We start from the raw sequence: 57,671 nt of genomic DNA, 5'->3' as shown, positions 1-57,671 counted from the left end.
GTGACCTTACTCAACAACCTGTCCGGGAATCGGGCTCGGAAGTATGCACAGGTTAATCGTGAAGCGACTGGGCGTATTACCAGTTTTATTGCGGAAACGTTTGGAGCAGTGCAAGCCCTGAAACTGGGTCAGGCCGAAGAGAATGTCTCTTTACGTTTCAACCAGTTGAATGAAGATCGTCGCCAGGCTGCACTTCGAGACAATCTGTTCAAGCAGTGGATGAGATCGATGAATCAGCATGTTCTAAGTATCTGTACCGGATTGATTCTACTGATGTGTGCAGCTGAGATGAAAGCAGGGAACTTTACCGTAGGTGATTTTGCCTTATTCACCAGTTATCTGGCCAATATCGGATTTAGCATTTCACTGTTTGGCTATATGGTGTTTCAGCACAAAAGGCTCAAGGTATCCTATGACCGTATGCGTAAGCTATTCCGCCCGGGGGAAGAAGACCAGATCATGGATTCGAGGGAAATCTATCTGTATGAAGATCCGCCGGAGCTTGTAAGTGAACAGAGGGACCCTAAGGAGAAGTTGCAATCTCTTGAGGTGAATAAGCTGACATATCAATATCCGAATTCTGCAAATGGCATAGAAGAGATCAGTTTCCGTCTGAAACGCGGACAATTTCTTGTTATTACGGGACGGATCGGATCAGGTAAATCAACGCTTGTACGAACACTTCTTGGACTGTTACCCAAACAAAAAGGGGACATTCACTGGAATGGAGCGGCTGTTGATCCAGCCACATTCCTGATGCCACCTAGAGCCGCGTATACCCCGCAAGTGCCAAGACTGTTTAGTGATACGTTGAAAGAAAATATCGTCCAGGGCAAACAGGGTAACACCGAGCAAGCCCTTGAAAAAGCCATTCGTCTGGCTGTGATGAAGAAGGATATCAAACATCTGGATCAGGGGCTTGAGACCCCGGTTGGTCCCAGAGGGGTGATGCTGTCGGGCGGGCAGATTCAACGCGTGGCTACAGGACGCATGCTAATGACGGAGGCAGACCTGTTTATCTTTGACGACCTGTCCAGTGCACTGGATGTGGAGACAGAACAACAAGTATGGGAAGGGCTGTTCCAAGAGCCGGATGTCACCTGCATCGCAGTTTCTCACCGCAGGGCAGCACTTTCCAAAGCAGATCACATTATCGTGATGAAAGATGGACGCATTGAAGCCGAGGGAAGCTTGGCCGAATTGCTTGCCACCAATGAAGAGATGCAGTTGCTGTGGCAAGGGGAGCAAACCCCCGCCAAAGTCGGATAGCTTTGAAAATTTAGAAAAGACAACAAAAAAGCAAAAAAGCCTTACAGACGACTCCTTGAAGAGTGCAGTCTGTAAGGCTTTTATCGTTATAACGAGTGGAAAGATGGAATATTTTTATCTCATCATTTGAGCAATCAAGGAATACGCAATGATGACCAGGAAGATAATAGTGATATGGTTAATGGAGAAGATAAACATCCGTTTAGACCACTTCTGTGTTTCTTTCTTATCAAAGGTAGCCACACTAAGAATGAGCCACGCCAAGCTAACCAAAAATGCCACAATAGCGACAAACGGGCTCATCGGCCAGAATAAGAAGCTGGAGATCAGTAACAGTACCAGATACACATTTGTCTGAATGTAGGTCCGTCTGATGCCTTTAACAACGGGTAGCATGGGAACACCAGCAGCTTTGTATTCGTCAAAACGACGAATCGCAATCCCGTAGAAGTGAGGCATTTGCCATAAGAGCATCGTAACGACCAATGCCCAGATCTCGAAATGACCCAGTTCCGGTGAAATGGCGGCCCAACCGATGAGTGGAGGCACAGCACCCGAAAGACTTCCCACTTCCGTGTTGTAAATCGTTGTACGTTTGGTCCACATCGTGTAAGGGAACACGTACAGCAACAGACCCAAAATACCAAATACAGCAGCGGATGGGGAAGCGATGTACAGCATGATGCCCCCGATGATGGTGATTGCAATACCGAGAATTAGACCCGACTTGGTATCTACGCGACCTGTAACTGTAGGACGTTTCTTCGTGCGTTCCATGATCGCATCGATATCACGATCGTAAAGATTGTTAAACACCCCTGCAGCTCCAATAATGAGAGAAGACCCAATAAAGGAAAGGATGATTGGTACAATATTAGCTAAGATTGAAGCATCAAATACATATAAAGCCAAACTTAAACCCGCAAACATGGCGATCAGGTTGGACTTGATGATTCCAATTTTGATCGTATCGAAGAAAACTTTCGGAATCGAGCTATACTCCAGACTGATATTAGTCTGTGAACCATTATTCAATGTTTTCAAGAACTCACTTCCTATATCTATACTTGTATATTATGTTGCTATTATACCATTCAATACACTATGTGATTTAATTAACGTTTTAGTATTTAAAATAATGTCATCTGATTGTGAACAATTTAAAAACAAGGTTCTTTTTAATTGTTAAATAATTATTTATGTGTTACAGGAGAGAATCGAAAAATCAGGGTAGAACAGTGATTTAAAGTTGTTCTGTCATTGTAGTGTAAGTGTAAATAATCTTTTGTTCAACTCACACAGGCTGGATTGAAGAAGGTAGTTAAAGATATATGTTGCAAAATGCTTAGGTTTTGTTTATTGTAGATATAAGATATCTTTAATAGTCTTGTTTAAATGTGTTCTTGTAAATCTCCGATATTACTTTCTTAAGAGAAAGCGGAGGTTATTTTTAAAACTTAATTAGAGATATTAAATGTCTGGAAAGGGTGTATAATATGAGTAATATGAATCAACGCTTAGATGTACTTATTATTGGTGGAGGACCAGCGGGGCTTAATGCAGCCCTAGTACTTGGCAGGGCCTGCAAGAACGTTGTGGTCATTGATGATGAGACACCGCGTAACTGGGTTACAAGGGAGACTCACGGGTTTGTGACAAGAGATGGGGCAAGTCCACGTGAATTCCGGAAAGCTGCCAAAGAACAGATTGCAGCGTATCCCTCCGTTCAATTTGCATCCGATACGGCAACAGCGATAACAGGTAGTGATGGTGATTTTGTAGTCAAGACTACTCACGGGTCAAGCTATCGCACGAAAAAGATTTTGTTTGCGGTAGGTAAGAAAGATCTGCCTCTAGATATTAACGGATTAACAGAAGTTTACGGTAAAAGTGCGTTTGTGTGTCCGTATTGTGATGGATGGGAGTTAAGAGACCAGTCGCTGGTCATCATCGTTAGTGGAGATAAGGCATTACATATGGCAAAAGTCATATCCGGCTGGACAGAACGTTATACGATCTGTACGAATGGATCAGATTCCTTAACCGATGAGCAGCGTGAAGAGCTGAAGCAGCATCATGTTACTGTATTCGATGCACCGATTCAATCCATTGACTCTGAAGAAGGAATGGTAAAGCAAGTTGTACTGGATGACGGTACAGCGATTCCATGCACAGGGGTTTTCTTCCAACCGAAACTGTTTACCGGATCAGAACTGCCAAAGGCCATCGGTTGTGAAATTACAGAGTCCGGAACGGTTATCGTTGATGGCTCTGGCAAAACATCCGTAGCGGGTGTGTATAGTGCTGGTGATGCAGCATCCGAATTGTATCAAGCAATCACAGCGGCTTCTCTGGGGGCGTTGTCTGCGGTAAGCATTAATACTGAATTGAATTTCGAGAAGTGGGATGAGCCAAGTCATCATTAGAATAAATTAAAAAGCGTCATAGAATCATAGCGTCATTGGTTCATATAGTAGGGGATTGCATATGCAATCCTCTATTTGTTGTTATTCAACCTAAACGTTGAACGGTTCAAATGAAAGTAATTCAGCCGGAAGAAATTTGATATTAAATCAATTATGGTTTATTGTATTATCAAATGATACATATTACTATCATTTATATAATCATCAAAGGAGAGATCACTTATGAATGAAAGCAGAACAGCCATCATATGGCTAACGAATACCTTGCTCCACGGCGTACAGATAAGAGGTGATCATCATGAGTGATGCAACTTACATTCCACAGCCCAAAATGTATGGACCACTTGGCAATTTGCCTTTGATTGATAAAGATAAACCAACGTTGTCGCTAGGCGTTCTGGCTGAACAGCATGGACCAATATATCGACTTACCGTTCCCGGTTATTCCGGTTTAATTGTATCTGGACCAGATCTTGTCGCTGAGTTATGTGATGTGTCCCGTTTTGACAAATATGTATACAATGAACTCGAAAACGTACGTGCCTTTGGAGGCGATGGTTTATTTACAAGCAGAACATCAGAGCCCAACTGGAAAAAGGCTCATAACATTCTGCTGCCCACCTTCAGCAAACAGGCCATGAAAGGTTATCATCCCATGATGGTGGATATTGCCGAACAGTTGATCAACAAGTGGGCACGCCTCAATTCCAACGATACGATTGATGTTGCAGATGATATGACACGCCTTACGCTGGATACCATTGGACTATGTGGATTCAATTATCGGTTTAACAGTTTTTACAGACAGGACCACAGTCCTTTTATTGAAAGCATGGTGCGGGCATTAAATGAAGCTATGCAGAAGAGCTCACGTTTGAAAATTCAGAATCTGCTTATGGTAAAAACCAAACGACAGTTCCAGGAGGATATTCAAACGATGTTCTCTCTGGTGGATCAGATTATAGAGGAACGTAAAGCGAGTTCAGCACCCGAAGAGGTCGACTTGCTTGCACGTATGCTGAATGGCAAAGATCCGGAGACTGGAGAAATGCTGGATGATGAGAACATCCGGTATCAGATTATTACGTTTCTCATTGCCGGACATGAAACGACGAGTGGTTTGTTATCTTTTGCTCTTTACTTTCTACTGAAAAATCCGGATTCTCTTCAAAAGGCGTATGACGAGGTAGATCAGATATTGGTCAGTGACTCACCACAATACGAGGAAATACTTCAGCTTTCATACATTCGCATGATTCTTAGTGAATCGCTACGTCTCTGGCCAACCGCTCCGGGATTTGACGTATATGCCAAAGAAGACACCGTCATAGGTGGCAAATATCCCTTAAAGAAAGGGGAAAGCTGCAGTATTCTCCTGCCTCAGCTTCACCGTGACAGAGAGGCCTGGGGAGAGGATGCGGAGCTTTTCCGTCCAGAGCGATTTGAAGATACGACGAAAGTGCCTCATCATGCGTATAAACCTTTTGGTAATGGGGAGAGAGCATGTATCGGCATGCAGTTTGCTTTATATGAAGCAACACTTGTGCTTGGCATGGTCCTCAAACATTTTGAGCTGATCGATTATAGTAACTATGAGTTAGATGTTAAACAGACGCTAACGTTGAAGCCGGGAGACTTCCGGATCCAGGTGAAAGCGCGCGCGGCTTCGCAAACGATGAATAAAGCTACAGGATATGCAGAAGAGAAACCTGCTCCTGTTGTTCATAAAAATGTAGCAAGTGACAGCCAGACGGTTGAAGCAAATGGTAACCCATCGTTGCTGGTATTATATGGTTCCAATCTGGGAACGGCAGAAGGCATTGCCAGAGAGCTTGCGGAGAAAGGACGTTCGTATGGAATCCCAAGTGAAGCAACTTCTCTGAATGAGTGGGTTGGCCGTTTACCCCGCCAGGGTGTCGTTCTCATCGTTACTGCTTCGTATAACGGTAAACCACCGCAAAATGCTACGACATTTTTAGACTGGTTGAAGGGAGCGGAGTCAGAGGAAGCACGGGATGTGAACTATGCCGTTCTGGGTTGTGGAGATCGGAGCTGGTCCGGGACGTACCAGAGCATTCCGCGATTGATGGATGAGAAGCTTGAAAAATTAGGAGGTAAAAGACTGTTATCCCGCGGTGAAGCCGATGCCGGAGGTGATATGGAGAAGCAAGTGGAAGCGTGGCAACATATATTGTGGCCGCAGGTGTTGAATGCGCTGGGGATTAGCGAGGAAGCAATCAAACCCTCCAAGCCAAGCACAAGCAGACTTCAAATGGAGTTTGTCCGCGAGAAAACGGATATGCCACTTGCACGAACTTATGATGCCAGCTATGCCACAGTTGTAGTGAATAAAGAGCTTCAGGCGCTGGGAAGTGGGAGAAGCACACGTCACATCGAAGTGTTACTGCCTGAAGTTATGAGTTATAGAGAAGGCGACCATCTCGGTGTGTTGCCTAGCAATCCGAAGCAGAACGTGGATCGGATACTCAGTCGATTCAGACTAAGTGGGGATGTTCAAATCCGATTAACTTCAGAGATGACACACCTTACACACCTTCCACTGAACAGACCCGTCAAGATTCATGAGTTGCTCACTCACTGTGTGGAATTGCAGACACCTGTTACCAGAACACAGTTGCAGGAGTTAGCTAATCATACGGTATGTCCACCTCATAAGCGTGAACTGGAAGGCATGTTGGACGAAAACAGCTACAGGGATTATATTCTTGCCAATCGAATCACCATGTTGGACCTGCTAGAAAAGTATGAGGCGTGTGAACTGCCATTCGAAAGGTTCCTTGAACTATTGCCGCCACTCAAGCCCAGATATTATTCAATATCCAGTTCGCCAAGCCTGAAGTCCGAGCAAGCGAGCATAACTGTGTCGGTAGTAAGAGAGCCTGCATGGAGTGGCAAAGGCGAATACCAAGGAGTTGCTTCATCGTACCTCGCCGGTTGTCAATCCGGAGAAGATATTCTGATGTTTGTACGTACACCTGAATCCGAATTTCATCTGTCCGAAGAGGCTGACGTACCCATGATCATGGTGGGACCAGGGACGGGTATTGCACCGTTCAGAGGTTTCCTCCAGACAAGAGCGGTCATGAAACAGAGAGGTTTGCCACTGTGTGAGGCGCATTTGTTCTTTGGGTGCAGGAATGATTCAGATTTCATATATCGTCAGGAGCTTGAGCAATACGAAAGGGAAGGGATCGTTAAGCTACACACTGCTTTTTCTCGTGCGGATGGCAAGCCCAAAACGTATGTACAGCATCTGATGAAGGAGGATTCCGAACAATTGATTCACATGCTGATGAACAAAGGAAAACTCTACGTATGCGGAGATGGTAGCCAGATGGCTCCTGCGGTGGAAGAGACTCTGCGGCAAGCGTATCAGGATGTGCAGGGTGCAACGATGCAGCAAGCGAAAGACTGGCTTATTCAGCTTCAGGGCGAAGGACGATATGTGCAAGACGTGTGGGCAGGTAAACGTATGGTTGAACCCTCTCAACTTATCTATTAAAACTTAAAAATGAAAGTGTACCTTCAACTTCAATCAGTAGTTTACCAGAAAGTACACAAATAGTACCTTACGCACAAAAGTAATAATGGAATAATACTACTCATCCAAAAACAGCCGCTCGATCTGGAGTTTCACATCCAAATCGGCGGCTATTTTGATTAGGCGCTTTGTAAGAACAAGTAATGATTCTTATCTGGAATCCTGAATCGTTGCAGTACTGTTGTTGGCACTCAGGTCGGAAAGCGGATCAAAAGGAGGCCCTGTTATTGTACCTACGAGCAGTGCAATATCCACCGCATTGACCGGGCTGCCCCATGAATTTCCAGAGAAGACCATAACGGCCTGGTCATTAACAAATCCTCTCGTATTATAAACAACATTGCTAATAACTTCTCCAGTCGTATTAGGGTTAAAGTAGGCTGGTTGACGTAAGGAATAAAAAATATTATTTTGTACAAGCAAGCCGGTCATATTACCGATCTGGCTCACGAGACCACGATTGACAACCCAACCTGAAGAAGGGCCAGCTTGAGGAGGACCGAATAGCGTATTATTTATTACGGTATGATCGGTTCCGCCTAATTGAATAAATTCAACAGCATAAGGGTTATCACTCGTGATCGTTAAACCGTCTACAGTTACTCCGCTTCCAATGATGGTGAAAGGAATAACAGCAGCTTGTAACAGGATGATTGTACTAGGATAGCCTTTTAGAGTTATTCCTGCTTTATTAATGGTAATGTTCGCAGTGATTGGGTATGTGCCACCAAGAATATGAACGGTTCCTGTTGGAGATACCGCGGTTACACCTTGTTGAATCGTTCCAAAAGGACTGGCCTGTGTTCCGTCCCCACCAACTGCACCTTGCAAAACATATACATCAAAGGGATTGGGCTGGACTGTGCCCGTGGCCCCGGTTGCACCCGTGGTGCCAGTAACACCTGTCGCTCCAGCGAGGCCAGTCGCTCCAGTGGCACCTGTATTGCCTGTAGCTCCCGTCGCACCTGTAGCTCCGGTAGGGCCCTCCGGACCGCCAGATGGTCCTGTGTCACCCGTGGGACCTGTGGTTCCTGTCGCGCCCGTAACTCCAGTAAGTCCTGTGGAGCCGGTAATACCTGTAGCCCCTGTAGGACCTGTCGCGCCAGTGACACCCGTGGGACCTGTGGTTCCTGTCGCGCCCGTAACTCCAGTAAGTCCTGTGGAGCCAGTAATACCTGTAGCCCCGGTAGGACCTGTCGCACCCGTGGGACCAGTGGTTCCTGTCGCGCCCGTGACTCCGGTAAGTCCTGTGGAGCCGGTAATGCCTGTAGCCCCGGTAGGACCTGTCAAGCCAGTGGTACCCGTGGGACCTGTGGTTCCAGTTACTCCACTGATGCCTGTAGCACCTGTAACTCCTGTAATGCCCGTGACTCCTGTAACGCCTGTAGAGCCTGTAATACCTGTAGCTCCGGTAGGACCTGTACTCCCGGTGGGACCTGTCACGCCAGTGGCACCCGTCGTGCCCGTACTTCCACTGGCGCCTATCGCGCCTGTAAGACCCGTAGAACCCGTTGCACCTGTATTTCCTGTAGCGCCTGTTACACCGGTAGTACCGGTAAATCCTGTGGAGCCAGTGACTCCTGTAACGCCTGTAACGCCTGTAGCTCCTGTAGAACCGGTAGCTCCATTAAAATTCTCGCTGCCAAATAATTCGGAATAAACGAGTCGGTGAGCAGCAACCAAAGAGCCGGCACTGTTTTTCCCCCAAAAAGAAACTAAAATGTCCTCAGGGGTTGCTCCTGTAACTGTAATAACATATTCGAAGCTGCTGATATCGGCAAAGTAATTTCGTGTAGCTACTGCACCGGGTAAGATTGTGAATTGCTCACTTACATATAAAACTCTGGTTGCACTTAATGAATATCCCTGTATGAGTATAGTTGCGGCGTTCACGGCACTCTGATTTTCAATTTTGATTGAAACAGTCTGGGTTGGTCTTACCCCATTTACGGGACTATTATCAATAGGGCCAGTTAGCAGGATTGCCAAGTTTTTCACTCCTTTTCTCAAAAATCGAAATTAAGTGTGATTCACACTGATGTATGTTTATTCGAAGACAGGGAAAAGTTCCCTACTTTCTCAGAAAGAAATGTAAAAAGGTAATAATGAAAAAAAGAAGATGTTATGATGACTCTCTTATGAAAATGCTTTCAAATAAAAAGTGAAATATTATGATTGACAGTACCGATCTGAGCGGGTTTAATTATATAGACCGATTGTTATAATTATTTGAAGGAAGTGGCTTTCGTTGAGTGAAAAGTCTAATGCTAGAGAGTCCATTGTCAGCACAGCAGCGAGACTGTTTTTTTCACAAGGATATCATGCGACCGGTCTGAATCAGATCATCAAGGAGAGTAATACACCGAAAGGGTCGTTGTATCATTATTTTCCGCAAGGCAAGGAAGAGCTCGCGCACGAGTGTATTCAAAAAACCAATGAACAAATCTTGCAGAAGTTTAAGGAAACATTTGCAGCCCACGATAACACGGGTGATGCTATTCAACAATTCATTCATGATCTAGCGGATGAAACGGAAGCATCCGGGTTTACCGGATTTCTGCCATTCAGCTTCTGGGCAGCTGTGGAGACATCGTGTATTAGTCAGCAGTTGCGTATAGCATGTCAGGGTGTATTTGCAGCTTGGCAGGATGTGATTAAGAGACATCTGATTCTGGATGGCGTTGGTGAAGAGAAGGCGCGGGAGACGGCACTTCTGATCATTTCTTTGATTGAGGGAGCACTGATTATCAGCCTGACGAATCAGGATAAACAGCCTCTGCTGACGGCTGCTGATTATCTGTCGGTTGTGACGAAGGTCGCCAAACAGATTCAATAAGTTATACCAAGAGACAGAGAAAAAGAAAGTTCGATACGTTTGAGGAGGATGGGGTCGTGGAGGTTTCCATGAAGGCTGATTCTGCACAGAATCAACAAGAAACAAAGCAATACAAGGTATTTCCGATTTTGTTCGCGATGCTGCTGAGCGGCTTTATTGGTCTGTTTGGTGAAACGGCATTAAACGTGGCTTTGACACCACTAATGGGTCTGCTTGAAGTTGGACCTACAACGATTCAATGGTTAACCACAGGTTACTTGCTTGTGTTGGGAATACTGGTACCGGTATCCGGTATGCTGTTGCAGTGGTTTACAACCAGACAGCTGTTCACAACGTCCCTGATTTTCTCCATCGCAGGCACATTTGTTGCTGCGCTTGCACCTAGCTTCGAAATTCTGTTGGTGGCACGGGTACTTCAGGCTGTAGGTACAGCACTGTTGCTGCCACTGATGTTTAACACCATATTGGTTATTTTCCCGATTGAAAAACGTGGTGCTGCCATGGGATTAATCGGTTTGGTTATCATGTTTGCGCCAGCAAGCGGTCCGAGTATCTCCGGTCTGATCCTGGCTAATCTGAGCTGGCACTGGATCTTCTGGATCTCCTTGCCGTTCTTCCTGATCTCACTGGTATGTGGCTTGCTGTTCTTGCCGAATATTTCGAAATTGACCAAGCCCAAAATTGACGTACTATCCATTCTCCTTTCTACAGTGGGCTTTGGCGGTATCGTATATGGCTTCAGTAGCGCAGGGGGACACGGGGAAACTGGCGGAGGCTGGACGAGTCCGGTCGTTGTTGCCACACTCGTTATTGGTGTGTTGTCCTTGCTGTTATTCAGTATCCGTCAGCTAAGAATGAAGCAGCCGATGATGGATCTGCGTGTATTCAGATATCCGATGTTTACTGTCGGTTTGATCCTGGTCTTCATCTGTATGATGATTATTTTGTCATCCATGTTGATTCTGCCGATGTATCTGCAACAGGGGATGGTTGTCACGGCACTGACTGCAGGACTGGTTCTATTGCCGGGCAGTTTGCTGAATGGTTTACTGTCTCCGGTTATGGGTCGTCTGTTTGACAAATTCGGTCCGAAGTGGCTTGTTATTATCGGAATGTCAATCGTGGCGATTTCCCTGTTCTTGTACACGGGTATTGAAGCGACGACCTCCCTTGGAACAATTATTACGCTGCATATATTCATGATGGTCGGTATCTCGATGATTATGATGCCTGCACAGACGAATGGTCTGAACCAGTTGCCACGTGAGTACTATCCGCACGGTACTGCCATCATGAATACGTTGCAACAGGTATCCGGAGCGATCGGTACGGCTGTTGCGGTAAGTATACTGAGCGCAGGACAGTCCAGCTTCTTGAGCGGTGTGGCGAATCCGGAGAGTCCGGAGAATAAACTGGCAGGTTTCACGTCAGGTGTACAGAATGCGTTTGTATTCGCATTAGTTCTGTCCATTATCGGTCTGATTACTTCACTCTTCGTGAAACGGGTCAAAGTTGGGGCTCAAGCTGGAAAACAAGGTCCAATGCATTAATTATTATATATTATGTAATATCAAGAGCGATGCGTTCCTTAATCCTAAGGACGCATCGCTTTTTTTGTATTTATTCATCCTGCGGTTCTACTGTTCTGTAACACATGCTATGCTGATATACTCGCATCTCGCCAGTCTGCGACATCATCTAGGCATGAGTTTCATATTAATAATCAAGGAACAGCTCCCAGCACAAATGTTTAACAACTGTCGATACGTCACGGATTGTTCAAGCAGAGGAAGAAAACGAAGAATAAGCTCTCATGGGGAAAGGAGTTGTATAGATGGGTATAGCTTATAAAACAACTGTTTTTAACAGCAAAACGGCCATATTCCTGGCCGCAATGAGCTATCAGACGTACCCGTTATTTTTTGAGGGAAAGCTGGTCTTACCGAAAGGATTTAAGCTTCGATCTACGATTCGCGCTTCTGCCGACGTCGAGAATCCTACGGAGCTTGTATTCGGATTTATTGCCGAGTCACGGGATCAAATCGTTGTTGCGTTTAGAGGGTACGCTTCGTATCCGGCGGACCTTCTTGCCTCGTATGATATCTTTCAGATCGCGTATCCTTTCGTCCGAAACGGAGGGAAAACCTCGCGTGGCTTTACATGCTTGTATCGCTCAACCCGAAACGACTTGATCCGTGAATTAAAAAAGTTCTCGACAGCTAAAAGGCTGTATATTACCGGCCACAACTACGGCGGAGCTTTGGCCACGCTTGCCGCTTTGGATATTGCGGTAAACACCGGGTTTAAACATCCGTTCGTTTATACGTACGGCAGTCCGCGCATCGGAGACCCCAACTTCGTTTCCCGCTTTAACAGTACAGTTAAACAAAGTGCGCGAATCGTCAACATTCATGACACTTTCCCGACGTTCCCGGCCCGCAGGTATCCGCCTCCCTTTACAAAGAGAGGGATTACTTATCAGCATGTTAAAACGAAGGTACCCATCTCTTTTCAATTTAACAATGTGTCGCGCAACGACTCGATTGCTTGCTATTTTAACAAGCTCAGCCAAAAGAATCTCGAATTTGCCAAAGCGCTATGCCACAAAAACCCGGGCTTCTGTCCCGATACCGGCATGTGCTTTCCGTTTCAGGGATGCTAGAGTTCGAAGCCTTGAAATATAAGGAGGAGCTACATTTATGGAACTTCCAAGCAAGTACAGTAGCGAGGACGCGATTTTGCTTGCGGCAATGCTCAATCAGGCGTACCGACTTTTTGAGAAGGAAAAGGTTATTCTGCCGCAAGGCTATACTCTTCGATTCAACATTCTCGCACTGGCCGGTGTCGAGGAGCCGGAACTAGAAGTATTCGGTTTCATCGCGGAGTCGAAAGACAAGGTTGTAATCATTTATAGAGGAACCCGAACCTTTAAGGACAATGAGTCAGATCAAGACCTTTTTCAGATTCCGTATCCTTTTGTCAGAAACGTTGGAAAGACTCATCGCGGATTTACATGTATTTACCAATCAGCAAGAGAAAAAATAATCGAGGAATTGAACAAGCTTTCTACGAACAAACGACTGTTTGTTGCAGGCCACAGCTTGGGAGGAGCTTTAGCCGTATTGACTGCTTTGGATATTGCGGTGAATACCATGTTTAAACATCCGGTCGTGTATACATATGGCAGCCCACGTGTCGCAGACCCGGAATTTGCATCCTCTTTCAACCAAACGGTAAAAAACAGTTTTCGTATAGTTAATGTGCACGACATCATTCCAACTTTGCCAGCTAAGACCTATCCGCCTCCACTTACAAAGAACGGACTATTTTATCGGCATGTGAATACAAAGGTTCCGCTCTCGTTCCAGCTGAACAGTTTGCCCGTTCGCAATCATGAGATTGTCTGCTATTTCAAATTCCTCAGCCGGCAGAATCCTGGTTATACAGAAGCGTTATGCACGGATAACCCGGGTTTTTGTCCTGATACGGGATTATGTGTTCCATTTATAGCGATATGCAGTGCGCAGGAAGAAGACGAAGAATAGGTCCAAAACCCCAAAGATATTGGAGACTCTTTGGGGTTTCTTTCTTGATATAGAGTAGTTGTACTTTAGCAGAGTGTAAGTTACTTCTTCACCAGGGCCAATATTTCATCAGCAACGAGGTCAGGGCGATATTGATGGATGTAATGATCGGTATCTTTAATGGTTACCTGTTTAGAATCATCTGACCAAGATTTGAATTCAACTTGGGATTTATCCCATTCGGGTTCACTTGCACCGAGGTAATCAGCCGTCAGTATGGTGAGTGGGAACGGGAAGGTTTGCTTGTGATCTACGACTACTTTGGCATTGGCAGCTATTTCACGCAATTCATCCACCGTGTTAGCATTACCATAGTTGTGAAGCAGCGCAGTTGTATCCAATTTTTTCAGATCGTCGGGTACAAATTTCAGTTCATTGCGAGTGGCATTGGAAGTTTCGACAACCAAGTCAGATTGCATGGAGAGGCGGAATAGTCCGGTTTGGATACGGAATTTATTCGCAAAACCACCAATTGTATCTGCCAAAGAGTCATCGTCATTCGAATAATATTCGGGGCTTCCGCCATCAATCATGACGATACCCTTGACGAGATCCGGGTATTTTTGTGCGAAACGGATGGTTTCCAGCGAGCCGAGTGAATGTCCAACTAATACATAAGGCGGCTTCTGTCCAGATACCTGTAACAACTCGTGTAATTCCTCTGCCACGGTATCGACATCACGTTTCTTATCGGTCCGATCGCTATATCCATAGCCAAATCGATCATATACAGCGAATTTTGTGTTAGGAGCAAGCTTTTCATATAGCGGATAATAATCTACATAGGGATTAGCGGTACCCCAGCCAGACGCGAGTACTACCGTTACATCGCCTTCACCACCGGTATATAGATGCATATTGTCTCCATGTACTTTGTAGAGTTTTCCAGGAGGTACGAGCATTTTTTCATCCTGCCTTACACCTACTTGTTGGTAAATCACGCCTGTACCCAGAAGTAAAATAACTACCGCGAGGTCAAATATCAAAAACTTAACTAATCTTTTACGCCATTTCTTCATGTTCTATCACATACTCTCCATGTATTTTCTATATCATATATGCCCAATCTTATAGGAGAGAAAACAGAGTCTTAATTCTATCTTAATTAACCGAAAATTGAATATCAAAGGCCAATGAATTAATATATAGCTACGATATAAATATATTTCATCCAGATGTTGAGTTACAGATTGATTATATAGAACAGAAGGTATGTATAATGACAAAATACGAAAATCAGATCCCGACATCAGCAGGCATGAACTTTAAGTCCCTGATCAGTATATTGAGAGATTCCCTGCGTGGCAATGTAGAGCGGAGGCCATCTGGCACGATGCCCATGGAGATATGTGAACCTGCTGAAACCTTCAGTGCATCCGATAATCCACAGGTTACATGGTTCGGACATTCGGCTTTTTTACTCGAAATTGAAGGGCACAGGTTGCTCTTTGATCCGATGCTGGGCAATCGTCCATCACCCGTATCCTGGGTAGGTACCAAACGTTACAGCACCAATCTACCGATTCAACCGGAGGATTTCCCAACGCTGGATGCAATCATTATATCGCATGACCATTATGATCATCTGGATTATGACTCCATTCGCAGATTAAAGGATAAAACAAAGCGATTTATCGTACCGCTTGGGGTACGTCGTCGACTGATTCAACTGGGTGTGCCTTCGGAACAGATTACCGAGCATAACTGGTGGGATGAGTTATCGTTCAAAGGTTTAACATTGGCTTGCACGCCAGCAAGACATTTCTCGGGCAGAGGATTATTCGACCGTAATTCTACCTTATGGTGTTCGTGGGTTATCGCTGGACAACATACAAAGGTGTTCTTTAGTGGTGACAGCGGATACGGTCCTCATTTCAAGGAAATTGGCAGTAAATACGGTCCATTTGACCTCACCTTGATGGAATGTGGGCAATATGACGAGCGGTGGTCCAACATTCACATGATGCCGGAAGAGACGGTGCAAGCGCATTTGGATGTAGGGGGTAAGTTGCTTATCCCGATTCATTGGGCCGCATTTACGCTGGCCTATCATGCCTGGAATGAACCGGTTGAACGAATCACGAAGGCTGCACATGCTTTGAAAGTTAAGATTGCAACTCCCAAAATCGGCGAGAAGGTTGTGCTTCATACGGAGGATTACCCTACACATCCATGGTGGAGACCGGAATTGGGATAAAAAATAAAAGCGTTCAGCTCATCGAATGAGTGGACGCTTTTTCTATTAGATTTTATATCAGGATCGATAGTGCACTGTAAATTAACAACATACCCATGACGATATTAACAGGACGCTCGTATCTTAATAAAAAGCTCTGGAATAACATGCCACCAAACGCCCAGGTCATATTGGCACTAATGCCGATGAATGTGAGCAGTAAGGAAAAAACGATTAACTGAACATGGGACTGCCCAAGAGGCAGAACAAAAACAGATATGGCAGTAAGCCCATACAGAATGACTTTGGGATTGATGAATTGCAGGGTGAATCCAAATAGAAATGAATAATGATTGACCTTGTTTTCTTGCGAATCTGCAGGTTTACTTCGCATTATTTTGAGCGCCAGATAGAGCATGTACATACATCCTAACACGTTTAAGACGGGTGTTATCCTTGGAATATATTGATGAAGAATAAGGTTGAAATAACTGGACAGAAACATAATTAGCAGGCAGCCGGCTGCAACTCCACTAATAAACGGAAGGGTCTTGCGGAACCCCTGATTCCTTGCATGCGTCATGGAAATGATGTTGTTGGGTCCGGGTGTAAATGAAGCGATGATTGCATATGTCACTAAAGGTATAATGTTCATGGTTCCTCCACGTCTTCTTAGTTGTGTGATATAATGACCTGAAATGTGCTTTATAGCGTACGGTCTTTATTATTGTACAATATGTACGTTATATAGCACAACATAATTCTAAAATGAGGAGGATGGATTTTTGAAAAACATTAATAGTATTCTTGCTCAGAACCTGAAACAGCTTAGGGAACAAAGAAAGCTTAGTCTGGACAAGGTCGCCGAAATGTCTGGTATTAGCAAGACCATGCTTGGTCAGATTGAACGTGGTGAATCCAATCCATCCATTGCAACCGTATGGAAGATTGCTAATGGCCTGAAAACCTCCTTTACTGCTTTGATCCACGAGCCGAAGTCAGATACGACCGTTGTAACGGGGGATGATATTCAAGTATTGATGGAAGACGAGGGCAGGATTCGAATATATCCGCATTTTCCTTTTGAAGAAGGACGCCGCTTTGAAATGTACATGATGGAGATGGAGGTGGATTCTTCTTTAAGTGCTGAACCACACATCGAAGGTACGGAAGAATTTATTACAGTCTTTGAAGGGGAAGTTACGATTCGGGTAGGGACGGAAGAATATACAGTGAACCAAGGGGAGTCGATCCGTTTCCGAGCAGACAAGCCCCATGCCTATATTAATCCCGGAGCATCGGCTATCAAGTTAAGCATGGTTATTCATTATTCGAAGTGACAATAAAGCAGCCTGATGTAACGAACTGCAACTCCCTTGTTAGTCGTGTCGAACAAAGGGTTCAGTTCAAAACATTGGCTGCTTTATTGATATGTGACTATGGAGTCCAACGCCTATGATAGGACACTAACTTATGGCTTTTCTTTGGCCTGACGCTGGATTTCCTTGGCTGTTAAAGCTTTATCATATACTTTTACATTATCCAGGCTGCCTTTGTAGAACGGATCAGACGTATAACGACTCTTGCCCACATAAGCTTCGGTTACCTGCAGATCGTTCGGGTTAAAGGTGATCACAGAGCTACTCGCAACCGATGTACCATTCACATATAGAGTACCCACATCACCCTGAAGGGTTACAGCGACATGAACCCACTCTTTGGAAGGCAGTGGATCTGCGGCAATGAGGCTCTGATCCCGTCCCTCATTATGAATGGTGAATTGCAATGCCCCATTATGCTGGGAGGGCGTGAGGAACATATGCCTTGTCAAACCATTTCCAAAGTCGAAAATACGCTGCCAGGACCCGCCACCGTCCCAATTGACCCAGGCGCTAAACGTGAAATCCGTTGTATCTGTAACGAGTCCAGGTAACTGAATGTAACTGTCGGTTCCGTTAAATGTGGCAGCCTGATTTTTGCCACTTGCAGCAGAACTGACCACGTTAAAGGCTTGTCCGTGATATTCGTTTTTGCTGTAATCCTGTGCGACTTTGCCAAGTTTCTTGTGTTCAAAAGTATACTCCCCGAGCAATGGGCTTACCGCTTGCTGTGGAATGATAACGTTAAATGTTTTGGGGCTTACCGCAGTTCCTTTACGAATCATGGCGGTTAATTTCACTTTGGCATCGCCCTTACCAGCGCGTGGTCGCTGCACTACACCTGTAGCGGATAGAGCCGAAGCATTGGAGCTTTTCCACGTAATGTCTGCATCACTTGTTCCTTTGGTAGGCAGAGACAGGTTGAAGAACACATGATCCGTATTGCTAATGTTCAGATCCTTCTTCACTGCATCTACAATGTCTTGATCACTCCGTTCAACACCTTGACTTCCCCAGATGGCAATCCCGGAGGAGGAGAGGGCGCTAAAGGTCAGAACGGTACTTTGAGATTCCGAATTCCATTCATGTGTGAAAACGCCTTTGTACACAACGTTATTCGAAGTGATCTGAACCTTGTTGTCTGCACCAAGACTCCATGTTCCTGTCACGGCACCATGAATCTGCCCATCTGCCGTGAACTGAACGGTCTGGGATGGCTTGATGTCCGCCGTGATGTCCTTACCATGATTCACCCAGTGGTACTGACCGGCGATCTCCTGAGTTGTCAGTTCCGTTGTATCTTCTCCCAAAGCCGCATAGCGATATGGAGAAACAACGGGCCAACCATCTGCATTCATATGCATCTCATGTACGCGAACTTCATGTTCTTCGCCACGCCCTGGAAAGCGAGTATGGAAGATGAGAAATTGTTTGCCAGTCTCCGGATCAACATAAGCAGAGTTATGTCCTGGCGATACATAGCCGCTACCTAGGCCTGTGCCCGGATCACCGATCTGTCTCTCGAACAGGAAGTTCCCCATTAATTTGACTCCAAAAGGCTCAATAGAACGATCATCAAACAATGGTTTATCCTTATCCGCTTTAACGTTGATCATATCGTTTCCTTCCGCATCGAGAAAAGGCCCATCCGGTGTTTGGGAGCGAGCAACACGAATGTTATATCCTCCATCAGCACCTAGTCCACCGTAAGACAGGTACAGATAATAATAATCGGTTTCGGGACTGTAGAGTATGTATGGGGCTTCAATACGACTATGGTTGCCTCCGGTCAGTTTCTTACCATAACCTTGATTCGGCAGAGGTTTACCTGTCGTCGCATCCATCTCCAGAATGAAAATCCCTCCAGAATACGAGCCATACACCATCCATAACTTGCCGTTTTTATCATAAAAGACATCCGGATCGACCACATTGGGATGAATCGTTGCATCGTAAATGGTACCATCCTCACTGATCTGATCCCACATGCCGGATTTCAACAGAATGCCTTGATCCTTATAAGGCCCTTCGATATTGTCTGCGACAGCAATGCCGAGCGCTGATCGGGGAGAGTCCCCTTTACAAGCATTGTAGTACATATAAAATTTGCCGTCCGCCAATTGAATGACATCTGCTGCCCATAACGTATCCGTCTGCGCCCACTCCAACGCTTCAGCGAATTCCTTGGTTACATTGGGGACAACAGGATTGTTATCTGTAACGCCGGAGGCTACCAGATCCCAGTTCAAAAAGTCTTTAGACTTGGCTACTTGCAGGTGTGAACCAAAAATATAAAACGTATCATCCACCTTAATGACAGAAGGATCATGAACGGAAACATTTTTAAATGTTGGAGCAGGATTTGCGAGAGGTGTGGTGGAAGTCTGCGAGTTACCCACGGTTGCCCCTGAACCATTTGCGAACACCGAGACCGGTGCCAAAGTTGTTGCAGTAAGTAAAGTGGTGCTTAGCACAGAAATGTTAAGTACGCGAACCCAATAACGTTTCATACGTTTCCCCTTTCCTATTCCCCGGAATGAAAAATTAACCGATACTTGGCAGCACACGATAAAAGGTTCGGCAGACCTCCTTTGAGTATTTCATTATATCAAGCGCTTTCATTTGTTATACTATCAATTGATTTATATGTTTGTAAACCATAAATGTAATGTTTATAAGACTAAAATGAATAAATAAAGAGAGACGGGAAGAACTGATAAGGCTCATTACATTCAAATAAAACAGTTGTCTTTCTCAAATTTAGGATTGAAATGGGGATCGATGATGCGATATTATTACGTTTAAGAAATTTGTTTAACTATTTATCAATCATTTTATATTAATACGAATCAAAAGCGTGAACCGACAATTCCCAACTACATAGGAGGTAAGAACATGAGCACATATCAAGATCAATTAATCGCACAATACACGTTCGAAGATACCGTTCAGATCGGGAAAGACAGCTCCGGTAAGGGACATGATGGAATAGCCAAAGGTGAGATTCTACCTGTGATATCCGAGTTGAAAGGAAGATCGGCGGTGACTTTCAACGGGGGAGCGAATGGAATTTCTTATCTGCAATTACCCTCGAATCTGCTTCGGGATGTAAGCGATAACACGGGAGTTACGATTGCCACTTGGGTGTTTCTGGGCAAGGGATCTAATGTGTGGGAACGCATTTTTGACTTTGGCAAAGGGGAGAAGGGACCGTATTTATTTCTGACACGTCAGCTTCTGGGTACGTTATATGCCGGCGATAATCTGGTTGTCCACCCAAGTCGAGGAGTTGCAAGTGGAGAATGGCTGCATATTGCACTCTCCGTGGCAGGCAGCCAAGGGGGAACGTTGAGCAGTGCGGGTCCGATTGTATATGTGAACGGGGAGAGGGCCGCAGACGGTTCGATCAGTCAGACGTCGAGCGGCAATTATGCCAAATTGCGCGAATGGTTTGATACGTTCACCGATTCTGAGAATTATAGCCAGAATTATATTGCACGTTCCCAGTATGCAGCGGATGTAGATTTTGCAGGTTCGTTATCCGACTTTCGGATCTATGGGGCAGCGCTCACCATGGATGAAGTCATTGAAGTGATGTGTGAGTCACTGACAGATGAAGCGATTGTGAAGCTTGCGGCGGACAAGTACCTGTCCTTCCCCAACCGAATCATCACCAAGGATGTATCATTACCTGCAGACTTGCTGGGTGGTAAAGTGTCTGTTGAATGGAGTTCCAGTGCTCCAGAAGTTCTGTCTGAGAACGGAGAGGTTCAGGCAATCACATTGGCACAGGAGGTTACGCTCCGTGCGCTTTTGAACAGAGGTGATCGTAAGCTGAGCCAAAGCTTTGACGTGTCTGTTGTGCCAGCACATGTCGCTCCTTATACCGTCACCATCCATGGTGATCAGAAGGTGGCTGACATCAGTGAAGTCATGTATGGGCTTTTTTACGAGGATATTAACAACGCGGCAGATGGCGGAATCTATGCAGAGCTTGTTCAGAATCGATCATTTGAATCTTTTACATTTGATACGTACTCGCATGACTCTGGAGAATGTGGTTGTTCGACAGGTAGAGATCGTGAACCTTTGTTTGCCTGGTCTGGCGATACGGAGAAGATGCTTGTAAAGCATACGGATGGACTAAACGTTCACTTTAACGTGGAAGACCCTGAAGTAAATGCATATTATGTAACGGTTCAGGATGGGGCAACGATTCGGAATCGTGGATTCTCAGACTCCAACCAGCATTGTGCCATGTCCATCAAGCAGGGTGAATCATATGACTTTACCGTATGGGCAAAAGCAGAATTGGCAGGAACGATCACTGTTCAATTGCAGGATGGAAGTGACACTTCCATCAGTGATTCGGTAACGCTGCATGTTGAAGGCGGGAACACATGGAAGAAATACGACTTATCTCTGACCGGAACGGAGACTGTACTTGGTCAACTGGCACTTACGTTTGCAGGTGACATCTCCATCGATATGGTATCCTTAGTACCTCAGAATGTATGGGGCGCTGATCTGACAGAAGAGGGAATATCAGCTACAGCACATGCCAACTACACAGGTAACCCGAACTATCGATTGAGAAAAGATCTAATCCAGGCACTCGCAGATCTGCATCCGAAGTTCTTGCGTTTTCCGGGAGGATGTATCTCAGAGGGATCTTTTATCTGGGACAACGTATATGACTGGAAGGATTCTGTGGGTCCGGTTGAGCTCCGCAAAGAGAATTATAATGTCTGGGGTTACATGATGACGATGGGCCTCGGTTATATGGAGTACTTCCAACTGGCGGAAGATCTGAATGCCGCTCCAGTTCCAGTCATGGCTTGCGGTGTGTTGTGTCAGGCACGCTCGGATTATGCTCACCCTGCTGGTGGCGCTCTGCGAGATTATTATATCCGCAACTTCACAGATCTGATTGACTTTGCGCTCAGTACAGACTTTGAACACAACGAATGGGCCGCGGTACGAAGCCAGATGGGACATCCTGAACCGTTTGATCTTCGTTATCTGGGCGTAGGCAATGAGAACTGGGGCACTGAATTTTTTGCCAACTTCGAAGTATTCAAACGTTCGATAGATGACTACATGAAACGGAACTATCCTGATCATGAGCTGCACATGATCTCGACGGTTGGTGCTCAGGCAGATGATGATGCGTACCAGGAAGGATGGAAATTCCTTAGTGGGAACCTCACCGGATCAGCTCAAGTTGCTTTTGCAGATGGCACAGAGGTAATTGAAGAGACCGTAACTTGGTATGAGAATCAGGACAATTACATGGACACCATTGCAGATGAGCACTACTACCGATCCAATGAATATTTGCTGAATAACGGGGATCGGTACAACTACTATGAACGGGCGTATCATGAAGATGGAAGTATCGATTGGAAAGAAACATCCAAAGTATTTGTAGGAGAATATGCTTCCACGGACAAAAACACGCTGGCAGGTGCGGTCGCAGAAGCTGCGATCATGACTGGATTTGAAAATAATGCAGACGTTGTTCGTTTGGCTGCCTATGCGCCATTGTTCAACAAAGTACTAACGGACGGTACTTACCGCTGGACGCCAGACTGCATCTGGTTTGATGATGAAACGGTATGGTATACACCGAATTATTATGTACAGAAGCTTTTTGCAAAATATGTAGGGGATCAGGTGCTTGAGACTTCATTCTCCACCTATAGCAAAGGCAAACCGCTGAATCTGATTCCGCGTGGTGGCATCGAGATTGCAACAGGTCATGCAGATATCGTAGTGAAACGAGTTACGGTGACGTCCAATGTGGATGGCACCATACTGCTAGATGAAGATTTCAGGGAACGTACAGAGCCTAGTGAGGCATGGAGACAGATTCCCGGATCGGAAGGATATGCGTTAACCGCAGGGAAAGGGCTCATTTTGAAGGCACAATCAAGTGGCTTGAATGGATTGTACCTGCTGAATGACGAATGGACCAACTACAAAGTTCACGTTGAGGCTGAAAGAATTTCAGGTGAGGATGGTTTTTACATCGGCGTGGGACTGACGGATATCTCGCCCGAGAACAAGGATGTCATTGAGTACGCTATCAGTTACGGGGGAAAAGCCACAGGAGTAAAGGTATATAAACAAGGGATTGAGGGTTACACATTGGGCGACTATTCATCCAGTTCGGCAGCAGGTAACCTGAGAGCGGCCAACTATGAACCACTCGAGAATGGGACCAATTATACGATCACCGTTAACTATGGTGGGGATACAGGAAAAAATCTGATTTGTTCCTATACAGACGGATGTAATACCAGCAAGGTTCTGGATTACAAGCTGGAAGCTTACAACCGGGAAGTATTCCACTCTGTTACGAAAGATGAACGTCATGTGTATGTGAAACTGGTCAATGCAGATGGTGTAGATAAATCAACCCGGATTTGCCTTCAGGATCTGAAGGTTGATGCTTCAGCCAAACTGATCACGCTTACTGGAGAAGATCATTTGGTACATGTTCCGAATGTGAATCAGAAGAATGATGAGAAAGTAGTTCCCCAAGAACAGGAGATAAAGCTGAATGGTGAATCAGCGATAGTATGTTTGCCCGCTCATTCGGTAAATGTTCTTATTATGACTCTTCTGTAAGAAAAATATATAAATAATGCCTCTTTAAGCAGACGTCTGTCGTTTGCTTAAAGGGGCGTTTTGCTAGGGAACTTGGTTCGGAAATAAAAAGAAATCACTGTTCCGCAACAGGATTCACATGTCCTTAGTCCGTATGTTAACCAATGAGGACATGATCCTCTGCATAACCGATTTTGGATGTACGTTTCTTCTGCGCCAATGCAAAAGCCAGAGTTAGTGGTCCCAATCGTCCTGCAAACATCGTAATAGAGACTATAATTTTTCCGCCAACACTCAACTCACTTGTCAGACCCATCGAGAGTCCTGTGGTGCTAAATGCTGAAGTGGCTTCAAACAGAACATCCAGAAAATGATTTTCAAGAATGCCTTCGGATATGGATAACAAAATGGAGATTCCAAGTACAAAGGCAAGGGCGCTTAAGACAACAGCGAGTGCGCGCATCACTGTTTCTTCTGCAATTTTACGCTCAAAAGCATGGATTTGCCCACCGCCCCGAAATGTTTGAATGGTCGCAAGAACAAGCACCACAAAAGTATTGATTTTAATTCCTCCGCCTGTTCCGCCGGAAGAAGCCCCAATGAACATCAGGATAATAATGAAAAATTGGGATGTGGCCAACATACTACCAATGTCAATGGTATTGAATCCGGAGCTTCGAGGGGCAGTACCCTGAAATAGAGAAGCCCATATGCGTTCACCGAAAGATAAATCAGCGAACGTAGAAGGATTCCAGCTCTCGATTAAGAAGATAGTGATGAATCCGAACAAGTATAGAGAAAAACTGCCGATTAATACTATCTTTGAATGCAAGGAGAGCTTTCTCCATGAACGCTTGCGGAATATATCCACAACCACAATGTAACCCAAGCCGCCAATGACAAAAAGTGTAATGACCGTGAGATTAACGACCGGATCGCCAATAAATGGAGTAAGGCTGTCAGTCCAAAGGGAGAAACCCGCATTATTGAAGGCGGAGATGGAATGGAACATGGCATAATAAATAGCTTGTCCCCATCCCAAATCGTTCTGCCAGCGCAGTGTAAGAACCACTGTAGCCAGAGCTTCAAAAGCAAAGGCTATAAGCACAATATACATGGATAGCTTAACCAGACCTTGAGCAGAGGATGTATTGGTGGCTTGTTGAATAAGGAGCCTCTGTTTCAAGCCAATCCGTTTCCCCAGAATAATGGCTACCATTACCCCTAGTGTCATGAACCCCAACCCGCCAACCTGAATCAAAATCATGATGATGATCTGTCCAAATGTAGAAAAGACTGTCCCTGTATCCAGAACAATCAGCCCGTTTACACATATAGCAGAGGTTGCTGTGAACAGGGCATCAAGTAAACCTATGGATGTTCCGGTACTAGAAGATAGCGGCAGTGCAAGCAATATGGCCCCGATCCAGATGAGAGCGAAGAAAATGATCATGATAAGCTGAGGAGGGCTCATATTATTTTTTAACTTGTTCACAATTGATTCAATGTTCGTTAGGGCCGAAGTTTTCATTACACGTTTATTTCTTTGGCTCATAATAACTCTCCAGATTCCGAATGTCATCGTTACTGCCTATTAACAGGAGCATATCTCCCGCACGGACTATGTCTTCTGCCATGGGTGAGATATTTAAGTTATTCCCCGTTTTGATGGCGATAACGGTACATCCATATTCAGCCCGAATGTTGAGTTCCAGAAGTGTCTTCTGATTCATACTTACGGGAGCTTTGATCTCCACCAAATTATAATCCGAAGATAATTCAATGGAATCAATAATGTTATCTGAGCTAAGCTGATTCCCCAGCCTCGTAGCCATATCACGTTCTGGGTAAACAATTTGATCAGCACCAATTTTGCTAAGCACACTGCCGTGGTTATCATTTTTAGCCTTAGCTGTTACCTTGGGAACATTAAGTTCTTTCAATAACAGAGTGGTCAGTATACTTGCTTGCAGATCTTCGCCGATTGCGACAATGGCATGAGAGAAGTTACTTGCTCCAAGCTCGAGAAGGACCGATTTGTCAGTGCAATCTGCTTGTACCGCATGAGTTGCCACCGTTGAAATCTCCTGAACAAGAGCTTCACTCTTGTCTACAGCGAGCACTTCATGTCCATTTTTAATGAGTGTGTGTGTCAAGCTTGAACCGAATCGTCCAAGACCAAGTACCATAAACTGTTTTTTCATAATATCCCTCATTGTAATCAAAATAAATAATGGTTTCCTCTATATCTTAATAGGTAAATATTACATTACGTATACAGGATTGTAAGGTTTCATATCGTAGTTAGCAAACCTTGGTCCAAAAGTCTATGTCTATGCATATCTCCAAAAGAGTTCATTCTAATGGCTTAAGAATAGAATTGCAACTAATTCGTTTTTTTCTGGGATCTCCTGTTGAACGATTTAAGGTGGGCAACAAATCGCTAAATTGTATAAATAAAGACTAAACTGTTTAATTCAAAAAAAATGAAAAATGGTGCACTCCTATAAGGAGAGGCACCATTTTTTGGGGTCTGATTATCTGCGTTTTAATAACAGAACTCCACTGATTGCTGACGTTTTATGGCGGTATACCACTTTGAATCCAATATCATTGTCCAGCAAACAGTTCAATGCATTAATCAATAATGCACCAGGAACCAACGTGAATGTACACGGAGCTGTGTTGCCAATCACACGCACACACTGGATTCTGCGCGCAGAACCAGGGACGAGGGGATTTCTTGACCAATAGATTAATACCAGATCCGGTTGCGGAACAGCATTTAAACGAGCCATACTTATCATCTCTTTTCTATTAGATTCTTTATAGTAAATGACAAGGTGATGTAGAAGGTGCTAGACAAAAGACCTCATGATCAATAAATAAATGGGATTAATCACCTGCCCAATCCATATCGAAAGCCTATGGAATTCACGTCAAAGCATGGGTATAACAGGTACTCATAAATGCACCTTTAATCCCATACATATAATCCTGGAGGTGATTGGGATGAGCAAGGAACCTGTGGACGAGAACAAAAAGATTGAGCAGCGAAATGCGTTTCTTCGGGATAATAACGGCAAAGAGATGTCTTCCAACGAAGGGGTTAAAATATCGGATGACAGCAACTCGCTAAAAGCGGGGGATCGCGGACCCACGCTGCTTGAAGATTTTCTGATGCGTGAGAAACTGTCTCACTTTGACCGGGAACGCATCCCGGAGAGAGTCGTGCATGCCCGGGGATATGGAGCTTACGGTGAATTTGAGTTATATGAATCACTGGAAGAGTTAACAATGGCTCATTTTCTTCAAAATCCAGGTGTGAAAACACCGCTGTTTGTTCGTTTTTCCGAAGTTGCCGGTTCAAAAGGGGTTAACGAGACGAATCGGGATGTACGCGGGTTCGCCGTGAAGTTTTATACTGAGGAAGGCAATTTTGATTTGGTAGGCAACAATATACCTGTTTTTTTCATTCAAGACGGAGTTAAGTTCCCGGATCTGATTCATGCAGTAAAGCCGGAACCTAACAATGAAATTCCACAGGGCTCTACTGCACACGACACCTTCTGGGATTTCATTGCGAATAACCAGGAGTCGGCTGCTATGGTCATGTGGATTATGTCGGATCGCACGATACCGCGGAGTTTTCGAATGATGCAGGGATTTGGAGTACATACCTTCCGCCTCGTGAACAAAGAAGGCAAATCCAGGTTCGTGAAATTTCATTGGAGGCCCGTACTTGGCATGCATTCTTTTGTGTGGGATGAAGCGCAAAAGCTGGGAGGTGCAGATCCGGACTTTCATCGCAGGGATCTGTGGGAGAACATCCATGCAGGCAACTTTGCGGAGTACGAACTCGGAATACAGGTTTTGGAGGAAGCGGATGAATTCAAGTATGATTTTGATATTTTGGACGCAACGAAATTATGGCCTGAAGAAGACATTCCGGTCCGAATCATCGGTAAAATGACGATTAACCGCAATGTCGAAAATGTATTTGCGGAAACAGAACAGGTTGCTTTCCATCCAGGGAACATCGTACGTGGCATTGACTTTAGCAATGATCCATTGCTTCAAGGGCGCCTATTTTCGTACACGGATACGCAATTGGCTAGGGTGGGCACGAATTATCAGGAACTGCCGATTAATCGTCCGGTATGCCCTGTACATAACAACCAGAGAGATGGCGCTTCCCGCTATATCATTGATCAGGGGAGAGTCGCCTATCATGAAAATTCGCTTGCTAATAACTCACCTTATACTGTGCCAGGTACAAAAGGGGGGTTCGTGACATACCCTTCTGCGGTACAAGGTCTTAAGGAGCGAAAAACCGCACCCAGCTTTCTGGATCATTTCTCACAGGCACGTTTATTCTGGAACAGCATGACAGGCTTGGAGAGAAGCCATATCATTCAGGCATTCACGTTTGAACTTGGGAAGGTAAAGGATGTCTCCATCCGTCAGCAGGTTGTGAATATGCTGGGTCATATCAGCACAGAGCTGGCGACCATTCTTGCCGTTGAACTCGGAGTCAATGTACCTAACGTCCCTGAATCTCCAGTGACGAAGTCATCTCCTGCGCTCAGCATGGCGAATACGGTGTTTTCTCCCAAGACATTGCGTGTCGGAGTGATTGTTGGGGAAGGATTCGATGGTCCCAGCACACAATACATTTTGGAAGAGCTTAAGGGAGCAGGACTTCAACCGGTCATTGTTCATGAAAGACAGGGTGCCGTGCGTGGAACGGGCAATGTGGAGCTTGAGGTGGACGATAGCTTTCTAACCGGCTCGCCCTTGGTATATGATGGCCTGTTCGTTGTTGGAGGACAGAAGCAAAATGATTATTTTCAAAAATACGCCCGATCCTATGCCATAGAAACGTACAATCATTTCAAACCGATCGGTGCTACACCGACGGGAGCAGCAGTGATCCAGCCTGTCGGCATTATAGGCAAACCTGGCGTCATTGTGGAGCAGCAGCCTGCGGCGTTTGCAGAGCAATTCATTCAAGCAATGACCCAGCAGCGCTTTTGGGATCGGACATAGCCAGATGGGATCAACTGGACATGGGAAGTTCATGCGTCTAAACTGTATAGAAAGAACCAACCAAGAAGGGACGCGTCAATCCAAACCATGTTGCAGAAATTCGGGTTTACACAATATGAAAGTCAGGTATATGAGGCTGTATTCGCGCAGGATGAACCGCTTGATGCCACATCGATTGTAAATTACTCCAACGTCCCCAAAGCCAAAATCTATGAAGTACTTAATCGGCTGATCGACAAAGGAACAGTGCTGACAACGATGGATGGCAAGAAAAAACTATATATGGCTGTGGATCTTCAGTCTATTATTCACAAGATCAAGGCTGATTTTGAGAAAGATATTGAGGAATTGAAGAGTTACAAAATCAAACGTACATTCACCGATGAACATATCTGGACGTTAAAAGATGAGTCGTCCATCGCATCGAATATCGAACAGCTTATCGAGGAAGCAGATTCATCGATTCTTTTTCTGGCCTGGAATGAGCGAATGGAGAAATATCGTGAACTGCTGGAGCAGAAGGAAAAGCAGGGCGTGTACGTTGAAGTGCTTGCCGTTGGGGGAATGGAGACATCCTTAAACCGGATATACTCGTTGATTCCATTGCTTGATGCACCGGAACCTTCACAGCTGCTTATTGTGGATCATGCATATCTGCTGTTTGCCGGTGTGGAGCACGATTCATGGCGAGCGATCAAGACGATGTCCAAACCGATTGTCAAAGCGATGACTGATTATTTCTACCATGATGTTGCCCTTACTCAAATAACCAAAAAATACGGTGACCAACTGTTACAGGATGCTGAAATCGAGAAACTGCTCACCAGATTGATCTATTAAAACTATTCTCTCGGAGAATAGTTTTTTTGTTATATCTTTGTTTGAAAAAAATCATGAAAATAACTATTGAAACTTCCATTCTTATGGGTTACTATCGTAGTTGTAACTTTTGAGGAGGATTCAAAAATGAATAAGAAAGTATATGTGCTTGCTATCGCAGCATTTGTGGTCGGAACCGTTGAACTGATCTTGGGCGGCATTCTGGACCTGATTGCTACGGATCTTCATCTTTCCCTGGCGAAGGCCGGGTATTTAATCTCTATTTTCTCACTTGTCTATGCGTTGTCTGCACCGATTTTATTAAATATGACGGCCAGATTCGAGCGTAAAAAAGTATATATGTGTACGCTATTTGTATTTCTAATCAGTAATCTGATCTCTGCGTTCAGTACCAGCTTTTATATGCTAATGGCGGGTAGAGCACTCGGAGCCGCAACAGGTTCACTTATTTTTGTGCTCTCCCTGACCCTTGCAGCTCGCATTGTGGAACCACAGTATAAAGGACGCGCCGTGGGGATCATTACGATGGGAGGTAGTGCATCACTTATCCTGGGTGTACCTCTTGGAATCTTTGTAGGCAACTTGGCAGGCTGGCGTGAGGTGTTCATGTTGATCGCTGTTCTGACTGCAGTGGTTATGGTAGCGATCTGGATCGCGATGGATCGTGTGCAGCCTATTCCTGCTGTATCCCTGAAAAAACAGCTTACGGCTCTGTGGAATCCGAAAATGTTGGCAATCCATGCTACGACGTTGCTTGTTCTGGCGGGTCACTTGACGTTATATGCGTATTTCACACCATTTCTGCAAGAGACGCTGGGAGCAAGCTCAACGATGGTTACCTTTATCTATATGATGTTTGGGATCGCCGCTGTTGCAGGGGGAGGCATCGGGGGCATGTTATCCGATCGTCTGCATCCCGCTAAAGCCATTGTCATTGTGCTGATTCCCTTTATCGTGAGTATGGCTGTCATTCCGTTCAGTGTTCAATTGCCTTTGATTGCCTTCTTGATATTATTAAGCATCTGGAGTGCACTGAGCTGGACCGTTACGCCTGTACAGAATAGTCTCATTATCAAAACTTCGCCGGAAACAGCTGAAACGCTAATCAGCACCAATTCAGGTATTGCCCATGCAGGTATTGCACTGGGTACCTATATCGGTGGCATGGTGATTGATCATTCATCGATTCTGAACACTGGATGGGTTGGATCTGTTCTGATTTTGCTTGGTTTGATCTCTGCCATCTATGCGATTAGCATCAAGGAAAAAACCGTTCAGGCGGTTGCTTAGAATAAATATGTACAAAATATTGAACCTCTGCATTCCCATAGATAATGGGGTGTAGAGGTTTTTTTGCTATTTCGCTAGAGTACGCGTTAGTAGAATGAACCATTTTCATATCGAGTAAGACTTGCTTTATTCATCGTGATCTATATAATTAAAAGAGTTTTAAAAAGTTTTTTTAGAGAGATAGAGCTTTAACTTATTTATAGACAGCAGATGGGAAGTGCTAGGAAATGATGACTGAAAAAGAGAAATCCCAATTAGGGCTCTTATATAATGCCAATTATGATCAAGAGTTAATTGAAGAGCGTTTGTATGCCAAAGGACTTTGTTACGATTATAACCAGCTCCATCCAGCCAAGATTAATGAAAGAGAAGCGTTAATTAAGAAACTGCTCGGGAAAACGACCGATCGTTTCCTGATTGAACAGCCATTTGTATGTGATTACGGCTATAATATTGAAATTGGTGAAAACTTCTATAGCAATCATAATATTGTCATGCTGGATGGAGGCAAAATCAGTTTTGGAGATAACGTTTTTGTTGCTCCCAATTGCGGATTTTATACTGCAGGCCACCCTTATGATGTTGAGCAGCGCAATGAAGGTCTGGAGATCGTTGGACCCATCACGGTGGGCAATAATGTGTGGATCGGTGGCGGTGTGACAGTTCTTGCCGGTGTGACGATTGGAGATAATACGATCATCGGCGCAGGGAGCGTAGTGACCAAGAGTATACCGTCTGGTGTGATTGCTGCGGGTAATCCTTGCAGGGTCATTCGCAAGATAACGGAAGAAGACAAAACAAAGTACAGCAGAGATGTAGTGAAGAACATATAGTAAAGAACATGATCGTAGCCAATGAGAATGCCCGATGTGCATCATCGGGTATTTCTTTTTGAAAATAAAAATAAAATCCCCCAGACAGAAAACATGCTAGGTATCGTATGACCGACACTTTTTCATGTGATATGTCTGGGGGATAGAAGAATGTATCTGTTACATTTGTTTAAAAAAACTTAACGCTGCAAACTTTTCCCGTTACTGCTGATCACTTCTTTGTACCAATGGAAGGATTTCTTGCGGTAACGTTCGAGTGTTCCTGATCCATCGTCATGACGATCAACATAGATATAACCATAACGTTTTTTCAACTGGGCAGAAGACGCACTGACCACATCAATACAACCCCATGATGTATAACCCATAATTTCAACGCCATCTTCAATGGCTTCGCCAACCTGAACCAGATGATCATTCAGATACTGGATTCGGTAATCGTCTTCGACTGTTTTCTCGCCATCAGCACCCGTGATCAACTCATCGACAGCACCAAGACCATTTTCTACAATAAACAGTGGTTTTTGATAACGGTCATAGAACATGTTAAGCACATAACGCAATCCTTGCGGGTCAATCTGCCATCCCCATTCACTTGCTGGCAGATAAGGGTTAGGTACACCCCCAAGCAGGTTACCTTCACCTGCGACTTGTTTCTCCGGATCTGCCGTCTGACAGATACTCATGTAATAACTGAAAGAGATAAAGTCTACCGTATTCAGCAGCATTTCCTCGTCGCCAGCTTCCATCTGAATCTCGATTCCATTTTCCCGGAAGTAACGTTTCATATAACCAGGATAGCGACCTCTTACGTGTACATCACCGAAGAAATAGTTGCTGTGTTCGAATTCCATGACTTTAATCATATCGTCTGGATTTGGTGTCAGTGGGTAGGTAGGCATGCTGAGCATCATACAACCAATCTGTGCTGTAGGGATAATCTCATGACAGAGCTTCACAGCGGAAGCACTTGCTACAAACTCATGATGGATCGCCTGATACAGATCTTGCTTGCAAAGCTTTTCCTTCGGCGTGTAGATACCACCGCTCATGAATGGTGCTTCGAGAATGGAATTGATTTCGTTAAAAGTAAGCCAGTATTTTACCTTATTCTTATAACGTTTAAATACGGCAGTTACATAACGCTCATAGAATCCAACCATTTTCCGGTTAACCCAGCCGTCGTACTCTTTGGACAGGTGAAGAGGTGTCTCATAGTGGGATAGCGTAACCAGTGGTTCGATCCCGTATTTGTGACACTCGTCAAACAGATCGTCGTAGAATTGCAGACCTTCTTCATTTGGTTCCAGCTCGTCCCCTTTCGGGAAAATCCGGGACCAGGCGATGGAAGTACGGAATACCTTGAAGCCCATCTCGGCAAACAGTTTTACATCTTCCTTGTAGCGATGATACAGATCGATACCGATCAGTTTCATGTTATCCTCAGTAGGTTCTTCTGTAATTGGACCCATGATGCCTTTGGGAGCTACATCCTGAGTAGATAATCCTTTGCCGCCTTGATTGTATGCACCTTCAGCCTGATTGGCTGCAATTGCGCCACCCCACAGGAAATTTTCCGGGAATTGATAGGTGTGATTACTCATGTGTATCGCTCCATTCATCAAATTGATTTTAAGATGGTTCATGTATGACATAAGAAAAGCTTAAACGTTGTAACGGGTTACACGTCAAGTTTTACTTTTGACCCAGATCTGAGGCATACTATTATTTTATAGTTCGTTAGCAAGAAGGGAGTCTCCGATGTCCAAGTTTGATGAAATTATGAAGCGGTCCGGTTACTCAAAAGCTACTGTGTCACGCGTGATTAATCATTCTCCGCATGTTAGTGATGAAGCAAGGCAGATCATAACTGATATTATGAAACAGTTGAACTATATTCCCAATCGGAATGCGGTATCTTTATCTACAGGGCAAACAAAGCAGATCGGAATTGTGACCTCTACCACAGGTGAGATCATTCTTACATTCATGAATCAATTCATTGATACAGCCATGGATTTTGGGTTTCAGACGATTATCTATACATCCCGTGGAGATCCGCAGATTGAATTGCAGGCATTTGAAGATCTGCGCAGTAAACGAGTCGATGGGCTAGTTATTATTGCTTGTGTCAATGATCCTAGGGAATTAAAGGCTTATATGGAGTATGGGCCCATTGTCTCCTGGCAGAGAATGGGGAATGACGAGATTCCGTCTGTCGCTATGGATCAGGCAGAAGGGTATAAGTTAGCTCTGGAGCATCTGGTATCAAGAGGATACACTCGAATTGCAAATGCATTTGGCAGGGCTGAAAGTTTGAATACTCAGAGCCGCCGTAAAGCCTATGAATCTTTCATGAAGAGCAGAGGTATGCAGGTGTGGACTGAAGCGTATCAATATTCCGTATTTAGCTCCTCCGATGGGGAAGAAGCGATGCGAAGAATGGCTGAGGGGCCAGAACTTCCACAGGCCGTATTATGTTCGAATGATTATGCAGCGATCGGCATTCTGAGTGAAGCACGCAGACGGAATATTCAGGTACCGGAACAACTCGCCATTGTGGGGTTTGATGATATCGAGCTTTCCCGTGTACTCGGAATCACGACCATACACAATCCGATTGCGGAGCAAGCCACCCAGGCTTTCCATCAATTGTGGGCCGTATTGGGTAAAACAGAGTTGCAGACAGAGCAGCTGACATACCAGCTGATTGAGCGTGAGACGACTTGAATCCGTAAGACCTGATGTTGGAATTGGTTTTATGGATTCAATAATTATTCAAATTTGAAGCATCATCAAATCGGAGTCATACGTTATACTGAATATGAGCTTCAGAACGACATATCTGTACGGAGATGTGGCGTGAGGTGTTTGTATCATGTTACAAGTTACATATTTCACAAACGATCTGCGGGAAAGGTGAGAATGGACTTTATGAAAACAGTGACAGGCCGATTCAGAATTGCTGGCATATGGGAGGGCGTATCTTTACTTTTATTGATTTTTATTGCTATGCCTCTGAAATATTTTGCAGATATCTCTTCCGCTGTAGCCGTAATGGGCATGATTCATGGTATTTTATTTCCTTTGTACCTTATTGCGCTAGTGCATTTGGCAGTGGTCAAAAAGTGGAAGGCAAGACGCTGGTTGATGGGTGTACTGGCCGGCTTTCTGCCTTTTGGAACTTTCGTATTCGAATCCTACCTTCGCAAGAGAAATTGGAAATAAAAATCAATAAGAATAAATGAAAGCAGGCGACTAATTCAGATGTTATCCGAATTGTCGCCTGTTACTTTCTGTACAAGTACTACTTTACTGTACCTTGCTGACGATCGGACAATAAGCTGACTCCAATATCGCCAGAGGCATTCGACACAGGTGTATACGCCGAGAAGGAAGTAACAACAACCAGGGCAGTGAACAGAAATAAGAATGATTTTTTCATACCATAACCTCTTTCATATGGGTATATATTCCATTTGATTCTAACGCACATAGGCTATACTTGAAAAGAAAAAGTTTAAATGAGCAAGCTATTGAATGACTGAAAGGGTTGAGCTTCTATGAAAGATATTCATGAGTTAACATCCATAGAAATGGTTGAAGAAGCTATTCAACAACATGAATTGTTTTTTTTGTATGTATCTCGTCCAGAGTGCAGTGTATGTCACGCTTTACTCCCCAAGATTAGGGCGTTGCTTGAACCTTATCCATCAATATACCTCGGTCACATTAATGCTAACGACGTGGAAGAGGTTGCATCCAAGTTTCTTATTTTTACCGTTCCAACAATGATCATGCTTGTGGAGCAGAAGGAATATATTCGAGCGGATCGTTTTGTTCGCTTGGAACGTCTGGAAGAGCAGCTGCTACAGATTCACTCCATGTATATCCAGGATGAGGAATAGAAAGCTAAAGCTTCTTGAACGGCGGCTCACACATGAGCCGTTTTTTTGCGCTCTCAGCAACATATAGCCATAGATAAAGGACATGATGCCTGAACTCACAAATTAAATTGTTGCCATGAAAACGGTTTTATGATAATTTAAACAATATAAAAACGTTTTTATAGCAAAGGAACAAAAACTTATGGCAAAGATAACGATTAAAGATGTTGCAAGGGAAGCTGGCGTATCCATATCTACAGTCTCCAACGCTTTGAATGGTGTGGATGTCTTGAACCCGGAGACGAAATCACATGTTCTTAAGGTGGCAGAACGTTTAAATTATGTGCCCAATCTGAATGGCAAGCTGTTGAAGTCCGGTCAAACCAAAATGCTCGGTTTTTTCACCACCAGTGTATCGGGTCCGTATTTCTATAAGCTGGTCGAGTCGATGTCTCGTGAATGTGATCGTCTTGGGTACGGGCTGAATGTATTTGTGACCAAGGATAAACACGTTATTATGAGTAATATTCTGGGTCGGCGGGTGGATGGTGTCATTATCTACGAAGAGCTTCGGATCGATGAGCAAGATATTATCGCCATGGAGAAAGACAAGATCAAGGCAGTTTTTTTGGATCGGGTTTATCAGAGCGATACGATGGGAAGTGTCATTTTTGACTCGTATGTGGCGGCTTACGAAGCAACCAAGTATCTAATTGGGCTTGGGCATAAGAAAATTGCTTATATTTCGGGTGTGGACACGATGTTTGACAGTGTGCAGCGTAGAGACGGCTATCTGGCTGCTTTGCATGAGTATCAGCTTCCGATTGATGAAGATTACATTATACAGGGTTATTTTGAGGAAGAGAGCACGTATAGTGCGATAAAATCTTTTCTTCATTTACACCCCGGCAAGCGGCCTGATGCATTTCTTGCAGGGAATGACTTGAGTGCAATTGGCTGTATGCATGCGTTGAAGTCTGAGGGTTTTGAAGTGCCTCAAGATGTTAGTGTCGTGGGTTTCGACGATATTGATATCGCACAATATTTTTCCCCACCGCTCACAACGGTAAGAAATCAAATTGCAAGGCAGGGTATCCTGGCAATCAATCAACTGGTGGGTATGATCAAGGAGAAAGAACAAGGGGCTGCGCAAAAATTGGCGGGTGAGCTGGTGGTTAGAGGTTCAAGCCATGTGAAGATCGACCGGAAAGACTATCGTACATAAGTTGATTCAGCTTCTTCTCCGGTCTTTTTTTACATAAATAAGAGCCGAGGGGGTTTTTATGGCGAAAAATAAAAACGTTTTTATAATCAATGCATGATGGAGGGGAGTAAAAGAACGTGGATAAATTAGCGGTAGAAACATCATCTGGTAAAAGTGATATCAGCCTCAACGGAAAGAAGCCTATTGGACAACGGATCAAAGAATTCGTAGTGGATTATCGAAGACAATGGGAGATTCAATCCATGATTATCCCTGGCATTATCTTTATGATTATATTCTGTTACATTCCGATCTACGGGTTGACGATTGCCTTCAAAAATTACACGGTCATTGATACGCTGGCCACCGCTCCATGGGTAGGACTGGATAATTTCAGAATCATTATGTCAGACAAATACTTCTGGGATGCAGTCGTGAATACACTGGGGATCAGTTTTTTGAAACTGGGTATAGGTTTCGTCATTCCCATCATTCTCGCGATCATGATCTATGAGTTAAACAGCGGACGCTTCAAGAAATTTGTGCAAACGGTTTCATATTTACCTCACTTTTTGTCCTGGATCGTACTTGGGGGAATGCTGATCACCTGGTTTTCGACAACGGGCTTATTTAATCAGTTGTTACTTAGCCTGGGAGTGATCTCGCAACCGCAGAACATCTTGCTGGATGCAGGCAAGTACTGGTGGATTGCTACGTTATCGGATATTTGGAAAGAGGCAGGCTGGGGAACCATTTTGTACCTGGCAATCATGGCGAAGATTGATCCAACGTATTATGAAGCTGCCAAAATCGATGGTGCAAGCCGTCTCAGACAGATCTGGAATATCACATTACCTAATATGAGATCAATCATCAGCCTAAATTTGATTCTAACTGTAAGCGGTTTATTAGGGTCGAATCTGGATCAGACACTGGTTCTCATGAACTCCCAAAACCGCGACAAAGCGGAAGTCATTAACTCGTACGTGTATCGTATGGGGATGTCACAGGGTGACTTTTCATATGCAACGGCCGTTGGCTTGGGTGTCTCGATCATCTCTGTCATTCTGCTCGTCACGGCGAACAAAATCACAAGCAAATTAAACGATAATCAATCTGTGTTGTAGAAGGAGGCATCCCGCGTGAATGGAAAGGTGGCAAAAGAAGATCTCGATAGTCGGATCTTTGATACCTTAAACATGATACTGCTAATCATCTGTACGATCGTTATTCTGGTTCCGCTCTGGAATGTCATCATCTCTTCCTTTAGCTCAGGCAAAGCGCTGGCGGAAGGCGGATTCATCTTCTGGTCACCGGAATTCTCGCTGGAGAATTACAGAGCTGTATTCAATGATCAGGGCATCTGGCAGGCATTCTTCATATCGGTCTCCAAAACAACGATCGGCGTTGTTACACATGTGTTCTTCTGTGCCATGGTTGGTTACGGTCTGAGCAAAAAGTACATAAGAGGCCGTAAATTATATGTTGCCATGGGGGTCATCACGATGTTCTTCTCTGGTGGCATGATCCCGACGTATCTGTTAATCAAATCACTTGGATTGTTAAACAGCTTCTGGGTGTACATTATTCCGGCATTATTCAGTTTCTATGATGTCGTGATCCTGATGAATTTCTTCCGGAATGTCCCAGATTCTCTGGAAGAATCGGCTAAGATTGACGGCGCCGGGGATTGGCATATTTTCCTGAAAATCTTCATCCCACTCTCCATGCCTGCCATGGCTACAATTGCGCTATTTAATGGGGTAGGGCAATGGAACGACTTCATGACAACCAAGTTATACATTACCGATCAGTCACTGTATCCACTTCAGATGATGTTGTATGAGATTATCGTGCAGTCTCAGACCCAATCTATGCAAAATGTCGGGGGTTCGGCTGTCATCGAAACAACAACCAAAGGTGTGCAGTTGGCCACTATTGTCATTACTACGCTACCAATCGTACTAATCTATCCCATCGTTCAGAGATATTTTATCTCGGGAATGATGCTGGGTGCGGTCAAGGAATAGGAGAACTAAATACCCCATTTTGAGGAGGAACAAAAATATGTTGAAGTTGAACAAGGCATCAGGAAAAAAAGGGATTAAATTGCTCGCAACATTGCTCACAGCCGTACTTATGATTACAGGTTGCAGCGGTGGATCTGGGGGCTCCAGTGAAGGAAACTGGGTATCTATTGAAGATCGCTATACGGTTGACCCGGAAAAGCCGGGTTGGCAGTTGGATAAAAAGGAAGAGGCTACCGACCTGACCTGGTACGTCAATGCAGACTGGTGGAACACCGATTTTGGCAAGGACATTGTCACCAAGAAAATCAAAGAGGATCTGAACATCAATATTAAATTCATCACGGGTGATGATACCAAGTTAAATACCTTTTTCGCAGGTGGAGATATGCCTGACTTGCTGACCGTATTTGACTCCAATTCTCCTGTGGTACAAAAAGCTGCAACCTGGGCTATGCCGCTGAACGATCTGGCGGAAAAATATGATCCTTACTTCAACAAAGTTGCGGCTGCCGATACATTGAACTGGTTCCAATTGGCGGATGGAAAAACCTATGGTTACCCGAACTATTCCAATACGCAAGAGGATTATGATAGCGGAAACATTCCTGCCAAAACGGCATTTATCATTCGTAAGGATGTGTACAAAGCTTTGGGTAGTCCGGTCATTGGAACGCCAGAAGAATTCCAGAGTGTGATGAAACAGATCAAGGAGAAGTTCCCGGCTCTAATTCCATTCGGCTTTAATGCCGTAGGTGAAGGAACGGGTTCACTCGGGGATACGTTGCAAGATTTCATCGGCGTTCCGTTGGAGACCGAATCAGGAGAATTCTATGATCGCAATCTGGATGAAGATTACCTCACGTGGTTGAAAACATTAAACACCGTGTATAGAGACGGCAATATCAGTGATGACAGTTTTGCCGATGATGGAACCGCTTTTGAGGAAAAAGTGAAGTCCGGTAAATATGCGACCATGCTGCTTGACGGTACTCCTCAGCAAGGAGGAAACTTGCAAATCTACATGAGTGCCAATCCAGGCAAAGAATATGTTGCTATCGATGGGCCACAGAGTACCAAGGGCAATGCACCAACATTGAATCAATCCGGGATAACGGGCTGGATGATCAACTTTATTTCCAAGGACTGTAAAGACCCGGCCAAGGCAATTCAAATCTTTACGTACTTATTGAGTGAAGAAGGCCAAACGCTCATGAATTATGGAATTGAAGGCGAGACCTATCAAACGAAAGCAGACGGTAGCATTGAGTTGCTGCCTGCCGTGAAAGACATGCAGCTGCACAATGCGGATCAATTTAAAAAAGATTACCGGATGGGCGAATTTATGTTCTTCGGTCATGACCGCCACAAAGCACTCAGTGCAGATGCTTTTCCGGAAGCCATTAAACAGATGCAGGAGTGGGGCAAAGGCAAGCTGAAACCACACTTCATTCTGGAGAATATTAGCCCAGATCAAGGTACACCTGAAGCTCGTGCGTTGTCGGCGATTAACACCAAATGGAATACAACGCTAGTCAGTATGGTACGTTCCAAGGATGATGCCTCGTATGACAATGCATTGGCTGCTTACAAGTCATTTTTAGGTGAAAACCGTTGGGAAGAGATTGTGAAGGTACGCAGTGAAAAGATGAAACTGAACAAAGAGAAACTAGGCATTCAATAATAGAAATACAAAGGAGAATCCTATGACTACATTCAAAATGTACAAATCAACAGGAGAAGATGAATTATTTGTATCTGTGTCCTCGGATCAATTGCAACCTCTTGCCCCTGATCTGGAGACAACGACCATTCTTCTGGATGATCAGCTAACGTATCAGGAGATGGACGGATTTGGTGCTTCTTTTACCGATTCATCTGCCTATTTGATCAACCAAATCTTGAATGAGGAGCAGCGGGATGAGGTCATGACCCGACTATTCCATCCGGAGAAAGGAATTGGGCTGTCGGTCATCCGTAATCCGATGGGCGCTTCGGACTATGCGAGAACGGTATACAGTTATAACGATATGCCAGAACAGCAGACAGACGCAGAATTAACCCAATTCAGCATTTCACATGATGAGGAGGACGTTATTCCTTTAACTCAAAAGGCGTTGGCATTGAATCCTGAACTGAAGCTATTTGCTTCACCATGGAGTGCACCCGGCTGGATGAAAACGAGTGGATCAATGATTACCGGACAATTGAAGGCTGAATGGTACCCCGTTTATGCCGAATATTTCGTGAAATACATTCAAGCTTATACAGAGCATGGATTACCCATCCATGCCATCACACCACAGAATGAGGCGCTTTATGAACCCGGGCACTATCCCGGTATGTTGATGCCAGCCGAAGCGCAAGCAGACTTTATCAAAAACCATCTCAAACCAGCCTTTGTTAGTAACGATATTCAAACCAAAATTTTCTGTTACGATCACAACTGGGATCAACCGGACTATCCACTGACCTTACTGGAACAAGCGGGAGAGGAAGTTGACGGAGTGGCCTGGCACTGGTACGGGGGCGATGCATCTGCTCAAACGAAGGTATATGAAGCTTTTGCAGGTAAAGAAGTGCATTTCACTGAAGGCTCAGGCGGAGAGTGGATTCCGCCATTTGAGCAAGCCTTCTCGAATGTGATGCGAACGGGAATTCAGATCCTTCGTAATTACAGCAAGTCATTGGTACTCTGGAATATGGCACTTGATGAGAACAACGGGCCAACCGTTCCTGGATTTGGCCGCAGTACGTGTCGTGGGATCGTCCAGGTGAATCAGCAAACAAAGGAACTTACGTATACACTTGATTATTATGCCCTGGCACATTTTAGTGCTTTGATCCGTCCAAAGGCTGTTCGGATTGAATCAACGTCCAGTGATCATGGAATTTGTTCTGTGGCTTTTAAAAATGCCGATGGTTCTGTAGCTTTAGTCCTCTTCAATGATGGGGAGGAGACGGCGAATGTGCAGACCAAGCTGCGAAATGAAGAGTTGTTATGTTTTCAAATGGAAAGCAAAAGTGCTACATCCATTTTAATTCATCCCAATAAGTAAACATACCTGAGATCAGGGCTTACGTCTTACGTTGTCAGTACCGTTTTTTGTTTGCGGTACTCCGTGGGCGTGAGCCCTGTATGCTTTTTGAACTGTCTGGAGAAATAATACAAATCACTGAAACCGAGATGCTCGGCGATGGCAGTTATTGTGTTCGGGGTGCAGGTCAGCAGTTCCTTGGCTTTATCGATTTTTTTGCCAGTAATATAGAGGATCGGAGGAACACCGATCTGCTGCTTGAAGAATCGAATGAAATAATTCGGATGCATGTAGGCGATCTGGGCCAGATCCTGAACCGAAATATTCTCTTCGATGTTGGAATCAATATACGCCAGAATGGTGGACAGTTTCTCCATGACAGGCACGTTAATAAAAGAGATCTGATCCAGATCCAGATTCATTATATAGTGGGATAGTAACTCGGTTAGTTTGCTCTTGGCCATCATATGGCCATAGACTTCATCGGATTTTGCATATGTAAGGATACTGCTGAAGATTGCTTGAATCAACTCAGGTTGATCAATCGTACAGATGTGTGGGAATTTCAGAATTTGGAACAAATTGATTCCCCCAACCTTTGCGCTAAAGTGACACCAATATTTGAGAAAAGGACGGTCATTAATGGCAGAGTAGGACTGTTTGATCCCCTCTGGCATTAAAATAAGCTGATTAGGCGCAGGATAATACTCCTCATTCCCAATCTTGAGCCAACCTTCACCTTCGCATATGAAATAAAACTTGCTGTAATCGGGCGTGTAATCCAGATCCCGCCAATCGGTATCACACCGATTGTAATTGACCATGAATAATTCGACTTGGAGATTAGACAGGTAGTTCGTAAGCAAAGTTTGGTGATTCATACTTTTCACCTCCATACAAGGTTATTATTGTCCATCTAAAAGTTAGTGTTCTGCATGTCTATCCTTCGGCCGTAGCACTACAATACAACTACAGACAATAACAGAAGGGATGAGAACATCTCATGTACAAAAACGAATATTTGCAACAGATTGAAGCAACGATTGCCAATGGTAAATTCAAGGACAACTGGAGTTCGCTTAGCGCCTTTCAAGCTCCCGAATGGTACCAAAAAGCGAAATTCGGCATATTCATTCACTGGGGGCTATATTCTGTACCGGCCTATGATAGCGAATGGTATTCGCGAAATATGTACATACAAGGCACCAAAGCTTATGAACATCACCTTGCGGTATATGGACCCCATAAGGACTTTGGATATAAAGACTTCATTCCGATGTTTCGTGCAGAGAAGTTCGATGCAGATGAATGGGCAACGTTATTCAAACAAGCTGGAGCCAGATATGTTATGCCTGTGGCTGAGCACCATGATGGTTTTCAGATGTACAAAAGCTCTATCTCTCACTATAACACATATGAAATGGGCCCCAAACGGGATCTTCTGGGTGAGATGAAGGTTGCGTATGAGAAGCAGGGGCTGACCTTATGTGTGTCGTCTCACCGCGCCGAGCACTGGTTCTTCATGTCTCACGGGAAGGAGTTTGATTCAGATATTAAGGAACCCCTGGAGCGTGGGGATTTCTATTGGCCTGCCATGCCTGAACCCAAGGATCACTTCGACTTGTATGACTCACCTCCAACCGAGGAGTATCTGGAAGACTGGTTGATTCGATGCTGTGAACTGGTCGATCAATATCAGCCAAAGGTCTTTTATTTCGATTGGTGGATTCAAACGGTTGCATTCAAGCCCTATCTTAAAAAATTTGCTGCTTATTATTATAACAAAGGCGAAGAATGGGGTGTGCCTGTAGCTATCAATTATAAACATGAGGCCTATATGTTTGGAAGTGCCGTTCCGGATGTGGAGCGGGGACAGTTTGCTGAGCTCAAGCCCTATTTTTGGCAAACGGATACAGCTGTCGCTAAAAACTCATGGTGTTATACGGAAAATAATAACTATAAAACAGCCGAAGAGATCATTCGGGATCTCGTCGATATTGTAAGCAAAAACGGAAATTTACTGCTGAACATTGGACCCAAAGCAGACGGCAGCATACCGGATGAAGATCGCGACATTTTGCTGAGTATCGGCAAGTGGCTGGAAGTGAATGGGGAAGCGATCTATGACACGTCATTCTGGCGTACGTTTGGCGAGGGTCCGACAGAGGTGAAGGAAGGACAATTCACTGACGGGGATACGAAGATATTTACAAGTGAAGATATACGGTTTACGTTAAAAGAAAGCAGTCTGTATGCCACGGTTCTTGCCTACCCGGATAACGGGGTGATTCACATTAAATCGCTGAAGGAAAATTCTCATCATTTTCAAGGCGTTATTCAAGGTATTCAGGTACTTGGTTACGAGGAACAACCGAAATGGGAGAGAACAGCGGACGCACTGACGATCACAACGACAACTGTGAAAAGTAATGCGCCGATTGTTTTCAAAATTGAATTGGATTAATTGAATGAAGGACCGTTACCAGGAAGGGGACACACTGGTAACGGTCCTATTTTAATGATGAGTCAGCCTTTTGCAGTCTAATGCTTTCGTGTTTTTCGTGAGACCGTTCGGGCTTTGGCTCTTCGTTTACTGGACATCCGAAGCGCCTTAATTATACGTTGCTGCTTGGATAAGCGCTGGCGGAGATAACGAGTTTTTTTGGTGGATGTTAATGATGTAGGTGATATTACGGGCAATGTTAGTGTTCCAGATCCTGGTATCGGTATTGGTGTTCTTATAGGGAGCAGTTCGGAGTATGCATCCGGTATAGCATTCATCGTTTTGTAGTTTATGGGGATAATGCCCAGTTCCTGTAGCGTTCGGGGGATTATCGGATTGATAAATACCTTAAGCTCATGCTCGCGAATGTCCAGCCAATTGGATATGTCACGCAGCACATCATCTACATATCCGGGATGACATACAATCTCGGTGACACCTGCGCGGAGCGAAGACAAATGATGGAGCAAACGACGTAAGCCTTCGGGTCCTTCATACGTGTCCAGCAAAATTGTATCCGTCATTCGGGGGGCAGACAAATCTGGTATGGAATGCCGGATTTGCGATCTCCGGAGCGGGATGTTTTCCCGGACGGCTTTCTCGGCCATGATTTTATATATTCTGGGATCGTTTTGGTGCAGCAGTTGATGGGAATCCAGATGTGTAGGCGTAAAGGAGGTCTGGATAAAAGCATTCCATTGTGCATCGAGTTCTTTCGCAATATCAGCTATGTCTCGTATGGTAACATTGTCGCCCTTATAAAAAGAACCGTCAGGATTCACCAAAGAGGGCACCTGGGAAGGTTCGGACACGGGTCTCCCGTAAGTCAGGTTGAAATGCAATCCGATTCCAAGGTCTGGCAACGAACAGGCAGAGCTTACTGCATGGTCGAGGCCCGGCATATTCACCATCATTGAAGTACTCGTAATCCCTCCAGCCAGATAGGCTTGAATAATTCCCTGATTAACGCTAGGTGAGAGACCAAAATCGTCCGCGTTAATAATCACTTGTCTACTCAAGATGATGATCTCCTTTCTTACGTTGATAACGAATCCATTGCCATGTCCCCAATATATTACAGGTCACCAGGTATGGACCGTTCATTCGCACAGACCTGACAAAATACTTTTAAATTTTGTCTTGTCCATTGTATATCCAGTGTCATTATAGAAATAATTGAGTCGCAAGTAGAATACATTTAATGTAAACGTTGTTATTGATTGAGAAGAATGGGGGCGCCCGTTCAAAATCAGTCCGTTATTATGGGGAGGGAACAGTTTGTTGAAAAAAAAGAAATTCGTAAGTCTGCTTGTGCTTTTCAGTTTTTTGATCGTTTTACTGCCTGGTACGACGACGAGTGCTGCGACCAATTGGAATCTGGTGTGGAGTGACGAATTCACTGGAAGCTCCCTGAATACCTCGAACTGGTCGGCGGAGATTGGTACGGGCAGCAGCGGATGGGGAAATAATGAATTGCAGTATTATACAAATCGTCCCGAAAATCTGCAAGTGACCGGTGGAAATCTGGTCATTACCGCGCGTAAAGAAAATTACAATGGCAGCAATTATACCTCGGCCCGAATCAAAACCCAAGGTTTGAAGGAGTTTACGTACGGGAAAGTTGAAGCACGGATCAAGCTTCCGTCCGGTCAGGGGTTATGGCCTGCTTTTTGGATGCTGGGAAGCAATATTACTTCTGTAGGTTGGCCAAAGAGCGGAGAGATCGATATTATGGAGCGGGTCAATAACAATGCTTATGTAAACGGCACCGTACATTGGGATGCTAACGGGCATGCCGACTATGGAAAGATATCGGAGAATCTTGATTTTTCTCAATTTCATGTATACAGCATCGAATGGGACGCCAAATATATCCGCTGGTTTGTAGATGGCAAACAATTCAATGAATTTTATATCGAAAATGGAACAGGGAACACCGAGGAGTTCCAGCGTCCGTTCTTCCTCCTCTTGAATATGGCTGTAGGCGGAAATTGGCCTGGCAGCCCGAATAATGCGACACCTTTCCCGTCACAAATGCTTGTCGACTATGTACGTGTTTACCAGGCAGCGGCAGCACCGAGTATTGTCAATGGTGGTCTTTACACGATCAGTTCGAAAGCAAGCGGAAAAGTCATGGATATTGTGGACGTGTCTACGGCGAGCGGAGCCAAGGTGCAGCAGTGGACTAATTATAGTGCAAGCAATCAAACGTTCAGAGTGAATAGCACAGGGGATGGCTATTACAAGCTTACGGCGGTCCACAGCGGAAAAGTGCTGGATGTGCCCAACTCATCCTCCTCGGCCGGAGTACAATTGCAGCAATGGGATGATAACGGGTCCAATGCCCAAAGGTGGAGCATCCAGGATACGGGGAACGGTTATCATAAAATCATTTCCAAAATCAATGGATTGGCAGTCGATGTTTCGAACTCTTCAACGGCAGATGGGGCGGCAGTGCAGCAATGGAATGATAACGGTACAGATGCTCAGAGGTGGTCTTTTAGCAAATTGAACTGATAAATTGGAAAAAGATCAAGAACTGTATACTTTATTTCATCCGCCCATTTGATTTTCGACTATCGAGGAAACGCTTAACTGAAAATGTCAGAACCCAAAAAGAACGGCGACAGGTTTATCTCGTCGTTCTTTTTGATGTCAGAATAAGATGTCAGAATAAATTCTTCATAGTTATAAAGAACCATTTTAATCTATCAAAAGATGATATCTTTCGCATTTGCGTATAAAAATTAAGAAAAGCAGAGTCAATGGACTTAAAAAGCATTAAAAAGACTTATTTTCTATTTTTTTCAATAAAAGTGCTTGTGTATCTCGAAGTATGACTCTATAATATACCATAAAAATACAATTGGATTCTAAATTTTATATTATATGTAATTTTAAGAAGTATACACCTAACTCCAAGAAAGCTCCTGATCCAACCACATCAATGAAGCTCCCATGTAAATTATGCGTTCTTGCTAACGCTCTTGGTTACCCTCCTTGTTGAATGCGAAAACACTTCCAACCTCAAAAATGATTGATCTGAAATTCACTTCTTTAATATCCATTCATTAAGAGTTTTATAATCCTTCACATACAATGTAATTAAATTAATAACTTGTCCTGTAAAGGAGGTGAGGCTTGGAGTAAATGAAACGCAATACGTCTGACCAATGAAGGCCGTTTCATCGTTTCGTTTGAAGGAATGGATACAGTAAATCGCTGTATTACAAAAACCGGGTAAAAGGAGTGGAAAAGTTTGATAAAGATAAATCGTTTACGCAAGCCGCTCTCTATGGGCCTGTCGCTTCTCCTTGCATTATCTATCATTCATCCGGTTTCAGCTGAAAACGCCGTATCACAGAAGATCGACATGAAATCCAGTATGGAGAAGAGCTCCACCTCCAAAGTCAATGCGAAACTAAGCAAGGAATTTGAGAGCAATGACTACGTCACTTATCTGGTAAAAATGAAAGAGCAGGTGGATACAGCGTCCGTATCCAAACAAGCCATGGAAAAGGCGACGATCGAGAAGCAAACAGCTTCAGCTACCAAACTGTCGGTACGAAGCTCGGTCGTCAGCTCTCTGCGAGAAACGGCCTCACGTACACAATATCCATTGGAAACTTATCTGGAAAAGGAAGTTGACCTGGGTAAGGTCAAAGAATATAAAAGCTATTTTATTGTCAATTCACTGGCAGTGACAAGTACCAAAGAAGTCATGGAACAGATTGCGCTGCTGCCTGAGGTAGAGAAGATTCTACCGAATGAGACGAGATACTTACAGAAAGCAGAAGTGAGTAAAGAACCGGCGAATGCGGCACCAGGCAAAGATGCTGTCCAAACGCCAGTTAAAGACTCTTCAGTCGGAGTCAAAGACAAAGAGCCTGCTGCAAAAGACAAGCTTGCGACAGAGAACGTGGAATGGAACCTGGATTACATCAATGCGCCAGCCGTGTGGGATCGGGGGATCGATGGAACAGGGATTGTTGTTGCCAATCTGGACAGCGGTGTGGACTATACCCACCCTGCGCTTCGCAGCAAATGGCGGGGACTGGATGCTTCGGGCAATATCGTTGATCCCGAACTGAGCTGGTATGATCCGCACAGTAATGCTTCACTTCCTGCGGACGGAGACGGGCATGGTACGCACACGATGGGTACAATGGTTGGCTCCGAAGCAGATGGCACCAACCAGATCGGGGTTGCTCCCGGTGCGAAGTGGATTGGTGTACGGATATTCAATCCGGAAACAACAGATGCCATTATTCTGGATGGCGGACAATGGTTGATCGCTCCGGTGGATGCGGAAGGCAATCTGCATCCTGAACTTGCACCGGATGTCGTCAACAACTCATGGGGCGGCGGTGCCGGGCTGGATGAATGGTTCCGACCGATGGTGCAAGCCTGGCGTGATGCTCAGATTTTCCCGGAATTCTCCGCAGGAAATGTGAGACTGGGTAACCCGGGCGGACCTGGTTCTGTTGCTAACCCGGCCAACTATCCTGAAAGTTTTGCTACAGGAGCAACCGATATCAACGGAAATCTGGCTTCGTTCTCCCTGCTGGGCCCATCCCCGTATGGTGAGATCAAACCGGAAGTATCTGCCCCTGGTGTGAATATCCGTTCAGCAGTTCCAGGCGGTGTATATGAGGGAGGCTGGAACGGAACGTCCATGGCAGGCCCGCATACAACTGCGCTTGCTGCACTGCTGCTTCAGGCCAATCATTCCCTTACAGTGGATCAGCTGGAGCAGATCATTACAGATACAGCCACGCCGAGAACAGATAGTCAGTATCCGACATCTCCTAATAACGGCTACGGTCACGGCATTATTAATGCCCTTGATGCTGTGGGTTCGGTACTCGAAGGGATCGGCACAGTATCCGGCAGAGTGGTTACGGCGGGAGATGATCTAGAAGAGCCGGTACTGGCACATACCCCTGTTAATTCTGCCTTTACAGGCATCGATATACCATTAACCGCTCATGTGACAGATAACGTCGCGGTAGTCTCCGTCGAGGCTTTTGCCAAAACGACAGGCACCAACCAGTACGTCTATCTGCCGATGAATCGGATTGCTGGAGATAAAAAAGATGGGACATATACAGCGACAATCCCTGCTTTTCTTATTGAACCGCAAGGTGTAGAGTATTATATCCGCGTGAATGATTACGGCAACAACGGATTCGAAAGTCAGGTATATAAAGTGGCTGTGTCCAATGGTGTTCAGCCAGGATATCTTCAGAATTTTGAAGAAGATCAGCTGGGCTTCACCACTGGCGGAACCGGAAGTACCTGGATATGGGGAGCACCAAGCAGTGGTCCTGGAAGTGCATACTCCGGTGACAAGGTGATTGCAACCAATCTGCAAGGAACTTATGTGGCGAATAGCAATGCATATCTGCTTGCGCCACCAATTGATCTCACCGAGAGTCCGGAAGGGGCATTGTTATCCTTTAAGCACTGGTATGATCTGGAGAATAACATCGACTTCGGCAAGGTATACATTGCTTCCGAGGATAGCGATTATGTGTTCGAAGAGCTGTTAACTTTTACGGGTACAGGTGGCAATTGGAAAACACAATATGTGGATCTTCGCGAATATGCGGGACAGCAGGTGTTCATCAAGTTCAATCTGACGAGCGATAATTCAGTGCAAAAGGCTGGCTGGTACATTGATGATTTCGCTGTAGAAGAACTGGATGATATTGCTCCGGGTGCTCCTGCCGGATTGTCAGCGACGGCCGACATTCTTGGTAATGTAGCCTTGAGCTGGACTGGTCCGAGCGATGAGGATCTCGAATCCTATATCGTATATCGTTCCACAACCGCAGGTGCAGGTTATGAATCCATTGGAACTGCAACAGGAACAACGTTTACAGATACGGCTACGGTGACAGATTCGACGTATTACTATACCGTTGCCGCACTTGATTATAGTGGCAATGAAAGTGACAAATCGAATGAGGTCTCCATTACAGTAGAGGTGCCTCAAGATATCTACATCGATCATTTCGATGGCAGTGATGATAATGGCTGGACTCATTCGGGAACCAAAGATGAGTGGGAACGCGGTATTCCGGTAACGGGACCTGCCAGCGCGGTTTCTCCACCGAATGTCTGGGCGACTGATCTCGACAATACGTACGAGAGTGGTTCCAACTATTCACTCGTATCTCCGGTCATTGATTTGACGGATGTGTCCGAAGGAACACTCACGTTTAATCATTGGTACGAGATTGAGAGTGGATACGACTACGGGTATGTGGAAGTCACCAAGGATGGTGGAACCACATGGTCAGAACTGGGCAAATTCTCACATAGTACAAACGGTAAACAATGGACACCCGTATTTTATGATCTGGATGCACTTACCGGTAATGAAGTTCAATTCCGATTCCGCCTGACCTCAGATAACAGTGTTGTGAAGACAGGCTGGTTCATTGATGATTTCCGTGTACTGGGAGTTGCTGCGGAGACGGTAACGGAGGACAGTGCGGTTGTGCTTAACAATGACAAACCAAAACCGTCCTATGATAATCCATGGTACAAAATTTCGCGGACAGACAAAGCGGAATTTAACAAAACGAAACAGCAACAACCGGAAGTTGAAAAACCAGAAACAGGCTCGGTTAATCCACAAAGCCTGCCTGCAAGTGCAACGGTTACCGTACTGGAAACCGGGCGTTCGGTGAAGACAGATCCAGCTACAGGCAAGTATAACTTCACACACGTAGCAGGCGATTACACGTTAAAAGCTGAAGCATATGGATATTATCCTCGAACTCAGCAGGTAACGATCACCGATGGCAGTGGAGCCAAAGCCAACTTTAATCTGGAGGCAATCCCGCATGGGCAGATTGAAGGTGTAGTAACGGATGAGCGGACAGGACAACCGCTGGCTGATGCTTCCGTTCTCGTGGTGGAAGATGCCAATGTAGGTGAAGTTCGCACAGGTTCAGATGGCAGCTTCAATATTCAGGTATTGGAAGGAAGTTATACCCTGTCCATCCGGGTTGCGGATTATTACAGTAAAACCGTTACTGTGACTGTCCCTGGCAATGGTACGGCTGAGGCAAATGTTGCCTTGAAGCCGTTCATCGGTTTCCCTGGAGAAATTGCTTATGATGATGGAACAGCAGAGAACGCACGAGCTTTTAATGCTGCGGATAACGCTTGGGCAGTTCGAATGACACCAGAGCTGGAGACCGCTCAACTGACAGGTGCATCGTTCCGATTCTGGAACACCGAATGGCCTGTACCTGGAGGCACAGCGTTCCAATATGCCGTCTATGATGCATCGGGTGCGGGCGGAGCTCCGGGACGACAACTGGCTGGACCATTTGACGGTACTGCACTTCGTAACGATCAATGGACAACTGTTGAATTCCCGGAACCGGTCATTGTAACGGGTGATTTCTATATCGTGTATGTACAGAGTTTAGCTGGAACTAGCGCTCCGGGACTCGCTACCGATGAGGATGGTCCAAATGCAGGTCGAAGCTGGCAGCGAGTAGGTGGAGCGTGGAGCACTTCACCTGATGAAGAAGGTAACTACATGATTCGTGCAGTTGTGAGATATCCGGTAAATGCACCTGTGCTCACAGCACCTGCGAACACGTATACGAATCAATCAACCTTCACCGTGTCGGGAACGTCTCCGGCATCCGGCGCACAGATCAAGATATACAACGGCAAAGATCTCGCTGGCACTACAACTGTCGCAAATGGGAAGTTCTCATACGGTGTGAAACTCCGTTCTGGCATTAATGCGATTACCGCCGAGGCAGTGGTGGATGGGAAAACGACCGACCGCTCACTCCCCGTCGTCATTATTCTGGATCAGACCAAACCGCAGTTGACGATTCTTACGCCAGCTCAAGGGGATCGCATCAATGCAGAAGTTGTTCACGTAACGGGTAATGTCGTGGAACAATTCCTCGATAAGGTAACCGTTAACGGACAAACCGTACAAGTGGGAAAAGACAGAAGCTTCAGTCACCGCGTATTGGTCAATGAAGGCGAGAACACAATTACCATTACAGCAACCGATATCGCTGGTAACAAAACGACCGTAACCCGCACCGTCTATGTGGAAACGGCGTTGCCAGAACTTACGAATATTACGCCAGCTGAAGATGTTCGAATCACATCAGGGGAGAGTGTCACCGTTTCGTTTGACAGTAAACCTGGTCTGCAAGCATCTTTCCGTATTCAGTTACCGCTGAATCTGAATGCCCAAGGGGCAGGAGAGATTTCATTGGTGGAGACCGAAGCTGGTCGTTACACGGGTACGTACACAACACCTTCATCCCTTGTTCTGGATGGTGGAGTCATTGTGATTCGCGCTCAGGATGCAGCAGGCAACAAAGTAGAGGCTGAAGCAGCTGGACGATTGTTCGTCAGCGCAGCACAAGAACAATCAGTTCCAGAACCGGATTCCAGCCCTGAAGAGACTGAAACGGAAGTGGATCCATCGTCCGCTGAGGGTCTGCAACCTTAATTATGCAAAGTATGACATGGATGCTAACTGCGTTTTGACCATCTAAGCAAGAAGCCGATAAGCCGAGGTATCAGGGCTTGTCGGCTTTTTCTTTTGCTCTCATATGATAGAGGTGAGTTGTCTCCTTTCTTCACATTAATGATATAACATGATATATTAGGATGTAGAACATGAGAAGTATGGGTATTTATGGAGGTGCTTGTATTGGGGAAAAACTCGGCATCCAAGCCGATGTATGAACAGATCTTTGAATCCTTGCGCGAACGGATACAGCTTCATCAATATCAAGTTGGTGAGCGTGTTCCTTCGGAAAAGGAATTATGTGATGAATTCGGAGTTAGCCGGATTACGACTAAAAAAGCGCTTGAGATGTTGGCGAGTGAACAATTAATTGTTCGTCAGCCGGGACGGGGTTCTTTTGTAGCCGATAGGGCAGACGAGTTACAGGAAAGACCTAACAAATCTGCTCCGCATGCTGCGGTTAAAGACCCGGAGAGAAAGCTGCTCATTGGTCTGGTCATGACCAACTTTAGTGACATGTATGGTACAGAACTGCTATATGGCATGGAAGAAGCTTCGCGAGAGCATGATTGTTTTCTCGTACTCAGACGATCCTTCGGAATTCCCGAGCAGGAGGAACAGAGCATTCAGGAACTGCTGGAACTGGGTGTGGACGGATTGATTATCTTCCCAGCACAGGGAGAATACTTCAGCGATGAGATTCTTAAACTGGTCGTTAACAAATTCCCTTTTGTCCTAATTGATCGGTACCTGAAAGGCATTCCAGCTTCATCTGTCAGTACGGATAACGTAGGCGCGGCGAGAGAAGGGACGAATTATCTGTTCAACCTCGGTCACCGACACATCGCCTTTCTGACACAGCCTCCGGCGAACACCACACCGATTGAAGAACGAATTGAAGGGATTATTGAGGCTCATCATGATCAAGGGGTGCTGGTGAACAGGGAACTGTGGTTAGAATCGTTTCTTTCGACATTGCCAAGTGTATTCGATCCTCAAGTCGAGGTCCGGGATGTGGAGACGCTGGTGGAACATTTACAGAAATATCCGCAGATTACCGCACTCTTTGCTGCGGAGTACCATATTGCTTTACTTGCAGAACAGGCAGCAGATCGGCTTGGTCTGAGGATTCCAGAAGATATATCCATCATTTGTTTTGACAGTCCGGACGCTGCCGAAGGATGCTGTGTAACACATATGAGACAAAGTCAGTTTGATATGGGGAAACAAGCATTCGAGATGGTGCTTCAAAGTATGCAGAACAACGAAATTGCAGTGAACCGAGTCGTTCTGCCTGCCCGCTTGGTGAAGGGGAGATCGACGAGTACAGTGAGACAAGAGGATAAGTGATAGCGACTTATATTCATTTTGTACAATCAGGGACTTCGTGTATACGAGGTCTCTTTTGTGGGAGAATAAACAGGGCAGAATCACTTTGGTTGGTATACCATTTGATGTTATGAAATTAAAATAACATGCTAATATACAAATAAATATATTGACATAACATTATATTCGTTTTAGGATGATGAAAGCGGTTAACAAACTGGATTACATAAGGAGGACAACATGCTGACACCCAGAGATGATCAAGAAATTTCTCCCTCGATATACAACATGATTGATCAGGTTAACAAACGTATGCCGGATTATCCGGAACTTAACCAAATGTTCAAAAACTGTTTTACCAATACGTTGGCGACCACAATTCAGCGCAAAGAAGATGGAACCACTTTTGTGATTACGGGAGATATCCCTGCCATGTGGTTACGTGATTCCGCTGCTCAGGTCAGACCTTATCTGGTTCTCGCTTCAGAGGATGAAGATATCGCCGACATGATCGCTGGACTTGTTGAACGTCAACTGAATTATATTCTCCTGGACCCTTATGCAAACGCTTTTAATGAGACGGAGAGTGGAAAAGGACATCAGGAAGACCTGACGCAGATGAATGATTGGATCTGGGAACGGAAGTATGAGATCGACTCTCTGGCTTATCCGATTCAGCTCAGTTATCTCTTGTGGAAGAACACGGGAAGAACAACTCAATTCAATGATACGTTCCGTCATGCAGCCCAGATCATCATGCAGTTATGGCAAGTGGAACAGTATCATGAGACGAAATCACCCTATACGTTCCAACGTCTGGATGCTCCCGAAACCGATACGCTCAGCCGAGAGGGACGAGGTACTGAAACAGCATATACAGGCATGACTTGGTCGGGATTCCGTCCCAGCGATGATCGTTGTGAATATGGATATCTGATTCCATCCAATATGTTCGCCGTTGTGGCGCTACGATATCTACAGGAAATTGCTGAAGCTGTGTTCGAGGATAAAACGCTGGCAGCGACTGCTAAGCAATTGGAGCAAGAGATCGACAAGGGTATTCAGGATTATGGAACCGTTGAACATCCGGAATATGGAACCATATATGCGTACGAAACGGATGGGAAAGGCAATCACAATCTAATGGATGATGCTAACGTGCCAAGCCTGCTGTCTTTACCTTATCTCGGATATGTAGATGAGAATGACAAGGTTTATCAGAATACACGCCGTTTCATTCTATCCTCGCACAACCCATATTTTTATGAGGGAACTGCAGCTGCTGGAATCGGTAGTCCGCATACACCGGAAGGGTACATCTGGCATATCGCTTTATCAATGCAGGGGCTGACTACAGAGGATCGCAACGAAAAACTACGATTGCTCCAACTCATCCATAAGACGGATGCGGATACCGGACTTACCCATGAAGGATTTTCGGCCAACAATCCACATGAATATACACGTCCATGGTTTTCATGGTCCAACATGCTCTTTAGTGAATTGATTATGGATTATTGCGGATTCCGGATAAAGAAATAGAATTGCGTAAAGAACTAGGGCGTGTCTGAAAACTCCGAAGGAAGCAGATTTTGCCGAATTTTCGTTCCAAGTCAGGAAATTTTCCGCAGGCGTGCCGGGGCACGTCAAGGGAAAGTGACGCAGCATGGGGCGAAAAGATGGTAAAAGATGCACTTCAGCGAGTTTTGAGACACGACCTAGGATAGGGTAGCAAGCGGAAACCTGCGAGTACATTATAACGATCGGAATTTTTGGAATTCCGACAAAGGAGAGCCAACTATGAAAAAGTTTTCATTCAAAATGCCAGTCGCTGTAGCGATGACGTCCCTGCTCCTCTTCACGACCGCTTGTTCAAGCGGCGGTTCATCCAGTACAGACACAACCAGTGACGGGAAGAAGGAAGTTACCGTATCGTTTCGTTCGTCCGGATCAGAGGACACCTTGACGAAATTTTTCAAGTCGGGTCTGGTGGATGAATTTGAGAAGCAGAACCCGGATATCGAAATTAACATTGCGCCTGTACTGGCGAGTGAGGGCGATTACACGTCCAAAATGGTTTTGCAGATGAAATCGCCGGACACGGCGCCGGATGTCATCGCCGAAGATACGTCTATCATCAAATCCGATGCTGCTGCGGGATACCTGGAGCCCTTGGATGAACAGGTCAAAGGCTGGTCTGATTGGGAAGAACACATCATTGACAACCTGAAGGCAGGCGTAACGGGTGAGGACGGCAAGGTGTATGGCGTTCCAGCCACATCGGATACACGCGGGATCTGGTATAACAAGGAACTGTTCCAACAGGCAGGTCTTGAAGTTCCATTCAAACCTGCAAGCTGGGCAGAAGTACTCGAAGCAGCACGTACAATCAAGCAAAAACTGCCGGGTGTGACGCCGCTTAATCTGATCGTGGGCAAAGCGAACGGTGAAGGTGTCACCATGCAAACGCTGGAAATGCTGCTCTATGGCACAGCGGATACGCTGTACGACGACACCACCAAGAAATGGGTCGTTAACAGCCAAGGGCTGCTGGATTCCTTCAAATTTATAGATCAAGTGTTTAACACGGATAAAACAGGACCTACCATGCAGGTCGCCCTGAATGGTCAAGCTGGCAGTATCGCATTCCAGCAACAGTTCCCACAAGGCAAATTGGCGATGGCGGTAGATGGCAGCTGGGCTGGATCAACGTGGGCTGAGAATGGCGCCGCTCCAATTGCCAACGTGGAAGAGAAAATAGGCTTTGCGCCATTCCCGACACAAAATGGGGAAGAACCTGGGGCAACTACGATGTCTGGAGGATGGGCTTGGTCTGTTCCTGCACAAGCGAAAGACAAGGAAGCGGCATGGAAATTTATCGAGTTTCTGATGAATAAGGAAAATGCGACTGCACGCGTCGTAGCGGAAGGCAGCCTCAGCCCGCGTAATGATTCCACAGAAGTTGAAGGTTATACAGATCGTCCATATACCAAAGAAGCACAAGAACTCTTGAATGTGGCCCACTTCCGTCCAGCGAACGATCAATATGCAGCGGTATCTGCACAATTGCAAAGCATTGTTGAGAGTATTGCCTCTGGCAAGCTGACGCCGGAAGAGGGAGTCACGCAATTGAAGGACAACGTATCCCGTTCCCTTGGCGCGGACAGCATCGAAGAGAAATAAGGATATCGATATATTCGGAGGGGGAGGCACAATCTCCCCTTTTTCCGGTTCGAATGGAGAGTGACTTATGAAAAGGAAAGCACCAGGCTCATTTCTGTTTCTAATGCCTTCCGTACT

General features: G+C 45.1%; 41 protein-coding genes (2 of these 41 cut by a window edge). 29 read left to right on the top strand and 12 right to left on the bottom strand.

The genetic code is table 11. The annotated features are described in order from the left end of the window. Window positions 1-1,269 carry the 3' portion of an ABC transporter ATP-binding protein gene (locus D829_RS0109780; RefSeq protein WP_017688703.1) on the top strand. 501 nt of this gene lie to the left of the window's left edge, so the window shows 1,269 of its 1,770 coding nt (coding positions 502-1,770); its start codon lies off the left edge, out of view; the stop codon is at window positions 1,267-1,269. A gap of 114 nt (window positions 1,270-1,383) precedes the next feature. Here the strand turns inward: D829_RS0109780 and cyoE are convergent, their stop codons facing one another. Continuing rightward, complete coding sequence (gene cyoE, locus D829_RS0109775; RefSeq protein ID WP_017688702.1) at window positions 1,384-2,313, bottom strand: heme o synthase; 930 nt, start codon at window positions 2,311-2,313, stop codon at window positions 1,384-1,386. Between the two features lie 461 nt (window positions 2,314-2,774). On the opposite strand from cyoE, the gene D829_RS0109770 reads away from it, so the two are divergent. Both D829_RS0109770 and D829_RS0109760 read left to right on the top strand, forming a co-directional pair. Further along, window positions 2,775-3,695, top strand: coding sequence for an NAD(P)/FAD-dependent oxidoreductase (locus tag D829_RS0109770; protein ID WP_026081099.1), 921 nt, complete (start codon window positions 2,775-2,777; stop codon window positions 3,693-3,695). Window positions 3,696-3,993: 298 nt separating this feature from the next. Further along, entirely contained in the window at window positions 3,994-7,218 is a 3,225-nt protein-coding gene (locus tag D829_RS0109760; protein WP_017688700.1) for a cytochrome P450, read from the top strand. A 189-nt stretch (window positions 7,219-7,407) separates the two neighbouring features. On the opposite strand, the gene D829_RS0109755 is transcribed toward D829_RS0109760, so the two are convergent. Continuing rightward, window positions 7,408-9,246, bottom strand: a complete 1,839-nt coding sequence (locus tag D829_RS0109755; RefSeq protein ID WP_017688699.1) for a hypothetical protein — start codon at window positions 9,244-9,246, stop codon at window positions 7,408-7,410. Between the two features lie 259 nt (window positions 9,247-9,505). Here D829_RS0109755 and D829_RS0109750 point away from each other — a divergent pair, with 259 nt between their 5' ends. The 4 genes from D829_RS0109750 (at window position 9,506) to D829_RS0109735 (ending at window position 13,638) form a co-directional block, all read left to right on the top strand. Continuing rightward, window positions 9,506-10,093, top strand: coding sequence for a TetR/AcrR family transcriptional regulator (locus D829_RS0109750; protein ID WP_017688698.1), 588 nt, complete (start codon window positions 9,506-9,508; stop codon window positions 10,091-10,093). A gap of 68 nt (window positions 10,094-10,161) precedes the next feature. Further along, window positions 10,162-11,643, top strand: coding sequence for a DHA2 family efflux MFS transporter permease subunit (locus D829_RS30770; protein WP_051153925.1), 1,482 nt, complete (start codon window positions 10,162-10,164; stop codon window positions 11,641-11,643). A gap of 284 nt (window positions 11,644-11,927) precedes the next feature. Then, entirely contained in the window at window positions 11,928-12,755 is an 828-nt protein-coding gene (locus D829_RS0109740) for a lipase family protein (protein WP_017688696.1), read from the top strand. 37 nt (window positions 12,756-12,792) lie between these two features. After that, window positions 12,793-13,638, top strand: a complete 846-nt coding sequence (locus tag D829_RS0109735; protein ID WP_017688695.1) for a lipase family protein — start codon at window positions 12,793-12,795, stop codon at window positions 13,636-13,638. Between the two features lie 80 nt (window positions 13,639-13,718). Here the strand turns inward: D829_RS0109735 and D829_RS0109730 are convergent, their stop codons facing one another. Further along, entirely contained in the window at window positions 13,719-14,696 is a 978-nt protein-coding gene (locus D829_RS0109730; RefSeq protein ID WP_017688694.1) for an alpha/beta hydrolase, read from the bottom strand. A 200-nt stretch (window positions 14,697-14,896) separates the two neighbouring features. Between D829_RS0109730 and D829_RS0109725 the strand changes: the two genes are divergently transcribed. Continuing rightward, complete coding sequence (locus D829_RS0109725) at window positions 14,897-15,874, top strand: MBL fold metallo-hydrolase (RefSeq protein ID WP_017688693.1); 978 nt, start codon at window positions 14,897-14,899, stop codon at window positions 15,872-15,874. Between the two features lie 52 nt (window positions 15,875-15,926). On the opposite strand, the gene D829_RS0109720 is transcribed toward D829_RS0109725, so the two are convergent. Further along, window positions 15,927-16,508: a LysE family transporter gene (locus tag D829_RS0109720; protein WP_017688692.1), complete on the bottom strand. Its 582-nt coding sequence runs from the start codon at window positions 16,506-16,508 to the stop codon at window positions 15,927-15,929. Window positions 16,509-16,638: 130 nt separating this feature from the next. On the opposite strand from D829_RS0109720, the gene D829_RS0109715 reads away from it, so the two are divergent. Next, complete coding sequence (locus D829_RS0109715) at window positions 16,639-17,193, top strand: XRE family transcriptional regulator (RefSeq protein ID WP_017688691.1); 555 nt, start codon at window positions 16,639-16,641, stop codon at window positions 17,191-17,193. Between the two features lie 131 nt (window positions 17,194-17,324). On the opposite strand, the gene D829_RS0109710 is transcribed toward D829_RS0109715, so the two are convergent. After that, entirely contained in the window at window positions 17,325-19,742 is a 2,418-nt protein-coding gene (locus D829_RS0109710) for a family 43 glycosylhydrolase (protein ID WP_017688690.1), read from the bottom strand. Window positions 19,743-20,127: 385 nt separating this feature from the next. Here D829_RS0109710 and D829_RS0109705 point away from each other — a divergent pair, with 385 nt between their 5' ends. Beyond that, the gene (locus D829_RS0109705) at window positions 20,128-23,865 is read left to right on the top strand and encodes an alpha-L-arabinofuranosidase C-terminal domain-containing protein (protein WP_017688689.1); all 3,738 of its coding nucleotides are present in this window, start codon (window positions 20,128-20,130) and stop codon (window positions 23,863-23,865) included. Window positions 23,866-24,001: 136 nt separating this feature from the next. Here the strand turns inward: D829_RS0109705 and D829_RS0109700 are convergent, their stop codons facing one another. The 3 genes from D829_RS0109700 to D829_RS0109690 all read right to left on the bottom strand — a co-directional run bounded on the left by D829_RS0109700 (window position 24,002) and on the right by D829_RS0109690 (window position 26,642). After that, complete coding sequence (locus D829_RS0109700) at window positions 24,002-25,399, bottom strand: TrkH family potassium uptake protein (RefSeq protein ID WP_017688688.1); 1,398 nt, start codon at window positions 25,397-25,399, stop codon at window positions 24,002-24,004. After that, window positions 25,383-26,048, bottom strand: a complete 666-nt coding sequence (locus D829_RS0109695) for a TrkA family potassium uptake protein (protein WP_017688687.1) — start codon at window positions 26,046-26,048, stop codon at window positions 25,383-25,385. Before D829_RS0109695 ends, D829_RS0109700 begins: the two co-directional genes overlap by 17 nt. Before the next feature lie 333 nt (window positions 26,049-26,381). Continuing rightward, window positions 26,382-26,642 (bottom strand): hypothetical protein, encoded by a 261-nt coding sequence (locus D829_RS0109690; protein ID WP_017688686.1) that lies wholly within the window; start codon window positions 26,640-26,642, stop codon window positions 26,382-26,384. 229 nt (window positions 26,643-26,871) lie between these two features. Here D829_RS0109690 and D829_RS0109685 point away from each other — a divergent pair, with 229 nt between their 5' ends. The 4 genes from D829_RS0109685 (at window position 26,872) to D829_RS0109670 (ending at window position 31,856) form a co-directional block, all read left to right on the top strand. Beyond that, the gene (locus D829_RS0109685; protein WP_026081097.1) at window positions 26,872-28,893 is read left to right on the top strand and encodes a catalase; all 2,022 of its coding nucleotides are present in this window, start codon (window positions 26,872-26,874) and stop codon (window positions 28,891-28,893) included. A gap of 87 nt (window positions 28,894-28,980) precedes the next feature. Further along, complete coding sequence (locus tag D829_RS0109680; protein ID WP_017688684.1) at window positions 28,981-29,733, top strand: helix-turn-helix domain-containing protein; 753 nt, start codon at window positions 28,981-28,983, stop codon at window positions 29,731-29,733. A gap of 126 nt (window positions 29,734-29,859) precedes the next feature. Continuing rightward, window positions 29,860-31,023: an MFS transporter gene (locus tag D829_RS0109675; protein WP_017688683.1), complete on the top strand. Its 1,164-nt coding sequence runs from the start codon at window positions 29,860-29,862 to the stop codon at window positions 31,021-31,023. A 230-nt stretch (window positions 31,024-31,253) separates the two neighbouring features. Further along, a complete protein-coding gene (locus tag D829_RS0109670) occupies window positions 31,254-31,856 on the top strand; it encodes a sugar O-acetyltransferase (RefSeq protein WP_085981446.1) in 603 nt (200 codons plus the stop codon). A gap of 179 nt (window positions 31,857-32,035) precedes the next feature. On the opposite strand, the gene D829_RS0109665 is transcribed toward D829_RS0109670, so the two are convergent. Beyond that, on the bottom strand, window positions 32,036-33,460 hold the full coding sequence (locus D829_RS0109665) for a glycoside hydrolase family 1 protein (RefSeq protein WP_017688681.1): 1,425 nt from the start codon (window positions 33,458-33,460) through the stop codon (window positions 32,036-32,038). Between the two features lie 157 nt (window positions 33,461-33,617). Here D829_RS0109665 and D829_RS0109660 point away from each other — a divergent pair, with 157 nt between their 5' ends. Both D829_RS0109660 and D829_RS0109655 read left to right on the top strand, forming a co-directional pair. Continuing rightward, window positions 33,618-34,586, top strand: a complete 969-nt coding sequence (locus D829_RS0109660; RefSeq protein WP_017688680.1) for a LacI family DNA-binding transcriptional regulator — start codon at window positions 33,618-33,620, stop codon at window positions 34,584-34,586. A gap of 204 nt (window positions 34,587-34,790) precedes the next feature. After that, window positions 34,791-35,084, top strand: a complete 294-nt coding sequence (locus D829_RS0109655) for a DUF3817 domain-containing protein (RefSeq protein WP_017688679.1) — start codon at window positions 34,791-34,793, stop codon at window positions 35,082-35,084. 79 nt (window positions 35,085-35,163) lie between these two features. Here D829_RS0109655 and D829_RS33680 read toward each other — a convergent pair whose 3' ends face one another. Further along, window positions 35,164-35,301: a hypothetical protein gene (locus tag D829_RS33680; protein ID WP_017688678.1), complete on the bottom strand. Its 138-nt coding sequence runs from the start codon at window positions 35,299-35,301 to the stop codon at window positions 35,164-35,166. Between the two features lie 118 nt (window positions 35,302-35,419). Here D829_RS33680 and D829_RS0109645 point away from each other — a divergent pair, with 118 nt between their 5' ends. From D829_RS0109645 to D829_RS0109620, 6 genes are all read left to right on the top strand, one after another. After that, entirely contained in the window at window positions 35,420-35,764 is a 345-nt protein-coding gene (locus D829_RS0109645) for a thioredoxin family protein (protein ID WP_017688677.1), read from the top strand. A gap of 181 nt (window positions 35,765-35,945) precedes the next feature. Then, window positions 35,946-36,968 carry a LacI family DNA-binding transcriptional regulator gene (locus tag D829_RS0109640; protein ID WP_017688676.1) on the top strand — a complete coding sequence of 341 codons (1,023 nt, stop codon included), beginning with the start codon at window positions 35,946-35,948 and terminating at the stop codon, window positions 36,966-36,968. 116 nt (window positions 36,969-37,084) lie between these two features. Beyond that, window positions 37,085-38,074, top strand: coding sequence for an ABC transporter permease subunit (locus D829_RS0109635; RefSeq protein WP_017688675.1), 990 nt, complete (start codon window positions 37,085-37,087; stop codon window positions 38,072-38,074). A 15-nt stretch (window positions 38,075-38,089) separates the two neighbouring features. Beyond that, the gene (locus D829_RS0109630) at window positions 38,090-38,977 is read left to right on the top strand and encodes a carbohydrate ABC transporter permease (protein ID WP_017688674.1); all 888 of its coding nucleotides are present in this window, start codon (window positions 38,090-38,092) and stop codon (window positions 38,975-38,977) included. A gap of 37 nt (window positions 38,978-39,014) precedes the next feature. Next, the gene (locus D829_RS0109625; protein WP_017688673.1) at window positions 39,015-40,658 is read left to right on the top strand and encodes an extracellular solute-binding protein; all 1,644 of its coding nucleotides are present in this window, start codon (window positions 39,015-39,017) and stop codon (window positions 40,656-40,658) included. Window positions 40,659-40,680: 22 nt separating this feature from the next. Next, window positions 40,681-42,033: a glycoside hydrolase family 30 beta sandwich domain-containing protein gene (locus D829_RS0109620; RefSeq protein WP_017688672.1), complete on the top strand. Its 1,353-nt coding sequence runs from the start codon at window positions 40,681-40,683 to the stop codon at window positions 42,031-42,033. Window positions 42,034-42,059: 26 nt separating this feature from the next. On the opposite strand, the gene D829_RS0109615 is transcribed toward D829_RS0109620, so the two are convergent. Continuing rightward, the gene (locus tag D829_RS0109615; RefSeq protein WP_017688671.1) at window positions 42,060-42,893 is read right to left on the bottom strand and encodes an AraC family transcriptional regulator; all 834 of its coding nucleotides are present in this window, start codon (window positions 42,891-42,893) and stop codon (window positions 42,060-42,062) included. A 122-nt stretch (window positions 42,894-43,015) separates the two neighbouring features. Here D829_RS0109615 and D829_RS0109610 point away from each other — a divergent pair, with 122 nt between their 5' ends. Beyond that, window positions 43,016-44,476, top strand: a complete 1,461-nt coding sequence (locus D829_RS0109610) for an alpha-L-fucosidase (protein WP_017688670.1) — start codon at window positions 43,016-43,018, stop codon at window positions 44,474-44,476. A 77-nt stretch (window positions 44,477-44,553) separates the two neighbouring features. Here D829_RS0109610 and D829_RS0109605 read toward each other — a convergent pair whose 3' ends face one another. Beyond that, on the bottom strand, window positions 44,554-45,534 hold the full coding sequence (locus tag D829_RS0109605) for a ChbG/HpnK family deacetylase (protein ID WP_017688669.1): 981 nt from the start codon (window positions 45,532-45,534) through the stop codon (window positions 44,554-44,556). A 259-nt stretch (window positions 45,535-45,793) separates the two neighbouring features. Between D829_RS0109605 and D829_RS0109600 the strand changes: the two genes are divergently transcribed. The 6 genes from D829_RS0109600 to D829_RS0109575 form a co-directional block, all read left to right on the top strand. Continuing rightward, window positions 45,794-47,032 (top strand): RICIN domain-containing protein, encoded by a 1,239-nt coding sequence (locus D829_RS0109600; protein WP_017688668.1) that lies wholly within the window; start codon window positions 45,794-45,796, stop codon window positions 47,030-47,032. Window positions 47,033-47,774: 742 nt separating this feature from the next. Next, window positions 47,775-53,021: a S8 family peptidase gene (locus tag D829_RS0109595; RefSeq protein WP_017688667.1), complete on the top strand. Its 5,247-nt coding sequence runs from the start codon at window positions 47,775-47,777 to the stop codon at window positions 53,019-53,021. Window positions 53,022-53,225: 204 nt separating this feature from the next. After that, window positions 53,226-54,392 carry a GntR family transcriptional regulator gene (locus tag D829_RS0109590; protein ID WP_241230755.1) on the top strand — a complete coding sequence of 389 codons (1,167 nt, stop codon included), beginning with the start codon at window positions 53,226-53,228 and terminating at the stop codon, window positions 54,390-54,392. Window positions 54,393-54,611: 219 nt separating this feature from the next. Next, window positions 54,612-55,913, top strand: a complete 1,302-nt coding sequence (locus D829_RS0109585; RefSeq protein WP_017688665.1) for a glycoside hydrolase family 125 protein — start codon at window positions 54,612-54,614, stop codon at window positions 55,911-55,913. 258 nt (window positions 55,914-56,171) lie between these two features. Further along, a complete protein-coding gene (locus D829_RS0109580; protein ID WP_017688664.1) occupies window positions 56,172-57,554 on the top strand; it encodes an extracellular solute-binding protein in 1,383 nt (460 codons plus the stop codon). Window positions 57,555-57,621: 67 nt separating this feature from the next. Further along, window positions 57,622-57,671 carry the start of a sugar ABC transporter permease gene (locus D829_RS0109575; RefSeq protein WP_017688663.1) on the top strand. Its footprint extends 817 nt past the window's final position, so 50 of the gene's 867 nt are visible here — the first part of the coding sequence; it begins with the start codon at window positions 57,622-57,624; the stop codon falls past the right edge of the window.

Origin of the sequence: Paenibacillus sp. PAMC 26794 (assembly GCF_000316035.1) — a bacterium.
GTDB lineage: Bacteria > Bacillota > Bacilli > Paenibacillales > Paenibacillaceae > Paenibacillus.
This window is presented reverse-complemented; position numbering and strand designations above follow the sequence as displayed.

Coding starts and splice junctions, on each gene's coding strand:
- D829_RS0109770 (WP_026081099.1), top strand. CDS start 2,775: ATGAATCAACGCTTAGATGTACTTATTATTGGTGGAGGACCAGCGGGG.
- D829_RS0109760 (WP_017688700.1), top strand. CDS start 3,994: ATGAGTGATGCAACTTACATTCCACAGCCCAAAATGTATGGACCACTT.
- D829_RS30770 (WP_051153925.1), top strand. CDS start 10,162: ATGAAGGCTGATTCTGCACAGAATCAACAAGAAACAAAGCAATACAAG.
- D829_RS0109740 (WP_017688696.1), top strand. CDS start 11,928: ATGGGTATAGCTTATAAAACAACTGTTTTTAACAGCAAAACGGCCATA.
- D829_RS0109735 (WP_017688695.1), top strand. CDS start 12,793: ATGGAACTTCCAAGCAAGTACAGTAGCGAGGACGCGATTTTGCTTGCG.
- D829_RS0109730 (WP_017688694.1), bottom strand. CDS start 14,696: ATGAAGAAATGGCGTAAAAGATTAGTTAAGTTTTTGATATTTGACCTC.
- D829_RS0109725 (WP_017688693.1), top strand. CDS start 14,897: ATGACAAAATACGAAAATCAGATCCCGACATCAGCAGGCATGAACTTT.
- D829_RS0109720 (WP_017688692.1), bottom strand. CDS start 16,508: ATGAACATTATACCTTTAGTGACATATGCAATCATCGCTTCATTTACA.
- D829_RS0109710 (WP_017688690.1), bottom strand. CDS start 19,742: ATGAAACGTTATTGGGTTCGCGTACTTAACATTTCTGTGCTAAGCACC.
- D829_RS0109705 (WP_017688689.1), top strand. CDS start 20,128: ATGAGCACATATCAAGATCAATTAATCGCACAATACACGTTCGAAGAT.
- D829_RS0109700 (WP_017688688.1), bottom strand. CDS start 25,399: ATGAGCCAAAGAAATAAACGTGTAATGAAAACTTCGGCCCTAACGAAC.
- D829_RS0109695 (WP_017688687.1), bottom strand. CDS start 26,048: ATGAAAAAACAGTTTATGGTACTTGGTCTTGGACGATTCGGTTCAAGC.
- D829_RS0109690 (WP_017688686.1), bottom strand. CDS start 26,642: ATGGCTCGTTTAAATGCTGTTCCGCAACCGGATCTGGTATTAATCTAT.
- D829_RS0109680 (WP_017688684.1), top strand. CDS start 28,981: ATGTTGCAGAAATTCGGGTTTACACAATATGAAAGTCAGGTATATGAG.
- D829_RS0109675 (WP_017688683.1), top strand. CDS start 29,860: ATGAATAAGAAAGTATATGTGCTTGCTATCGCAGCATTTGTGGTCGGA.
- D829_RS0109670 (WP_085981446.1), top strand. CDS start 31,254: ATGACTGAAAAAGAGAAATCCCAATTAGGGCTCTTATATAATGCCAAT.
- D829_RS0109665 (WP_017688681.1), bottom strand. CDS start 33,460: ATGAGTAATCACACCTATCAATTCCCGGAAAATTTCCTGTGGGGTGGC.
- D829_RS0109660 (WP_017688680.1), top strand. CDS start 33,618: ATGTCCAAGTTTGATGAAATTATGAAGCGGTCCGGTTACTCAAAAGCT.
- D829_RS0109655 (WP_017688679.1), top strand. CDS start 34,791: ATGAAAACAGTGACAGGCCGATTCAGAATTGCTGGCATATGGGAGGGC.
- D829_RS33680 (WP_017688678.1), bottom strand. CDS start 35,301: ATGAAAAAATCATTCTTATTTCTGTTCACTGCCCTGGTTGTTGTTACT.
- D829_RS0109645 (WP_017688677.1), top strand. CDS start 35,420: ATGAAAGATATTCATGAGTTAACATCCATAGAAATGGTTGAAGAAGCT.
- D829_RS0109640 (WP_017688676.1), top strand. CDS start 35,946: ATGGCAAAGATAACGATTAAAGATGTTGCAAGGGAAGCTGGCGTATCC.
- D829_RS0109625 (WP_017688673.1), top strand. CDS start 39,015: ATGTTGAAGTTGAACAAGGCATCAGGAAAAAAAGGGATTAAATTGCTC.
- D829_RS0109620 (WP_017688672.1), top strand. CDS start 40,681: ATGACTACATTCAAAATGTACAAATCAACAGGAGAAGATGAATTATTT.
- D829_RS0109615 (WP_017688671.1), bottom strand. CDS start 42,893: ATGAATCACCAAACTTTGCTTACGAACTACCTGTCTAATCTCCAAGTC.
- D829_RS0109610 (WP_017688670.1), top strand. CDS start 43,016: ATGTACAAAAACGAATATTTGCAACAGATTGAAGCAACGATTGCCAAT.
- D829_RS0109585 (WP_017688665.1), top strand. CDS start 54,612: ATGCTGACACCCAGAGATGATCAAGAAATTTCTCCCTCGATATACAAC.
- D829_RS0109580 (WP_017688664.1), top strand. CDS start 56,172: ATGAAAAAGTTTTCATTCAAAATGCCAGTCGCTGTAGCGATGACGTCC.